54 protein-coding genes and 1 pseudogene (2 of these 55 cut by a window edge) are annotated in these 55787 nt (G+C 62.2%); 23 read left to right on the top strand and 32 right to left on the bottom strand.

Going from position 1 to position 55787, the window contains the following annotated elements:
• From proB to rplU, 4 genes are all read right to left on the bottom strand, one after another.
• Window positions 1-722 carry the 5' portion of a glutamate 5-kinase gene (gene proB, locus BN1079_RS15025; protein ID WP_037025874.1) on the bottom strand. The gene continues 397 nt to the left of window position 1, outside the view, so only the first 722 of its 1119 coding nucleotides appear in the window; its start codon is at window positions 720-722; its stop codon lies beyond the left edge, outside the window.
• Window positions 723-818: 96 nt separating this feature from the next.
• Complete coding sequence (gene cgtA, locus BN1079_RS15020) at window positions 819-2036, bottom strand: Obg family GTPase CgtA (protein ID WP_037025873.1); 1218 nt, start codon at window positions 2034-2036, stop codon at window positions 819-821.
• Window positions 2037-2203: 167 nt separating this feature from the next.
• Window positions 2204-2461: a 50S ribosomal protein L27 gene (gene rpmA / locus BN1079_RS15015; RefSeq protein WP_037025872.1), complete on the bottom strand. Its 258-nt coding sequence runs from the start codon at window positions 2459-2461 to the stop codon at window positions 2204-2206.
• 35 nt (window positions 2462-2496) lie between these two features.
• Window positions 2497-2808 carry a 50S ribosomal protein L21 gene (gene rplU / locus BN1079_RS15010; protein ID WP_019339712.1) on the bottom strand — a complete coding sequence of 104 codons (312 nt, stop codon included), beginning with the start codon at window positions 2806-2808 and terminating at the stop codon, window positions 2497-2499.
• A 248-nt stretch (window positions 2809-3056) separates the two neighbouring features.
• Here rplU and BN1079_RS15005 point away from each other — a divergent pair, with 248 nt between their 5' ends.
• Together BN1079_RS15005 and BN1079_RS15000 are read left to right on the top strand one after the other, a co-directional pair.
• Window positions 3057-4025 carry a polyprenyl synthetase family protein gene (locus tag BN1079_RS15005; protein WP_037025870.1) on the top strand — a complete coding sequence of 323 codons (969 nt, stop codon included), beginning with the start codon at window positions 3057-3059 and terminating at the stop codon, window positions 4023-4025.
• A 164-nt stretch (window positions 4026-4189) separates the two neighbouring features.
• Window positions 4190-4417 carry a PA4570 family protein gene (locus BN1079_RS15000; RefSeq protein WP_037025869.1) on the top strand — a complete coding sequence of 76 codons (228 nt, stop codon included), beginning with the start codon at window positions 4190-4192 and terminating at the stop codon, window positions 4415-4417.
• A 150-nt stretch (window positions 4418-4567) separates the two neighbouring features.
• On the opposite strand, the gene BN1079_RS14995 is transcribed toward BN1079_RS15000, so the two are convergent.
• From BN1079_RS14995 to BN1079_RS14980, 4 genes are all read right to left on the bottom strand, one after another.
• The gene (locus BN1079_RS14995) at window positions 4568-5185 is read right to left on the bottom strand and encodes a BamJ family beta-barrel-assembly machinery protein (protein WP_037025868.1); all 618 of its coding nucleotides are present in this window, start codon (window positions 5183-5185) and stop codon (window positions 4568-4570) included.
• 73 nt (window positions 5186-5258) lie between these two features.
• Window positions 5259-5747 (bottom strand): TIGR00645 family protein, encoded by a 489-nt coding sequence (locus BN1079_RS14990; RefSeq protein ID WP_037025866.1) that lies wholly within the window; start codon window positions 5745-5747, stop codon window positions 5259-5261.
• 154 nt (window positions 5748-5901) lie between these two features.
• Window positions 5902-6237: a PA4575 family protein gene (locus BN1079_RS14985; RefSeq protein WP_037025864.1), complete on the bottom strand. Its 336-nt coding sequence runs from the start codon at window positions 6235-6237 to the stop codon at window positions 5902-5904.
• Between the two features lie 194 nt (window positions 6238-6431).
• Window positions 6432-8873 (bottom strand): Lon protease family protein, encoded by a 2442-nt coding sequence (locus BN1079_RS14980; protein ID WP_037025862.1) that lies wholly within the window; start codon window positions 8871-8873, stop codon window positions 6432-6434.
• A 226-nt stretch (window positions 8874-9099) separates the two neighbouring features.
• On the opposite strand from BN1079_RS14980, the gene BN1079_RS14975 reads away from it, so the two are divergent.
• Window positions 9100-10131: a cytochrome-c peroxidase gene (locus tag BN1079_RS14975; protein ID WP_037025861.1), complete on the top strand. Its 1032-nt coding sequence runs from the start codon at window positions 9100-9102 to the stop codon at window positions 10129-10131.
• Window positions 10132-10283: 152 nt separating this feature from the next.
• Window positions 10284-10619: a cupin domain-containing protein gene (locus BN1079_RS14970; RefSeq protein ID WP_037025860.1), complete on the top strand. Its 336-nt coding sequence runs from the start codon at window positions 10284-10286 to the stop codon at window positions 10617-10619.
• Window positions 10620-10806: 187 nt separating this feature from the next.
• On the opposite strand, the gene mscL is transcribed toward BN1079_RS14970, so the two are convergent.
• Complete coding sequence (mscL, locus tag BN1079_RS14965) at window positions 10807-11220, bottom strand: large-conductance mechanosensitive channel protein MscL (RefSeq protein ID WP_037025859.1); 414 nt, start codon at window positions 11218-11220, stop codon at window positions 10807-10809.
• Between the two features lie 201 nt (window positions 11221-11421).
• On the opposite strand from mscL, the gene BN1079_RS14960 reads away from it, so the two are divergent.
• Window positions 11422-11679 carry an HP1242/YdcH family protein gene (locus BN1079_RS14960; protein ID WP_037025858.1) on the top strand — a complete coding sequence of 86 codons (258 nt, stop codon included), beginning with the start codon at window positions 11422-11424 and terminating at the stop codon, window positions 11677-11679.
• Window positions 11680-11863: 184 nt separating this feature from the next.
• On the opposite strand, the gene BN1079_RS14955 is transcribed toward BN1079_RS14960, so the two are convergent.
• A complete protein-coding gene (locus BN1079_RS14955) occupies window positions 11864-12298 on the bottom strand; it encodes a CopD family protein (RefSeq protein WP_037025856.1) in 435 nt (144 codons plus the stop codon).
• Between the two features lie 114 nt (window positions 12299-12412).
• Between BN1079_RS14955 and radA the strand changes: the two genes are divergently transcribed.
• Window positions 12413-13774, top strand: a complete 1362-nt coding sequence (gene radA / locus BN1079_RS14950; protein ID WP_037025854.1) for a DNA repair protein RadA — start codon at window positions 12413-12415, stop codon at window positions 13772-13774.
• Between the two features lie 90 nt (window positions 13775-13864).
• Here radA and BN1079_RS14945 read toward each other — a convergent pair whose 3' ends face one another.
• The 4 genes and pseudogenes from BN1079_RS14945 to BN1079_RS14930 form a co-directional block, all read right to left on the bottom strand.
• Complete coding sequence (locus tag BN1079_RS14945; RefSeq protein WP_037025853.1) at window positions 13865-14233, bottom strand: PilZ domain-containing protein; 369 nt, start codon at window positions 14231-14233, stop codon at window positions 13865-13867.
• Between the two features lie 21 nt (window positions 14234-14254).
• Complete coding sequence (locus tag BN1079_RS14940; RefSeq protein ID WP_037025851.1) at window positions 14255-14716, bottom strand: methyltransferase family protein; 462 nt, start codon at window positions 14714-14716, stop codon at window positions 14255-14257.
• A gap of 122 nt (window positions 14717-14838) precedes the next feature.
• Entirely contained in the window at window positions 14839-16092 is a 1254-nt protein-coding gene (gene glyA, locus BN1079_RS14935; RefSeq protein WP_037025850.1) for a serine hydroxymethyltransferase, read from the bottom strand.
• A 112-nt stretch (window positions 16093-16204) separates the two neighbouring features.
• A pseudogene (locus tag BN1079_RS14930) lies at window positions 16205-18826 on the bottom strand (sensor domain-containing protein); the annotation flags it as partial.
• Between the two features lie 568 nt (window positions 18827-19394).
• On the opposite strand from BN1079_RS14930, the gene ettA reads away from it, so the two are divergent.
• The 5 genes from ettA (at window position 19395) to siaD (ending at window position 25002) form a co-directional block, all read left to right on the top strand.
• Window positions 19395-21062, top strand: a complete 1668-nt coding sequence (gene ettA, locus BN1079_RS14925) for an energy-dependent translational throttle protein EttA (RefSeq protein ID WP_037025849.1) — start codon at window positions 19395-19397, stop codon at window positions 21060-21062.
• Between the two features lie 190 nt (window positions 21063-21252).
• The gene (gene siaA, locus BN1079_RS14920) at window positions 21253-23244 is read left to right on the top strand and encodes a biofilm regulation protein phosphatase SiaA (RefSeq protein ID WP_037025848.1); all 1992 of its coding nucleotides are present in this window, start codon (window positions 21253-21255) and stop codon (window positions 23242-23244) included.
• Window positions 23245-23266: 22 nt separating this feature from the next.
• On the top strand, window positions 23267-23809 hold the full coding sequence (gene siaB / locus BN1079_RS14915; protein ID WP_037025846.1) for a biofilm regulation protein kinase SiaB: 543 nt from the start codon (window positions 23267-23269) through the stop codon (window positions 23807-23809).
• Between the two features lie 19 nt (window positions 23810-23828).
• Window positions 23829-24206: a biofilm regulation phosphoprotein SiaC gene (gene siaC, locus BN1079_RS14910; RefSeq protein ID WP_037025845.1), complete on the top strand. Its 378-nt coding sequence runs from the start codon at window positions 23829-23831 to the stop codon at window positions 24204-24206.
• A gap of 10 nt (window positions 24207-24216) precedes the next feature.
• A complete protein-coding gene (gene siaD / locus BN1079_RS14905; protein WP_037025843.1) occupies window positions 24217-25002 on the top strand; it encodes a biofilm regulation diguanylate cyclase SiaD in 786 nt (261 codons plus the stop codon).
• Between the two features lie 55 nt (window positions 25003-25057).
• On the opposite strand, the gene BN1079_RS14900 is transcribed toward siaD, so the two are convergent.
• Window positions 25058-25567: a gluconokinase gene (locus BN1079_RS14900; protein ID WP_037025840.1), complete on the bottom strand. Its 510-nt coding sequence runs from the start codon at window positions 25565-25567 to the stop codon at window positions 25058-25060.
• A 211-nt stretch (window positions 25568-25778) separates the two neighbouring features.
• On the opposite strand from BN1079_RS14900, the gene gdhA reads away from it, so the two are divergent.
• Window positions 25779-27119: an NADP-specific glutamate dehydrogenase gene (gene gdhA / locus BN1079_RS14895; protein ID WP_037025837.1), complete on the top strand. Its 1341-nt coding sequence runs from the start codon at window positions 25779-25781 to the stop codon at window positions 27117-27119.
• A 193-nt stretch (window positions 27120-27312) separates the two neighbouring features.
• On the opposite strand, the gene BN1079_RS14890 is transcribed toward gdhA, so the two are convergent.
• Window positions 27313-28089, bottom strand: a complete 777-nt coding sequence (locus BN1079_RS14890) for a ferredoxin--NADP reductase (protein WP_037025834.1) — start codon at window positions 28087-28089, stop codon at window positions 27313-27315.
• Between the two features lie 102 nt (window positions 28090-28191).
• Here BN1079_RS14890 and BN1079_RS14885 point away from each other — a divergent pair, with 102 nt between their 5' ends.
• Window positions 28192-29319 carry a methyltransferase gene (locus BN1079_RS14885; protein WP_037025832.1) on the top strand — a complete coding sequence of 376 codons (1128 nt, stop codon included), beginning with the start codon at window positions 28192-28194 and terminating at the stop codon, window positions 29317-29319.
• Between the two features lie 55 nt (window positions 29320-29374).
• On the opposite strand, the gene BN1079_RS14880 is transcribed toward BN1079_RS14885, so the two are convergent.
• From BN1079_RS14880 to BN1079_RS14870, 3 genes are read right to left on the bottom strand one after another with little or no spacing between them, the layout of a single operon-like run.
• A complete protein-coding gene (locus BN1079_RS14880; RefSeq protein ID WP_037025830.1) occupies window positions 29375-31579 on the bottom strand; it encodes a xanthine dehydrogenase family protein molybdopterin-binding subunit in 2205 nt (734 codons plus the stop codon).
• A complete protein-coding gene (locus tag BN1079_RS14875; protein WP_037025828.1) occupies window positions 31576-32562 on the bottom strand; it encodes an FAD binding domain-containing protein in 987 nt (328 codons plus the stop codon). The genes BN1079_RS14880 and BN1079_RS14875 overlap by 4 nt, the downstream gene beginning before the upstream one ends.
• Window positions 32559-33083: a (2Fe-2S)-binding protein gene (locus BN1079_RS14870; RefSeq protein ID WP_037025825.1), complete on the bottom strand. Its 525-nt coding sequence runs from the start codon at window positions 33081-33083 to the stop codon at window positions 32559-32561. The genes BN1079_RS14875 and BN1079_RS14870 overlap by 4 nt, the downstream gene beginning before the upstream one ends.
• A 241-nt stretch (window positions 33084-33324) precedes the next feature.
• Between BN1079_RS14870 and BN1079_RS14865 the strand changes: the two genes are divergently transcribed.
• Both BN1079_RS14865 and trmA read left to right on the top strand, forming a co-directional pair.
• Window positions 33325-34620: an NCS2 family permease gene (locus BN1079_RS14865; protein ID WP_037025822.1), complete on the top strand. Its 1296-nt coding sequence runs from the start codon at window positions 33325-33327 to the stop codon at window positions 34618-34620.
• 88 nt (window positions 34621-34708) lie between these two features.
• Window positions 34709-35797 carry a tRNA (uridine(54)-C5)-methyltransferase TrmA gene (gene trmA / locus BN1079_RS14860; protein ID WP_037025820.1) on the top strand — a complete coding sequence of 363 codons (1089 nt, stop codon included), beginning with the start codon at window positions 34709-34711 and terminating at the stop codon, window positions 35795-35797.
• Between the two features lie 43 nt (window positions 35798-35840).
• On the opposite strand, the gene BN1079_RS14855 is transcribed toward trmA, so the two are convergent.
• Window positions 35841-36377 (bottom strand): DUF4345 domain-containing protein, encoded by a 537-nt coding sequence (locus BN1079_RS14855; protein WP_037025817.1) that lies wholly within the window; start codon window positions 36375-36377, stop codon window positions 35841-35843.
• 181 nt (window positions 36378-36558) lie between these two features.
• On the opposite strand from BN1079_RS14855, the gene BN1079_RS14850 reads away from it, so the two are divergent.
• Window positions 36559-36993 carry a DUF411 domain-containing protein gene (locus tag BN1079_RS14850; RefSeq protein ID WP_037025815.1) on the top strand — a complete coding sequence of 145 codons (435 nt, stop codon included), beginning with the start codon at window positions 36559-36561 and terminating at the stop codon, window positions 36991-36993.
• A 119-nt stretch (window positions 36994-37112) separates the two neighbouring features.
• The gene (ypfJ, locus tag BN1079_RS14845; protein ID WP_037025813.1) at window positions 37113-37976 is read left to right on the top strand and encodes a KPN_02809 family neutral zinc metallopeptidase; all 864 of its coding nucleotides are present in this window, start codon (window positions 37113-37115) and stop codon (window positions 37974-37976) included.
• 17 nt (window positions 37977-37993) lie between these two features.
• Here the strand turns inward: ypfJ and BN1079_RS14840 are convergent, their stop codons facing one another.
• The gene (locus tag BN1079_RS14840) at window positions 37994-38326 is read right to left on the bottom strand and encodes a hypothetical protein (protein WP_037025811.1); all 333 of its coding nucleotides are present in this window, start codon (window positions 38324-38326) and stop codon (window positions 37994-37996) included.
• 108 nt (window positions 38327-38434) lie between these two features.
• Here BN1079_RS14840 and BN1079_RS14835 point away from each other — a divergent pair, with 108 nt between their 5' ends.
• The 4 genes from BN1079_RS14835 (at window position 38435) to BN1079_RS14820 (ending at window position 41540) form a co-directional block, all read left to right on the top strand.
• On the top strand, window positions 38435-38974 hold the full coding sequence (locus tag BN1079_RS14835; protein ID WP_037025809.1) for a DUF2796 domain-containing protein: 540 nt from the start codon (window positions 38435-38437) through the stop codon (window positions 38972-38974).
• 72 nt (window positions 38975-39046) lie between these two features.
• Window positions 39047-39751 carry an ABC transporter ATP-binding protein gene (locus tag BN1079_RS14830; protein ID WP_037026994.1) on the top strand — a complete coding sequence of 235 codons (705 nt, stop codon included), beginning with the start codon at window positions 39047-39049 and terminating at the stop codon, window positions 39749-39751.
• Between the two features lie 2 nt (window positions 39752-39753).
• Window positions 39754-41019 (top strand): ABC transporter permease, encoded by a 1266-nt coding sequence (locus BN1079_RS14825; protein ID WP_037025808.1) that lies wholly within the window; start codon window positions 39754-39756, stop codon window positions 41017-41019.
• A gap of 8 nt (window positions 41020-41027) precedes the next feature.
• Window positions 41028-41540: a DUF3299 domain-containing protein gene (locus BN1079_RS14820; RefSeq protein WP_037025807.1), complete on the top strand. Its 513-nt coding sequence runs from the start codon at window positions 41028-41030 to the stop codon at window positions 41538-41540.
• 100 nt (window positions 41541-41640) lie between these two features.
• On the opposite strand, the gene BN1079_RS14815 is transcribed toward BN1079_RS14820, so the two are convergent.
• From BN1079_RS14815 to BN1079_RS14790, 6 genes are read right to left on the bottom strand one after another with little or no spacing between them, the layout of a single operon-like run.
• Complete coding sequence (locus BN1079_RS14815) at window positions 41641-42732, bottom strand: tetratricopeptide repeat protein (RefSeq protein WP_037025804.1); 1092 nt, start codon at window positions 42730-42732, stop codon at window positions 41641-41643.
• A 1-nt stretch (window position 42733) separates the two neighbouring features.
• A complete protein-coding gene (locus tag BN1079_RS14810; protein ID WP_037025801.1) occupies window positions 42734-43447 on the bottom strand; it encodes an energy transducer TonB in 714 nt (237 codons plus the stop codon).
• The gene (locus tag BN1079_RS14805) at window positions 43447-43860 is read right to left on the bottom strand and encodes an ExbD/TolR family protein (RefSeq protein WP_037025791.1); all 414 of its coding nucleotides are present in this window, start codon (window positions 43858-43860) and stop codon (window positions 43447-43449) included. Before BN1079_RS14805 ends, BN1079_RS14810 begins: the two co-directional genes overlap by 1 nt.
• A 10-nt stretch (window positions 43861-43870) precedes the next feature.
• Window positions 43871-44353, bottom strand: coding sequence for a MotA/TolQ/ExbB proton channel family protein (locus BN1079_RS14800; protein WP_139053079.1), 483 nt, complete (start codon window positions 44351-44353; stop codon window positions 43871-43873).
• Window positions 44354-44408: 55 nt separating this feature from the next.
• Window positions 44409-45755, bottom strand: a complete 1347-nt coding sequence (locus BN1079_RS14795) for a MotA/TolQ/ExbB proton channel family protein (RefSeq protein WP_037025787.1) — start codon at window positions 45753-45755, stop codon at window positions 44409-44411.
• A complete protein-coding gene (locus BN1079_RS14790) occupies window positions 45752-46522 on the bottom strand; it encodes a DUF3450 domain-containing protein (RefSeq protein WP_037025785.1) in 771 nt (256 codons plus the stop codon). Before BN1079_RS14790 ends, BN1079_RS14795 begins: the two co-directional genes overlap by 4 nt.
• A 208-nt stretch (window positions 46523-46730) precedes the next feature.
• Here BN1079_RS14790 and BN1079_RS14785 point away from each other — a divergent pair, with 208 nt between their 5' ends.
• Window positions 46731-47411, top strand: coding sequence for an OmpW/AlkL family protein (locus tag BN1079_RS14785; protein ID WP_037025783.1), 681 nt, complete (start codon window positions 46731-46733; stop codon window positions 47409-47411).
• Window positions 47412-47640: 229 nt separating this feature from the next.
• Here BN1079_RS14785 and BN1079_RS14780 read toward each other — a convergent pair whose 3' ends face one another.
• From BN1079_RS14780 to BN1079_RS14765, 4 genes are all read right to left on the bottom strand, one after another.
• Window positions 47641-48570: an NAD-dependent epimerase/dehydratase family protein gene (locus tag BN1079_RS14780; protein WP_037025781.1), complete on the bottom strand. Its 930-nt coding sequence runs from the start codon at window positions 48568-48570 to the stop codon at window positions 47641-47643.
• A complete protein-coding gene (locus tag BN1079_RS14775) occupies window positions 48563-49447 on the bottom strand; it encodes a sugar nucleotide-binding protein (RefSeq protein WP_037025780.1) in 885 nt (294 codons plus the stop codon). The genes BN1079_RS14780 and BN1079_RS14775 overlap by 8 nt, the downstream gene beginning before the upstream one ends.
• Before the next feature lie 12 nt (window positions 49448-49459).
• Window positions 49460-49948, bottom strand: a complete 489-nt coding sequence (locus tag BN1079_RS14770) for a single-stranded DNA-binding protein (protein WP_037025779.1) — start codon at window positions 49946-49948, stop codon at window positions 49460-49462.
• A 197-nt stretch (window positions 49949-50145) separates the two neighbouring features.
• Window positions 50146-51513: an MFS transporter gene (locus BN1079_RS14765; RefSeq protein WP_037025778.1), complete on the bottom strand. Its 1368-nt coding sequence runs from the start codon at window positions 51511-51513 to the stop codon at window positions 50146-50148.
• A gap of 300 nt (window positions 51514-51813) precedes the next feature.
• On the opposite strand from BN1079_RS14765, the gene uvrA reads away from it, so the two are divergent.
• A complete protein-coding gene (gene uvrA / locus BN1079_RS14760; protein ID WP_037025775.1) occupies window positions 51814-54651 on the top strand; it encodes an excinuclease ABC subunit UvrA in 2838 nt (945 codons plus the stop codon).
• A 73-nt stretch (window positions 54652-54724) separates the two neighbouring features.
• Here uvrA and BN1079_RS14755 read toward each other — a convergent pair whose 3' ends face one another.
• Window positions 54725-55787: the 3' portion of a catalase gene (locus BN1079_RS14755; RefSeq protein WP_037025773.1), read on the bottom strand. Its footprint extends 398 nt past the window's final position; 1063 of the gene's 1461 nt are visible here — the last part of the coding sequence; the start codon falls outside the window, past its right edge; its stop codon occupies window positions 54725-54727.

Genomic DNA, 55787 nt, shown 5'->3' with positions numbered 1-55787 from the left:
CGCCCGCCGACAATCACCGTATGAGCGCCGGAGCGCGCGGCCAGCCGCGCCGCTCGCAGCTTGGTCTGCATACCACCACGCCCCAGGGCCCCACCGGTTCCGCCCGCCACGGTATCGAGCTGCGGATCATCGGCACGCGCCTCGCTGATGAGATTGGCATCGGGGTTACTGCGAGGATCGGCATCGAACATGCCGTCACGGTCGGTAAGGATCACCAGCAGATCGGCCTCGACCAGGTTGGCAACCAGCGCAGCCAGCGTATCGTTGTCACCAAAACGGATTTCATCGGTGACAACGGTGTCGTTCTCGTTGATGACCGGCACCACATCCAGATCGAGCAAGGTGCGCAAGGTGCTGCGCGCATTGAGATAGCGCTTGCGGTCGGAGAGGTCGTCATGGGTGACGAGGATCTGTGCGGTTTGCTGTTCGCAACGGGCGAAGCTTGTCTCCCAGGCTCGAATCAGCCCCATCTGCCCTACAGCTGCAGCAGCCTGCAATTCGTGCACAGCCCTGGGACGAGCACTCCAGCCAAGGCGACTCATGCCCGCAGCGACAGCACCGGAAGATACCAGCACCAGCTCGACACCCGCCTCACGCAGCGCAACCATCTGGTCGACCCAGACCGCCATCGCCGCCTGATCGAGGCCACGCCCATCGGCCGTCAGCAACGCACTGCCGATCTTCACTACCCAGCGCCGAGCACCGCTCACCTTGTCGCGCATCGATCCCGCCTATTCCACTAACCAGTCAATTCATTGCAGCGAGCAGCACAGCCGCCCACCTTCCGAAAGCCTCGCAGCAGCGCGAGACCCAAGCACTCAGCGCACGTAGAAGATTTCCGCACCACCCTCGTCATCGTCGTCATCATCGAAGTCGTCGTCATCGACATCGTCTGCCGCCTTGACGCCAGCACGTCGCAGCGCCCGCTGATCATCAAGCTCCTGCAGTCGCGCACGCGCCTCATCTTCGATCTGCTGATCGAGATCAGCCAATGCCTCAGCGTAGGCCGGATCCTCGGCGATGCGCAGCGTCCGCTCATCGAGATAGCGCATGATCGCCTGGCTCAGCTCTTCGGTGCCCTCACGCTCCAGTGCCGAGATGACAAATACCGGACCTTCCCAGTCGAGACGCTCGATCACCTGCCGCATGCGCTCTTCGCGCTCCTCCTCAAGCAGCTGATCAGCCTTGTTCAGCACCAGCCAACGATCACGCTGAGACAGGGCCGGGCTGAACTTCTCCAGCTCGCTGAGGATGATCTCGGCGGCATCGGCCGGATCGCTCTCGTCCAGCGGCGCCATGTCCACCAGATGCAGCAACAGACGCGTCCGCGCCAGATGCTTGAGGAAACGAATGCCCAGGCCAGCACCTTCCGAAGCTCCCTCGATCAGCCCCGGAATATCAGCCACGACAAAACTCTTGTAGCGCCCGACGCTGACAACGCCCAGATTGGGAATCAAGGTGGTGAACGGATAATCGGCGACTTTCGGCTTGGCCGCCGACACGGCACGGATAAAGGTGCTCTTGCCCGCATTCGGCATGCCCAGCAGGCCGACATCAGCCAGCACCTTCAGCTCCAGCTTGAGATCACGCGCATCACCCGGCTTGCCCGGCGTGGTCTGCCGCGGCGCACGGTTGGTGCTGGACTTGAAGCGCGTATTGCCCAGCCCATGCCAGCCACCCTGAGCGACCAGCAGCTGCTGACCCGGCTTGGTCAGATCACCAATTACGTCCTGGGTAGCGGCATCGATCACCGTAGTACCCACCGGCACCGGCAGGAACAGATCTTCCCCCTTGGCGCCAGTACGTTCGGAGCTGCCGCCCTTCTCACCATTGGGCGCATTGAAGCGACGGGTGTAGCGGTAATCGACCAGGGTATTGAGGTTTTCGTCGGCCACCAGATAAATGGAGCCACCGTCGCCGCCGTCACCACCGTTGGGGCCGCCTTTTTCGATGAATTTTTCGCGACGAAAACTCATCATGCCGTTGCCGCCGTCGCCGGCCTTTACAAAAATCGATACTTCATCGACGAATTTCATGGGAACGCCTCCCGCCGCAGGGACGGGCTAAAAAACTGGAATAAGGGTCTTGCAAAAAACCCAGCGAAAACTGAATGAGCACCGAGCAGCTTCTTTGCAAGAGCCTCACAGGATACAGAAACAAAAAAGCCCCGTCGCATGACAGGGCTTTTCCAGCAACGCCGCGATTAGGCCGCGACGACGCTCACGTAGCGACGGCCAAGAGCGCCCTTCACTTCGAACTTGACCACGCCTTCGACTTTAGCGAACAGGGTGTGGTCCTTGCCCATGCCAACGCCGTAACCGGCGTGGAACTGGGTGCCGCGCTGACGCACGATGATGTTGCCGGGAACAATCTTCTGGCCGCCATACATCTTCACGCCAAGGCGTTTGGCTTCTGAGTCGCGACCGTTGCGGGTAGAACCGCCAGCTTTTTTGTGTGCCATGAGTTCAATACTCCTATAAGGGGATTCAGGCCCGATTAGCCCTGAATACCGGTGATTTTGACCTCAGTGAACCACTGACGGTGGCCCTGACGCTTCATGTGGTGCTTACGACGGCGGAACTTGATGATGGTGACCTTGTCGTGACGGCCCTGGGCAATCACTTCAGCGGTAACCTTGGCACCATCGACCACCGGAGCGCCGATCTTTACATCATCGCCATTGCCAACCAGCAGAACGCGGTCAAAGGTGACAGCTTCGCCAGTAGCAACTTCGAGTTTTTCAATCTTGAGGTATTCGCCTTCGGCAACCTTGTACTGCTTGCCGCCGGTTACGATAACTGCGTACATCTATGTATCTCCGTTGATCCTGCTCACCCAGCGCTTTGAAATAATGATTGGTGGCTGGCATGGCTGCATGGGGCCGGAAGTGACGCCCGTGCAATTGCGTAAGGCAGGGAAATGCCCAGGGGGAAAGTTCAGGGTCCGCGATTGTACGCATGCACCTGCACCTGCGCAATAGCCATAGGCACTTGCCTTGACAGCCCATGACCCGCCCCATAGCATGCCGCGCATCCTCCGAGGAGTACCGGTTTCCGATGCAACCCCAGTCCTTTTACCAAGTCGTGGCTGATGATTTTGCCGCCGTCGACGGCATTATTCGCAACCAGCTGACATCTCGCGTACCGCTGGTGGAAAAGATCGGGGACTACATCACCTCGGCCGGCGGCAAGCGTCTGCGCCCACTGCTGGTTCTGCTCAGTGGCAATGCCGTTGGCCTCAAGGGCGACCAGCTACGCCTGCTGGCTGCCATCATCGAGTTCCTGCACACCTCCACGCTCCTCCACGACGATGTGGTCGACATGTCCGGCATGCGCCGTGGCCGCTCCACCGCCAATGCGCTGTGGGGTAATGCACCGAGCGTGTTGGTGGGCGACTTCCTTTATGCGCGCTCTTTCGAAATGATGGTGGCGCTGGGTTCGATGCCGGTCATGAGCATCATCTCCCAGGCTACCCGCGTGATCGCCGAGGGCGAAGTGCTGCAGCTGTCGAAGGTCCGCGACGCCAGCACCACCGAAGAAGTCTATATGGAGGTCATTCGCGGCAAGACCGCCATGCTCTTCGAGGCCTCCACGCACAGCGCAGCAACGCTGGCCGGCGCCAGCGCCGAGCAATGCGAAGCACTGCGTCAGTTTGGCGACCATCTGGGCATCGCTTTTCAGCTGGTGGACGACCTGCTCGACTATCAGGGCGACGCCGAAACCCTCGGCAAGAACGTCGGCGATGACCTCGCCGAAGGCAAGCCGACACTGCCATTGATCTACACCATGCGTGAAGGCACCCCGGAGCAGGCCGCCCTGGTGCGCAAAGCGATTCAGAAAGGTGGCATCGAGGATCTCGAAAGCATCCGCGCCGCGGTCCAGAGTTCCGGCGCGCTGGACTACACCGCACGCCTGGCTCGCGAGTATGCCGACCGCGCCACCGCCTGCCTCGAACTGATTCCTGCCAGCCCCTACCGCGACGCCCTGGTGGATCTCAGCCGCTTTGCAGTCGCCCGCACGCACTGACAAAGCTCATCTGAAGCCGGCCTGCCTACTAGGTCGGTAACACCCCAGCTCCCCTCAGATCATCCAGAACTCGCTCTTCGCACCGCCGAGCGTGTGAGAGTTTTTGCACTTGCATAATCGCAAATAACAATTATTCTCATTACGCAAATCAACTGGAGGTGCACATGACCTATCTGATCGATGCATGGCTGGACCGACCACAACCCTATTTGCGGGTACTCGACCGCAATACCGGGGCCGTATGCATTTCACTGGAGGGAGAGGCCCTGGACGAACTTCGCGAGCAGGGCGATCTGGACCTGCATGAGCTAGGCACCAGCGAACCTGGCGTGCTCAAGGAGCAGGTACGCAACCTGTTCCTGTTTTCCTATGCCAGGGCGTTGCGCCCCTGAGCCTGGATGAACAAATCGGCCTGGATAACACCCCGGGGATCGAGATATGCGTAGGGTGGAAGACTGCGAAGCATCTTCCACGCGTTTGTGTGGACCAAGCTAAACGCGTGGATGTGCTTCGCGACATCCACCCTACGACTCCATCAAGACTTACAGAACCGCAAGCAGCTCGACGTCGAACACCAGCACGCTGTGCGGCGGAATGCTGCCGACGCCCTGGGCACCGTAAGCCAGTTCACTCGGCACATAGAGGCGCCATTTACTGCCAACGCCCATCAGTTGCAGCGCCTCGGTCCAGCCAGCGATCACACCGCTAACTGGGAACTCGGCAGGCTGGCCGCGCTGGTAGGAGCTGTCGAACACAGTGCCGTCGATCAGGGTGCCGTGGTAGTGAGTACGTACCTGAGCGTCGAGACCCGGCTTGGCGCCGTCACCGGCGGTCAGTACTTCGTACTGCAGCCCTGAAGCCAAGGTGGTAACGCCTTCACGCTTGGCGTTCTCAGCGAGAAATGCCTTGCCTTCACCTGCAGCTGCTTCGGCTTTGCGCTGAGCTTCGGCCTGCATGCGATCGCGGATCACGGCGAAGCTGGCGTTCAGATCTTCCGGGCTGACCCGACTCGCCGCACCACTAAAAGCATCGCGAATACCTGCGATTACCGCATCCAGGCTTACTCCAGGTGGCGGATTTTCGCGCAGCTGATCGCCCAGCTGACGGCCAATGCCGTAGCTGACGCGTGTTTCGTCGGTGGACAGATTAAGGTCGGTCATACCTGAGCTCCGCTCTGGAAAAAGGTCGCACAGCCTAGCACAGCATCCGCTGCCAGCCGCCAGTCAGACTCGATTAGTGCTTGGTGAGTTTGTCCAGGTAACCCATGGCAAAAGCCGAAAAAACGAAGGTGAGGTGGATGATCACGTACCACATCAGCTGTTCGCTTTCGAGCTGCTGGGCATCCATGAACATCCGCAACAGGTGGATGGAGGATATCGCGACGATGGAGGCGGCGACCTTCATCTTCAATGAGCCGGAATCCATCTTGCCCAACCAGTCGAGCCTTTCCTCGCCCTTATCGACGTTCAGCTGCGACACGAAGTTCTCGTAGCCCGAAAGCATCACCATTACCAGCAGTCCGCCCACTAGCGCCATATCGATCAGTGACAGCAACTTGAGGATCAGATCGCCTTCACTCAACGCAAGCACCACCGGCAGGATGTGCCAGATTTCCTGAAAGAACTTGATCGCCAGCGCCAGCAGCGCGAACGCCAGACCGAAATAAATGGGCGCCAGCAACCAACGGGCGGCATACATAGTGTTCTCGATGAAACGTTCCATGAGGCTTTCCATGGGAGAGAAAAGAGGTGGGCGAGTATACGCAGCGGTCAAGCGCAAGCAAGGGCGCTACCGCATCGATCAATTGTGGATAAGTAAGTCGCGCCGGGCTGGCAGTTGGCGGCCCGCAGCGAACTTAACCGCTGCTTTCCTGCAATTATGGGCGGGTTTCCCAGCCGCTAAGGAAGCGTGCCTGATCGGCGTTGACCTTGCGCAGCTCCGCGCGCATATGCAGCTCCCAGATTGCCGGGGATTCCGCCTCGCTGTAACCCTGTTGCAGAAGGCTGTCGCCAATGGCCTCGAGTACCGACTCAGCCGCTTTTAGCCCGTGAAAGGGCCCCTGCACCCTGATTGCCGTGGGTTGCGAGCCATCGAGACCAGCGGCACAGAGCAAGGTCCATAGACCATTGGCGCTCGCCACGGGACTTATGGCGCATTCGATTCGAGTGACCAGCCCCAGGCACTGGCGGCTCAGACAAAGGTTGTTCGGCATGACGGTACCCTCGCGCTCGGCTGCGCACCGTCATCATCAGCGAATCAGGCGGGCCAGCCGGTTTATCCCTTGAAGCTGTGGATAACCTTGTGGACAGAAAGTGCAAACTTTCTGGCAGGCGGTTAAAAAACCGGCCTGCTATCTGTCCAGACCCGCCGTACGCGCTATCGTTCCGCTGGGTTACCGCCGAGCGCTCAGTACTTGGCTGGAGCCGTGGGCACCGCCAACGCACCGGCCTGAGTTGCCTCGTTCTTGTCGTCCTCTTCCAATCCCATCTCGGCAATGTCGCGCAGCCGCTCGACCACCCGCGCATTGACGCTGCCTTTAGGGAAGCAGCCCTTTTCGTCCGCCGCCCCAACCGCCTCGCCCACCAGCAACGACAATGCCTCGTCGACATGACGCACCGCGTAGATGTGGAAGCGCTCCTGACGCACGGCCTCAAGCACCCGCTCATCAAGCATGAGCGTCGTGACGTTGGCAAAGGGAATGATTGCGCCCTGCTCGCCAGTCAGGCCGCGTGCCTCGCAGAGGCGGAAGAAGCCCTCGATCTTTTCGTTCACGCCGCCTACTGCCTGCACCTCGCCAAATTGGTTGATCGAGCCGGTAATCGCAAAGCACTGCTTGAGCGGCGTGCGGGAAATGGCGGAGATCAGCGCGCAGCATTCACCGAGCGAGGCGCTGTCGCCATCGACGTAGCCGTAGGATTGCTCAAGGGCGATGCTCGCCGAGATTTCCAGTGGAAATTCCTGTGCGTATCGGCTGCCCAGGTAGCCAGTGAGGATCATCACGCCTTTGGAGTGGATGGGCTGGCCCAGGTTGACCTCCCGCTCGATGTCGACAATCCCCGAGCCGCCCGGATACACGGTGGCGGATATCCGCGCCGGCATGCCGAAGGCCGAGTCGCCGACTTCCAGCACGGTCAAACCGTTGCACTTGCCGATGGCCGCGCCTTCGCTGTCGATAAGAATCACGCCGGCAAGAATGTCGTCGAGAATACGCGCCGATACACGCCCGGTGCGGGTGGCCTTCGCCTTCAGGGCACGTTCGATATGGCCGACATCGGTCACCTCGTCGCCGGCCAGCTTGCGAATGAAATCGGCCTCGCTGACCAGTTGGAACAGATCACCAATGCGCGCCGTAAGACGCCCCTGATGTTCAGCCAGACGCGCGCTGTGGGTGGCCAGGCGCGCCACCGCCGCGGCGCTCAGCGGCGCCATGCCCTCCTCCGAGGTGCGGGTTTTCATCAGCTGAGCGAATTGCTCCAGGCTGTCCTCTGCCAGCGGGATATCTTCGTCGAAGTCCACCAGCACGCGGAACAGCTCCTGAAAATCTGGATCCAGGTCCTGCAAGGTGTAATACAACTGGCGGGAACCGATGATGACGATCTTGACCTTGAGAGGGATGACTTCCGGCGTAAGGGTAACGGTTGCCAGCCGGCCCAACTCGGCCAACGGCGACTCCATCTTCAGCTTGTTTGACTGCAGGGCGCGTTTGAGCGCCTCCCAGACGAAGGGCTCGCCGAGCAGCTTTTCCGCTTCGAGCACCAGAAAGCCGCCGTTGGCGCGATGCAGGGCACCGGGTCGCAGCTGCCGATAGCTGGTGTAGAGGGCGCCCTGGTCCGTGTTGTACTCGATACGGCCAAAGAGGTTGTCGTAGGTCGGATGCGGTTCGAACACCACCGGTGCGCCACCGCCATGCGCATGACCGACCACCAGGCTCGGGCTGTACTGTTCCTCGAGTAGCTGGCGGCTGTGAGCCTCGGGACGGTTCTCGTCCACCAGCTGCTCGACCACGGTTTTCAGCAGGTTGACCTGCACGGCTTGCAGATAGGCTTCGATGCCGGCGTTCTCGGCATACTTTTCCGACAATGGCGCCAGCAACGGCTGCAACGCCTGGCTGATGGTTTCGTCATTCAGTTGCCGCAGCTGATTGCTGGACTCGCGCTTCCATTGCGGCAGGCTGGCCAGCTCTTCGTTGAGCCTCACCTCCAGCGCCGAGATATCCGTGTGGTAGCGCTCGCGCTCGGCCTCGGGCAACTGGGCAAACTCGGCCTCGTCCATGGACTTGCCGTCCTTCATGGGAGTGAAGGCAATGTTGGCGCTGTCGCGATAGAGGGCAATTTCCTTCTCCAGCGCGAGCTTCTCGATCACATCCAGGGCCTTGTCGTAGCGCTGGTTGAAGGCCCGATCGATGGCACTCTTCTTCTGCTGGTAGGACGGGTGCTCGAACACTGCCGGGAAGGTCGCCAGCAGGTTATCGATCAGTTGACTGATATCAGCGATAAAGGCTCCAGCACCGCCCTGAGGCAACTCAACCACGCGCGGCTCGCGCGGCTCGTCGAAGTTGTTCACATAAACCCAGTCCGACGGAGTATCCAGACGCTTGCCTTCAGCCCTGAGGTAGCGTTTCACGAAGGAAAAACGACCCGTGCCTGACTCACCCATCACATAGACGTTGTAGCCCGGACGCGGCATCGCCACTCCAAACTGGAGGGCCTCGACAGCCCGTTCCTGACCGAGAACGCCAAGGAAGGGTTCAAGCTCATCAGTGGTATTGAAGTCGAACTGGCTGGGCTCGAAGGGGCGAGTCAGCGCATCGGGCGCCAGGCGCAAGCCGGCAGCGACAGTCTGGGGCATCGGGAATCCTTTGCTGAGTGGCCTACCGGCCAATGAATTGCCGCCATTCTGGCTCTGGCTCCGTCTCCTCGCAAGGCTTGACCAAGCCCGCGAGCGACCGCACCCGGTTACAAATTGAGACAGTTTTGCAGGCCTCCAACCATAGCCTGGCTTGATGTAAATCAACTCGCGCGGCTTTCAATTCAAGCCTCCTATTACCAGCCAACACCGATAAGGAAACCTCCCCATGCGAACCACAGCACCCCTGCTGCTCGGTAGCCTGCTAATGATTGCCGGCAGCGCGCACGCTGATGCCCTGCGCGAGCGTGCCAACGCCATTTTCAAACCGATTCCCGACAAAGTGACCGAAGTTCGCGGCCATGCCGTCAGCGAGGATCAGGCCATCCTCGGCCATAAGCTGTGGTTCGACCCGCGTCTGTCCCGCAGCCATGTGATCAGCTGCAACACCTGCCACAACCTCAGCATCGGTGGCAGCGATAACGTACCGACCTCCATCGGCCACGGTTGGCAGAAAGGCCCGCGCAACTCGCCGACTGTGCTGAATGCCGTGCTCAACTCCGCTCAATTCTGGGATGGTCGCGCCAAGGATTTGCAGGAGCAGGCCAAGGGGCCGGTCCAGGCCAGCGTCGAGATGAACAACACGCCTGAGCGCGTCGAGGCCACTCTCAAGAGCATTCCGGAGTATGTGGAAGAGTTCAAAAAAGCCTTCCCCAACGACAAGAACCCGGTCAGCTTCGACAACATGGCTTACGCCCTGGAAGCTTTCGAGGTCAGCCTGACCACGCCGAACTCTCCGTTCGACCGCTATCTCAAGGGTGACGACAACGCCCTGGACGCCAAGCAGAAGGAAGGCCTGGCTCTGTTCATGGACGCCGGCTGCATCGCCTGCCATAACGGCGTCAACGTTGGCGGCCAGGGTTACTTCCCCTTCGGCGTGATCAAGAAGCCGGGTGCCGATGTTCTGCCGGAAGGTGACAAGGGTCGCTTCGCCGTGACCAACACCGCAGCCGATGAGTACGTGTTCCGTGCCGCGCCGCTGCGCAACGTCGCATTGACCCCGCCCTATTTCCACAGCGGTGAGGTCTGGGACCTGGAACAGGCCGTGGCCATCATGGGCGACAGCCAGCTGGGCCGTCAGCTCAAGGACAACGAAGTCAAGGCCATCACCGCCTTCCTCTACAGCCTGACCGGTGACCAGCCGCAGGTTGCTTATCCGACTCTGCCGATGAGCACTGCGACTACGCCTAAGCCGGAATAAGCCCCAAGGATTCCCGGTGCGCAATGCACCGGGAATCATCATCTCCAGCCTCCCGCACTTACGGTCTCGACGAACGAGCCGCCCTCCTCCTGCCGTTGGACACCTCCGTCCTCCCCTACTAGCCTGAAAAAACCAACCACCAGGTCGAGACCATGGCACTCCAGCATGCACAGTCCGGCGAGATCATTCGACCGCTCAGCGCAGAACCACAGGCAGAGCTTCGCTCGCAGGCGCTGGTCAGCACCCCGAGCCTGGAAATCATGCGTCTGGTACTCAAGGCCGGGCATGTGGTGCCAAGCCATGCGGTGGCCGGCCCCATCACTATCCACTGCCTTCAAGGTGTGATTGAGGTCCAGGCCGAAGGCCGCTGGCAGCGCCTCCACAACAATGAACTGATGTACCTGGCTGAGAACGCTGAACATGCGCTACAGGTGATCGCCGATACCGTCACCCTGGTCACGATTCAGCGCCTGCCCCGCGGATTCTGAAGCTATTGGCCGGCCCTCGCGGCCAGCGGTGGGTAAGGGGGGATACGTTCTGAATACTCAGATTCGGTGGCAGCCAGGTCGCCCTACTGCCCTGTCCGGAAATGTTGCCGCCCGTACTACCAACCTGGCTCAGGAGGCGGTGCGGCATTGAGCCCGACGGAGGCGTCGGGCTCACATTTCTGCGACCTCAAGGCCTTTCGTTACGCGCCTTCAGCAGATCGCGGATTTCAGTAAGCAGCACTTCTTCCTTGGTGGGTGCCGGCGGCGCCGAGGGGGCTTCCTCTTCCTTACGCCGCAGTGTGTTGAGTGCCTTGATCGCCATAAAGATGGCGAAGGCGATGATGGTGAAATCAACGATCGTCTGGATAAAGGAGCCATATGCCAGCACTACCGCAGGGGCATCGCCGGTAGCCTCCTTGAGCACAATGGCCAGATCGGAGAAATCCACACCGCCGATCAGCAAGCCCAGCGGCGGCATGACCACGCCATCGACGAACGCCGAGACGATCTTGCCGAATGCCGCGCCGACAATGATCCCCACTGCCATATCGACCACATTGCCCCTAACGGCAAACGCCTTGAATTCGCTGATCAGACTCATATAGAAAACCTTTTTGGTAATTGGAGAGCCACCGAAGCCTTATGAAACACCTATGCCAGAGCATAGGCGTACACGGCAGTGGGCGCCATCGGACGCAGGTTCCGATCGCTGGAGAGGAGGATATCCATCGCTTGATCGGCGTCAACCAGTGCAAGCGTGCAGCAGCGATATGGTAGCGACTTTCAATCAGGAGCTGCCTCCATGACCGCCGCACAAAGCCAACTCACCCAAGACTTTCCCGAAAAGAACATGCTGCTGCAGAAGCTTCGCCAGGAAAATCCGGCTTTTGCCCTCCAAGCCGAGGAATACGAAAGCCTGTCACAGCGCATCGCCAGTGGCGAGGGCGTGGACTCGGCCACACTCGCAGCACTCAAGCAGGAGCAGGCCAACCTGAAGAACGATATCGCCCGGCAGCTCAAGCACGCTTCCGGCAGCTGCTGCGGTGGCTGCGGCGGCTAAGCCCGCTCGTTTGGAAAGATAAAGAAAACCCGCCGCATACGGGGCATCCGCTCCTTATGCCCGGCGGATTGCATTCGCTGCTGGCTAACCGTTGAGGCCGATGTAGGGCCGAATTCATTCGGCCACAGGTCGCAAAAGGCCGAACAAGTTCGGCCCTACGAGGCCGCGTCCACACCGTATCCGCCTACCAAAGCCCGCCAAACCTGAATCCTGCCCCGACCCAGACGAACGCCACCGCCGTCAGGGTGATCAGCACGATATGCAAGCCCAGTTGCGGCAAGCGCTGGGCATCGAGCTTGGGAATCAGCGCCAGTCGCGCATGGACGCCGAGCAATGCGGTAAAGCCCAGCAGCACCAGTTTGGCCTGCACCAGATGGGCGACCGGGGAATCACCAAGCCACTCCGCATAGGGCAGCCACAGACTCGCCATCCACAGTCCGGACCCAATCTGCACCAGCAACGCCGGTATCCCGATGCGCTCGTAGATCTGCTCAAAATTGCGCACCGGTTGAGGATCACGCTTGCGCATGGCCCTGGGCAGCACGCCGAACAGCAGCACCAGATGTCCGCCAACCCAGACGCTGGCGCCTAGCAGGTGAAGAAACAACAGGTGGCGCATGGGATTCACTCCTGATCTGATGCCCTCAGTCTGGACGCTCACGCGCCGTTTGTAGCTGATGGCGATCAAGCCAGCCGCTATCATGCAACTCCCTTTTCCGACCCGGGAGTTTCCATGGCCAAGCCCAAGCGCATCTACGGCTGCACCGAGTGCGGCTCGACCTTTCCCAAGTGGGCCGGGCAATGTGGCGACTGCGGGGCCTGGAACACCCTGGTGGAAACCGTCATCGAGGGTGCTGCGCCACCCAGCGGCCGTGCCGGCTGGGCGGGCGACCAGGCGAATATCAAGACCCTGGCTGAAGTCAGCGTCGAGGAAGTACCGCGCTTCTCCACCGCCTCCGGCGAACTGGACCGTGTACTTGGCGGCGGTCTGGTAGAAGGCTCGGTGGTGCTGATCGGCGGCGACCCCGGCATCGGCAAGTCCACCATCCTGCTGCAGACCCTTTGTGCCATCTCCCAACGGTATCCGGCGCTTTATGTCACTGGTGAAGAATCCCAGCAGCAGGTAGCCATGCGCGCACGGCGCCTGGACCTGCCGCAGGACAAGCTTAAGGTGATGACCGAGACCTGCATCGAATCCATCATCGCCACGGCGCGGCTGGAAAAGCCCAAGGTGATGGTCATCGACTCGATTCAGACCATCTTCACCGAGCAGCTGCAATCGGCACCCGGCGGCGTCGCCCAGGTGCGCGAAAGCGCAGCGCTGCTGGTGCGCTATGCCAAACAAAGCGGCACGGCGATTTTCCTGGTCGGCCACGTGACCAAGGAAGGCGCCCTGGCCGGCCCACGCGTGCTCGAGCACATGGTCGATACCGTGCTGTATTTCGAAGGCGAGTCCGACGGCCGTTTGCGCCTGCTGCGGGCGGTGAAGAACCGCTTTGGCGCAATCAACGAGCTGGGCGTGTTCGGCATGACCGACAAGGGCCTGAAGGAAGTCACCAACCCCTCGGCGATCTTCCTTACCCGCGCACAAGAGGCAGTGCCCGGAAGCGTGGTGATGGCGACCTGGGAAGGCACCCGGCCGATGCTGGTGGAAGTTCAGGCGCTGGTGGACACCAGCCACCTGGCCAACCCGCGCCGCGTCACCCTGGGCCTGGATCAGAACCGTCTGGCCATGCTGCTGGCCGTACTGCACCGCCACGGCGGCATTCCCACCCATGACCAGGACGTATTCATCAACGTGGTGGGCGGGGTGAAGGTGCTGGAGACCGCCTCGGACCTGGCGCTGATGGCGGCGGTGATTTCCAGCCTGCGCAACCGACCGTTGGATAACGATCTGCTGGTGTTCGGCGAGGTCGGGCTGTCCGGTGAAATTCGTCCGGTACCCAGCGGCCAGGAGCGTTTGAAAGAAGCTGCCAAGCATGGTTTCAAGCGCGCCATCGTCCCCAGAGCCAACGCGCCCAAGGAAGCACCGGCAGGGTTGCGGATCATTGCCGTTACGCGACTGGAGCAGGCGCTGGATGCGCTGTTCGAATGACGCAGCCCAGCGCCTGCCAGGCCCTGCGCGCCAGGAGCGCCGGGAGCGCTTCAGCGCGCAGCAATTAGGGCTAGTCTGCTTGCAGCTTGGCTACTCGCCAGCGCCCAGTGCGGCGAGTTCGCGTTCGAGCAGCGCGGTATCACCCAGGTTCAGCTCCACCAGGCGCCGCAAGTGGCTCATCGATTCGAGGTCGATATGCTGGCAAGCAAAGCCGAGCAGCCCGTCAGTATCACGGGCCAGCACAACCTCCATGTGCACCTGCGCATCATCGGCCAGGCGGATGTGCGCTGACAGCGGCTCATCCACCTGCGCTTCCCAGCCTGCGGGGCGTTGCACCAGCAACCCCTTGAGGGAAAGGTCATGCAACTCCACCGCCCAACGGCGCCTTCCCTGTACCAGCTCCGTGGAGGCATCGAAATCGATACGCTGAAAGCGGCGGCGATTGAAGTCTTGGTTCATGTTTTCACTCCTCACACAGCTCTACAGCCAGCGGCGGACGCGCCCGCAGTAGGCGCGATAGTCTTCACCAAACAACTCGGCCAGCAACGTCTCTTCGTGCACGATCACGCCGCGCTGCATGGTGACAATAACCGCAGGCAGCAACAGCCATGGCCACAGGCTGCCCCACAGCAGCGCAATACCGCAATAGATCAGGGTGTCGGCCAGGTAAATCGGATTACGCGAAAAGCGAAACGGCCCCTCCTCCAGCAGTCTGGCAGGCTTGCCGTACGGGTTGACCGTGGTCTTGCGCCACAGCATCAGCAATCCGGCCCAGAGCATCAGCAACAGGCCGGCATCGATTAACCCCCAGCCGAAATAGTGCGACCAGAGGCTGCCTGGCAGCTCGACCGGAAACAGCGCGTGAAGCAGCCAGGCACCGCCGAGGAACAACAAATAGATCAGCGGCGGTGGCAGTAAGGTTCGTGAGGCTCGCTTGAACATTCGCTACGACTTCCCTGCATATCGGTTCCGACAGTCTAGCTGCGAGCTTTCCCTGTTGACATGCCCCCAGACAGCAGAAAGCCCGCTTAAAGCGGGCTTTCTGTTCAAACGTTGCGCGTCACTCAGTTACCGTACACCGGGAACTTGGCGCACACGGCCTGTACCTTGGCACGCACCGCGTCGACCACGGACTCGTCGCCCATGTTGTCGAGGATGTCGCAGATCCAGCCAGCCAGCTCGCGGCACTCGGCTTCCTGGAAGCCACGAGTGGTGACCGCTGGAGTACCGATACGCAGACCGGAGGTGACGAACGGGGAACGTGGGTCGTTCGGCACGCTGTTCTTGTTCACGGTAATGAAAGCGCGACCCAGAGCGGCGTCGGCATCCTTACCGGTGATGTCCTGCTTGATCAGCGAGAGCAGGAACAGGTGGTTCTGAGTACCACCGGAAACCACGTCGAAGCCGCGCTGGATAAACACTTCGGCCATGGCCTGGGCGTTCTTCACCACCTGCTGCTGATAGGTTTTGAACTCGGGCTGCAGGGCTTCCTTGAAGCACACCGCCTTGGCCGCGATCACATGCTCCAGCGGGCCACCCTGGGCGCCCGGGAAGACGGCGGAGTTGAGCTTCTTCTCGATCTCTTCGTTGGCCTTGGCCAGGATCAGGCCGCCACGTGGACCGCGCAGGGTCTTGTGGGTAGTGGTAGTGACCACATCAGCGAACGGAACCGGGTTCGGGTAGACGCCAGCGGCAACCAGACCAGCCACGTGGGCCATGTCGACGAACAGGTAGGCACCAACCTTGTCGGCGATGGCGCGGAAGCGGGCGAAGTCCAGCACCTGCGAATAAGCGGAGAAGCCGGCAACGATCATCTTCGGCTTGTGCTCGACGGCCAGGCGCTCGACTTCGTCGTAATCGATCAGGCCATTCTCGTCGATGCCGTACTGCACGGCGTTGTAGAGCTTGCCGGAGGAGGAAACGGACGCGCCGTGGGTCAGGTGGCCGCCGTGGGCCAGGCTCATGCCGAGGATGGTGTCACCGGCGCTGAGCAGTGCCAGGTAGACGGCGGCGTTGGCCTGGGAGCCGGCGTGCGGCTGGACGTTGGCGTAGTCGGCGCCGAACAGTTCCTTGGCGCGGTCGATGGCCAGCTGCTCAACGATATCCACGAACTCGCAACCACCGTAGTAGCGCTTGCCCGGATAGCCTTCGGCGTACTTGTTGGTCAGCACCGACCCCTGAGCTTCCATCACGGCGGGGCTGGTGTAGTTCTCCGAGGCGATCAGCTCGATGTGGTCTTCCTGACGCTGGGCTTCCTGCTGCATGGCAGCGAAAAGATCGGCGTCGTACTTGGCGAGGGTCAAATCACGGCTGAACATGGCAGTCCTCTGAGAATCAGCTGGCGGTAAAAAGTGAGGCGCGGATTCTACCTCATCCGCCGGGGCGCGGGTATGAGCCTTCGTCATGTGCAACATGAAGGCGCCTGCAAGCTCAGTCGCCGCGACCGCCAAGGCAGGCCTGCGCCAGCTGTTCGGCCGGCATCGGTCGCGCCAGGAAGAAGCCCTGCACTTCATCGCAACCATGCTCACGGAGAAAATCCAGCTGCTCCTGGGTTTCCACGCCCTCAGCGATCACGGACAGGCTCAGGCTGTGGGACATGGCGATGATGGCTCGGGTGATCTGCCCATCCTGCTCGGCTTGGGGCAGGCCATCGACGAAGCAGCGATCGATCTTCAACACATCGATGGGCAACTGCTTGAGGTAGTTCAGGGACGAATAGCCGGTGCCAAAATCATCGATGGCGATTGAGAGGCCCAAGCGCTTGAGTGAATCGAGCATCTCCATCGCTTCGCCGATGTCGCGCATCAGGATGCTCTCGGTCAGCTCCAATTCCAGAGAAGATGGCTCGATGCCCCTTGCCTGCAGGATAGCGGCAATCCGCTGGCCCAGCCGGCCATCGCTGAACTGCCGCGCCGAGAGGTTGACCGAAACTCTCGGCACCCTCAGGCCGGCTGCCTGCCACTCGGCCATCTGCCGGCAGGCTTCATCCAATACCCAGTCGCCGACTTCCACGACCAACCCCAGCTCTTCCAGCGCCGGGATAAAGTCAGCCGGGGATACCAGTCCACGCGACGGATGCCACCAACGCAACAAGGCCTCGACGCCGGTCAGGGTCATGCCGTCTGCCAGGTATTGCGGCTGGTAATGCAGCAGGAACTGGCGCTCTTCGAGGGCGTGCCGCAGATCGCTCTCCAGTTCCAGGCGCTCCAGGGCACTGGCGTTCATTTCGGCCTGATAGAACTGGAAGTTGTTCTTGCCGCGCTCCTTGGCGTGGTACATCGCGGTGTCGGCGTTCTTCATCAGCTGGCTCATGTCTTCGCCATCCTGCGGGCTGAGGGCGATGCCGATGCTCGCGGTGACGAAGAATTCACGGCCTGACAGGACGAACGGCTCGCTAAGGCTCTCCAGAATGCGTTCGGCCACGTGCATCGCCCGTGACAGCGCCTCGTCGCGTCCGCCCTCGGGCTGCAGCAGCAAGGTGAACTCGTCACCGCCCATGCGCGCTACCGTATCGGCCTCATCCACACAGGACTCCAGGCGTACGGCCACGTCGCGGAGCATCCGATCACCGGCGGCGTGGCCGAGGGAATCGTTGATCGGCTTGAAGCGATCAAGATCGAGAAACATCAGCACGATCCAGCTGCTGTGCCGCGCCGCCATCTGTAGGCTGCTATGGAGCCGGTCCTGAAACAGCGCTCGGTTGGGCAGTTGGGTCAGACTGTCGTAATAGGCCAGCCGATGGATACGGTTTTCGCTGGCCTTGCGCTCGCTCATGTCGCTGAAGAAACAGACATAGCTGACCAGCTCATCCTCGTCGTCCCGCACTGCCGTGATACCGAGCCAGCACGGCTGCGCGTCACTATTGCGGTGTTTGATCCAGAACTCACCCTCCCAACTGCCGCTCTGGCCGATCTGGCCGAGGATGAAGCCCATCCGATTGCTCTGCTGAATATCAGCGCCGAGGATCGTCGCGAACTCGCCCAACACCTCGTCCTGGCCGTAGCCGGTGATGCGGCTGAACGCCGAGTTGACCTGAACGATCCGCCCCTCTGGATCAGTCACCAGAATCGCCGCCGTGGAATGCTCGAATACAGTCGCGGCGCGGCGCAGCTCCTTTTCCGCCTGGCGCTGATCGCTGATGTCACGACCGATACACAGCGCACCATCGAAACGCTTGTGCTCGTCAAGGATCAGCATGACGCGCAGCTCGATGGCAACCAGCCGGCCATCGGCAGTGCGGCAGTCGAAATACAGCGTCTCGCCGTGCAGGTTCTGCCCCAGCTCTGCCAGCGCACGGGTATCGAAGGAGGCCTTGCGCACCCGCCGCATCAGGTCATAGAAACGCTCCGCCTGGCGCGGTTCGATGACCAACTGATCCAGGCCATGCTCCAGCGCCCACTCCGGGCTGTAGCCAAACACGGTCTCCACTGCGGGGCTGACGTAATTGATGCGCACCGCACTGTCGGTGCTGAAGATCACGTCACGCAGGCTGCTGGTGAGCATCCGATAGCGACGTTCGCTCTCGCGCAGTGAATGGCTGCGTTCGATATTGCCGGTGACATCCCGGGCAACGCCGATCACGCGCTGGACCCGCCCATGTTCATCACGCGAGAGCACGCGTTCGACGATGTTGAACCAGTGCCAGCTGCCGTCACGGTGGCGCCAGCGCAGCAGGGATTCTCGCTCGGCACCATCCGATAGCGCGCCACGCAATGCCAGCAGACGCCATACGTACTCGACGTCGTCCGGGTGGCAGATTCGCTGCCAGAAGGCATTGGCATCGGGCCCGCGCTCCTCCGCGCTGTAGCCCAGCCGGGCGGCCAGGTTGCCATTGCTGAACAGCATCTGGCCGCTCGGCAGATCCTGCACATAAAGGGTGTCGGGGACGGCTTGCAGCACTTCGGACCAGAAACGCTCGCGCTCGGCCAGGGCAGTCTGCGCCTGTTTCTCCCGGGTAACGTCACGTAGCACCCAGACGAAGCCCGACGCCTGCTGTTCCCCCTCTTGACGCAAGGCCCGACGAGTCAGGGTAAACAGACGCCACTCGCCGCCCTGCAACAACCGCATGATTTCCAGACACAGGTCGGCTTCGACATTGGAGGTGTCGAGTGCCTGGGCATCCAGGCCTGGCAGGAGCTCCTGCAGAAGGTAGGCCGAGGCGTCCGCGTTGCACAGGCCGAACATCGTTTCGGCACCACTGTTGAGAAAGCGCAGGCGCCCATGGAAATCGCTGATCAGAATGCGCTCATCAATCGCCTGGAGGGCAACCGCAGAATAACGTAGCAGCTGACAGCGCTCGGTTATCCGACGCGGCAGCAACAGGCGGGCCGACGCCCGTAAGACCCTGACGAAGAAAGGAGTCAGGCGGGCCGGCTGTAAACGCCGGGATTCGATGGAAGACAAGCGGAGCGGACCTTTTTCAATAGTAAGCCGTCAAGTTGTCATTAACATGGCGTCAAGTTTCTAGAATACGCATCTTAAGGCAAAGTGCCAGCATCATTTGAAGTGCTCTCGTTTGCCCTGTCTGGAGCATTCCGGTAGCTTTGCTCAATTGCTTTGACCCGCTCCCTCCAGCGGGATTCGTCCTATTTCCACTTCTTCGTCACGGGCACTCGTCTCCATGGCTCAATACGTCTACACCATGCATCGGCTGAGCAAAGTCGTTCCGCCGAAACGTGAAATTCTCAAGAACATCTCCTTGTCGTTCTTTCCCGGCGCCAAGATCGGCGTGCTGGGCCTCAACGGCGCGGGCAAGTCCACCCTGCTGAGGATCATGGCCGGGGTCGATACCGAGTTCGATGGCGAGGCGCGCGCCATGCCGGGTCTGAACGTCGGTTACCTGCCGCAGGAACCCCAGCTCGACCCGAGCAAGACCGTGCGTGAGATCGTCGAAGAGGCGGTCAGCGTGATCAAGGATGCCCAGGCGCGTCTGGATGAGGTCTACGCCGCCTATGCCGAGCCGGACGCCGATTTCGACGCGCTGGCCGCCGAGCAGGCCAAGCTCGAAGCCATCCTGCAGAGCAGCGACGGCCATAATCTGGAGCGCCAGCTGGAAGTCGCCGCCGATGCCCTGCGCCTGCCGCCATGGGAAGCGAAGATCGAACATCTGTCCGGTGGCGAGAAGCGCCGCGTGGCGCTCTGCCGCCTGCTGCTGTCGGCACCCGATATGTTGCTGCTGGACGAACCAACCAACCACCTGGACGCCGACTCGGTCGCCTGGCTGGAGCGTTTCCTCCACGACTTCCCCGGCACCGTGGTGGCCATCACCCACGACCGCTACTTCCTCGACAACGTCGCCGGCTGGATTCTCGAACTCGACCGCGGCCAGGGCATTCCCTACGAGGGCAACTACTCCGGCTGGCTGGAAGCCAAGTCCGCGCGTCTGGCGCAGGAGTCCAAACAGCAATCGGCCCATGAAAAGGCCATGAAGGAAGAGCTGGAGTGGGTGCGCAAGGGCGCCAAGGCCCGCCAGGCCAAGTCCAAGGCCCGTCTTGCTCGTTTCGAGGAAATGCAGTCCCAGGAATTCCAGAAGCGCGCCGAAACCAACGAGATCTACATTCCCGCCGGTCCGCGCCTGGGCGACAAGGTCATCGAATTCAAGAACGTGCGCAAAGGCTATGGCGACCGCGTCCTGATCGACGATCTCTCGTTCAGCATGCCCAAGGGCGCAATCGTTGGCGTGATCGGTGGCAACGGCGCGGGCAAATCGACGCTGTTCCGCATGATCATGGGCAAGGAACAACCGGACTCGGGCAGCATCGAGATTGGCGAAACCGTACAGCTGGCCTGTGTGGATCAGGGCCGTGAGGACCTGGACGGTAGCAAGACCGTTTGGGAAGCGGTGTCAGGCGGCCTGGACATGATCCGCATCGGCAACTATGAAGTGCCTTCGCGCACCTATGTGGGTCGCTTCAACTTCAAAGGCGGTGATCAGCAGAAGTTCGTCAAGGACCTCTCGGGCGGTGAGCGCGGTCGCCTGCATCTGGCGCTGACGCTCAAGGAAGGCGCCAACGTGCTGCTGCTCGACGAACCGTCCAACGACCTTGACGTCGAGACTCTGCGTTCATTGGAAGAGGCGCTGCTGGACTTCCCCGGCGCTGCCATCGTGATCTCCCACGACCGCTGGTTCCTCGACCGAGTGGCTACTCACATCCTCTCTTACGAGGACGACGGCAGCGTGGTGTTCTTCGAAGGCAACTACACCGAGTACGAAGCCGACCGCAAGAAGCGCCTGGGCGATGCTGCTTCGCAGCCACACCGGGTCAAGTACAAGAAACTCGCGCAGTAACAACCGCAACGAAGCCGCCAACCTGGCGGCTTCGTCGTATATGGATGACCACTTTGCCACCAGCGAGAAAAAGCACTCACCCCGAGTCGTTCGGCGGATGGCAAAGCGCTCGAATTTCTGGATAATCAGCCGATTCACTTAGCCCAACGACCGCAACGGACGCAGCTCATCCGAGCGAAGGGAAACTCGCATGGCCGCACTAGGATTGCGTGGCAAATCGCTATTGGCGCTGTTGGTGACCTGCCTACTTGCACTCTCCATTGCAGGGGTTATTGGTCATCAGGTTCTCGACGGCATGCAGAACCGTTTCGGCGAGGCCTATGCGCGCAATCTGGTCCAGCTCAACCGTGAACGCATATTCGCCCCGGTCTCCCGCGAACTGGCTCTGGCGCAACGACTGGCCGGCTCCCAGCTAACCCTGGCCTGGCTGCAGGACGAACAGAACTCCCAGCAGCGCGAGTTGTTCTTCCGCGAAGCCACAGGCTTCCAGCAATCCTTCGGCGGCCAGCTTTATTTCGCCGCCTCCGCACAAAGCAACGGCTACTATGCCAACGGCCCCGATCAGCCTCTGAGCCAGTCGCCACGCTATACCCTGGAACCTGCCAACCCTCGTGACGAGTGGTTCTATCAGGCGCTCGCATCCAATACTCCCTATCAGTTCAACGTCGACCGCTCCGCCCTGACCGGCGACCTGAAAATCTGGTTCAACGTCCCCGTACGTGACGGTGAGCGTACTTTGGGCCTGGTAGGTTCCGGTATTGACCTGGGGGCCTTCGTCGATGAACTCATCGCCTCGGACAGAGCCGGTACGGAATCCATGGTGCTTGATGCCCACGGATCGATTCTGGTGCATCCCAATCAGAACCTGGTGACACTCAACGCCGACACGTCGCGCGGCCGCTCGTTGGCGACCAACCTGCTTGGCCTGCTGGACGACATGAACGACGCCAAGGCGCTGCGCCAGACCATGGCCAGTAGCCGCGAGGCGTCTGGCGAGGTTGTCACCCTCGCGGTCAACCTCGACGGCCATCCGCGCCTGTTGGCCCTCAGCTGGATTCCCGAACTGCAGTGGTTCGTAGCCACCACGGTAGACCTGGGCACGGCCGAGGTGGTGGAAATTCGCCCACTGCTACCGGCTATCGGCCTGCTTCTTATGCTGATGCTGGGCATGATCGCTGCGGCCGCCTGGCTGGTGGAGAAACGCGTCCTCAAACCCCTGCGACACCTGCGCATCAGCGCCCAGGCGCTGGCAGCCGGGCAGCACGGCATCCCTCTGCCAAGCAACCGTGATGACGAAATCGGTGAGCTCAGCGCGGCCTTCGAGGCCATGGCCAAGCAGGTCCGTCGGCATACCGCCGAGCTCGAAGATCGCGTCCAGGAGCGCACCCGCGAGCTTGAGCAAGCCAACCGCGAAATGATCGCTGCGCACAAGAAAATCGATGACTCCATCGATTACGCCAGCCTGATCCAGAGCGCCATCCTGCCCGACCGCCAGCTGGCGGAGGCCATGGGCGACAACCTGGCTGTGCTCTGGCGGCCGCGCGACGTGGTGGGCGGCGACTTCTACCTATACCGCGCAAACGAGCAAGGCCGTCTGTTTGGCATCGTCGACTGCGCCGGACACGGCGTACCCGGAGCCCTGATGACCATGCTGGCCCATGCTGCCATCGATCAGGCCCTCGACACGGTCGGGCTCGATGATCCGGCGCAGGTACTGACCCGCACCGACGCCATCATCCGCGGCATGCTGCACGAGGAAGAGCTGGCCCACGGCCTGGCCACCAACCTGGATCTGGGCCTGGCGTTTGTCGATACAGAGCAGCGCAAGGTGATCTACGCCGGCGCCAAGATCGCCCTGTATTACTGCGACGGCGACGAAGTGCGGGAAGTGCGCGCTGCTCGTCGCGCCATCGCTGACAAGCGCCCGGGCGAGTACCACAACAGCGAAATCGAGCTATTACCCAAACGTACCTTCTACATGACCACCGACGGCTTCCTTGACCAAGCCGGTGGTGAACATGGCTACGGCTTCGGCAACAGCCGCTTTGCCGAAATGATCCGCCAGAATGCTCAGTTGAGACCGCCCGCACAGCGCGAGGCATTCAGCGCCGAACTTGCCGCTTACCAAGGTGACAAACCCCAGCGCGACGACATTACAATGCTGTGTTTCCGGTTCGATTGAGCGACCTCGCACGGAGTGATACATGGAATCCATCGACCTGTTCGCCATGCGCGATCGCTACAACCAGCAGCAGATCCTGCTCTGCTTCAACGGCCCGATTTCGCGCAGCCTTATCGAGGAGATCGGTAATGCCCTGCGCAATTACATGCAGGCTGAGCACGCCCACCCCTCGTCGGCCATGGACGTCTTTGCCGCCTACATCGAAATGACCCAGAACATTCGCCACTACACCCGCGAAAAGAACTGGACCGATCAGCAGGCCGGCGCGACCGTGGTGGTTTCCCGTGACGAACAGGGTCGCTACGTGGTTTCGGCGGGCAACCTGATCGAAGCGGCTGACGGTGCCACGCTGCTGGCGGCCATCGACCAGCTGGCCAAGCTGGACAAGGCCGAACTCAAGGCCATGTACAAGGAGCAGCTGCGCAAGCCTCGCGACGAGCACGTCATTTCCGGCGCGGGCCTTGGGCTGATCGACATCGCCCGCAAATCCAGTGAACCCTTGCGCGCCTCCCTGCAGCCCGTGGGCAATGGGCTTTGTTTCGTCAGCCTCAGGGCAGTCATCTGAATTCGTGAGCACGTTATACATGAACGATTTTTCACTTCCAGGCAGCCAGTCCACCCCCGCTATCCAGTCCGACTGGGCTGCCGGCAGCATCTCGATGCAGGGCGACTCCTACCCCGAAAACTCCTTCGAGCTGTTCCATCCGGTATTCGACTGGATCGAGCGCTTCCTGGCCGAAGCCGAGCGTCCGCTCAGCCTCGAACTGCGTCTGCTGTACCTCAACACCAGCAGCATCAAGGCGATGATGGAAATCTTCGACCTGCTTGAAGGCGCGCACCAGCAGGGGAAAAACGTTGCAGTCAATTGGTACTACGACCGCCAGAACGAGCGCGTGGTCGAGCTTGCCGAAGAGTTCAAGGAAGACTGCACCTTTCCCTTTTCCATCCTCAGCCACAACTAGCGGAACCGATATGCGTGGGCCAACCCCGCTGGAACTACAGATCAGCACGATCCTCTCTGGTGCCGAACATGAGGGCCACCCGCTTAAAGAAGCGCTGGGCCAGCTGTGGAATGTTCATCAGGAGCTGATCGAGCGCCTCGAACGCATTGCGCGGGTCTCCGACGGCTATCAGAGCCTCGCCCGCGAACGCGAGCTCTCCCTATCCGCACGGTTCGAGAAGCAGTTGCGCCAGGTGGAAAAGATTGCGCGAATCTCCGACCGTTACCAGAGCATGATGCAGGACCTCAATATCGCCCTGCGTGAGGCCTCGACCCATGACGCACTGACTGGTATCGCCAACCGCCGGCTGCTGACCGAACGCCTGCGTGAAGAGATGGAGCGCGCCAGACGCTACAACCGCCCGCTGTCCATCGCCATGCTGGATATCGATCGTTTCAAGTTGATCAACGACGGTCATGGCCACGCTGTGGGCGACAGCGTACTGGTGGAAGTGGTGCGTGTGATGGAAGCTGAAATTCGCGAACAGGACCTCTGCGGTCGCTGGGGTGGCGAGGAGTTTCTCATCCTGATGCCGGAAAGCTCCCTTGATTCCGCCGCACAGGTCATGCAGCGCCTGAGCGCCAACATTGCCTCGCTGGTGATCCGCGTGAACGATGAGCAACTGGCTGTCACCGCCAGCGTGGGCGTTGCGCAACTGCAAGCCGATGAGACCTACTCCAGCACCATCAACCGTGCCGATGCAGCCTTGATGCGCGCCAAACGAGCGGGCCGGAATCGCTGCGTGCGGGCCGAGTAACCTGGGCGAGGCCGAATGAATCCGGCCTCGTCCATGTCATGCGGTACTCGCCGCCTTACTTATTCTCCGCTTTGCGTGCCTCCAGCGCCTGAACGATCCGCTCGACAATCTCATCCGGCGTCAGGCGAATATCCACCGCCAGCGCCTCATCGGCAGTGGGCGGCTCCAGCACGGCCAACTGGTCATTCAGCAGTGCAGGATCGAAGAAGTGCCCACGACGGCTGGCGACTCGTTTGGCCAAGACTTCAGCCGGGCCGTGGAGAAACACCATCATCACATCTGCGACATTTCCGCACAGCTGATCGCGATAGCGCCGCTTGAGTGCCGAACAGGCAAATACGTGATCGGCACCCTGGCGAGCCCGCTCGACGATGGCCGCATGCATTGCCGCAAGCCATGGCTCACGATCGGCGTCGGTGAGTGCGATACCCTGAGCCATCTTGGCCTTGTTGGATGCCCCGTGATACTGGTCAGCGTCCGAAAAACCGCATTCCAGGCGGGCTGCAAGCCGTTCGCCAATGGTGGTCTTCCCGCTTCCAGAAACGCCCATGACGACAACAATCATTTGCTCTGCTCCAGTCGCTAACAGGGGCAGCAAAGCACTGCCGCCTCCGTTTTTATCGAAGTATCAAAAAAGGCAGCCCGCATTCGCTCGGAGACGCAAAGTGGCATCTTCCGACCAGCGCGCACTTTCGCCGGGCAAACCTTGTTTGCTAAAGTCGCCGGCCAAAAATTTTTAATGACTGCCTAATGGGCTGTATCCGAGGGCCATTCAGATGATCGAAACAGTTGATGCCTTTCTCGCCCGGTTGAGGCAACGCGACCCCCATCAACCCGAATTCCATCAGGCCGTGGAAGAAGTCGTTCGCAGCCTCTGGCCATTCCTCGAAGCCAACCCGCGCTATATGCAGGCAGGCATCATCGAACGTATGGTCGAGCCGGAGCGCGCCATCATGTTCCGCGTACCCTGGGTTGATGACCAGGGCCGCGTACAGGTCAACCGCGGTTACCGCATCCAGATGAACAGCGCCATCGGCCCCTACAAAGGCGGCCTGCGCTTCCACCCTTCGGTCAACGTCGGCGTACTCAAGTTCCTTGCCTTCGAGCAGGTTTTCAAGAATTCCCTGACTTCGCTGCCCATGGGCGGCGGCAAAGGCGGCTCGGATTTCAACCCCAAGGGCAAGAGCGACAACGAAGTGATGCGCTTCTGCCAGTCGTTCATGAGCGAGCTGTATCGCCACATCGGCGCCGACCTCGACGTACCCGCGGGCGACATTGGTGTCGGTGGCCGCGAAATCGGTTTCCTCTTTGGCCAGTACAAGCGCCTGTCCAACCAGTTCACCTCAGTGCTCACCGGTAAGGGCCTGGCCTACGGCGGCAGCCTGATTCGCCCGGAAGCCACCGGCTATGGCTGCGTGTACTTCGCTCAGGAAATGCTCAAGAGCACCCGCAGCAGCTTCGAAGGCAAGCGCGTCTCCATCTCCGGCTCCGGCAACGTCGCGCAATACGCTGCGCAGAAAGTCATTGAGCTGGGCGGTCTGGTGGTTTCGGTATCCGATTCCGGCGGCACCCTGCACTTCCCCGACGGGATGACCGAGGAGCAGTGGGAATACCTGATGGATCTGAAGAACGTCCGTCGCGGTCGCCTGGAGGAAATGGGTGCGCACTTCGGCGTGACCTATATGCCTGACCAGCGCCCCTGGAGCCTGCCCTGCGACATCGCGCTGCCCTGCGCCACCCAGAACGAACTGGACGGTGACGATGCCCGCACGCTGCTCAAGAATGGCTGCTTCTGTGTGGCCGAAGGTGCCAACATGCCTTCCACGCTGGAAGCCGTGGACCTGTTCCTCGAAGCCGGCATTCTCTATGCACCGGGCAAAGCATCCAACGCGGGCGGCGTAGCCTGCTCGGGTCTGGAAATGAGCCAGAACTCCATGCGCCTGCATTGGACCGCAGGCGAAGTGGACACCAAGCTGCACAGCATCATGCAGTCCATCCACCATGCCTGCGTCGCCTACGGCGAAGAGGAAGACGGACGCATCAACTACGTCAAAGGCGCCAACATCGCCGGCTTCGTCAAGGTTGCCGATGCCATGCTGGCTCAGGGCGTGGTGTAAGCAGCGACGCGCATCAAGCCAGGCGCTGCAGGAAAGCCCCCTTCCGAGCCATCGGATGGGGGCTTTTTGTTGGCCGCGAATAGGCAGCTCGTAGGGTGGAAAACTCGCAAGCGATTTTCCACACGTAGGACAGAGTCCTTAAAGATCGCGGCGCCGCTTTCCGCGTGGATGGCTTCGGCCTTCCACCCTACGTCTACCAGTAGTTTTCTACCGCCACTTGGCCCGGTTTGCGAGTCAGCGCCAGGTTGAGGTCACGGGCCTTGAGCACCTGCCGGGTGTCCTCGATCATCTGCGGGTTGCCGCAGAGCATGATGCGGGAGTGCTCGGGCGTCAGTTTCAGACCGGCGGCACGCTCCAACTCACCGTTTTCTATCAGCCGGGTGATGCGCCCGTTCAGCGCACCGGGCACCTGTTCCCGTGTTACCACCGGCAAGTAGGTCAGCTTGTGCCCCAGCCCCTCCAGGTACTCGCGCTGCGGCAGCTCGGCGATCAGTGACTGGTAGGCCAACTCGCGTGCCTCGCGCACGCTGTAGACCAGGATAATCCGCTCGAAACGCTCCCATGCCTCGAAGCCCTGCAGGATCGACAGGAACGGCGCCAGCCCCGTGCCGGTGGCCAGCAGCCAGAGATCACGCCCGTCAGGAAAGCGATCCAGCGTGAGAAAGCCGAAGGCCTGCTTGTCGATCAGCAGCTCGTCACCCACCTTGAGACGGCTCAGCTCGCTGGTGAACTCGCCATCGGGCACCACAATGGAAAAGAAATCGAGAAACTCGTCATGGGGTGCCGAAACCATCGAATAGGCACGCCAGACAATCGAACCGCTAGGCTTGCGTACCCCCAGTCGCGCGAACTGACCGGCAGTGAAACGAAAGCCCGGATCGCGCGTGGTGCGCAGGGTGAACAGCGTCGGCGTCAGGGTCTGGACCTCGAGCAGACGTTGGCGGGTGAACTTCTCTTCGCTGGCAGTCATACTTCACTCCCTCTGCAAACACAGCCGGACCAAGTCACAAGCCGTCCGACCTCAATATTCATTGATACTCCAATCCGCCGCTGACAAACACCGCCAGTTCCTATGCCTATTCTTGAAACGCCGTTTGCCCGCCTCGACCTGATACGACAACCGGAGCAGGCCAACGAGCCACTGCAGGCCTTCGATGCCGCCGACGAGTACCTGCTTGGCCACCTGTACGACCAGGGCCTACCGGCAAATGCTCGGGTGCTGATACTCAACGACAGCTTCGGCGCGCTGGCCTGTTCGCTGGCCGGTCACGCAACGGTGATCAGCAGCGGCGACTCGCACCTGGCCCATCTTGCGCTGACCAAGAACCTGCAGCGCAATGAGCTGTGGGAAGGCGACGTAAGCTTTATCCCGGCATCCGAGGTGGCCGGCGGCCCCTTCGATGTGGTGCTGATCCGCGTGCCCAAGACCCTGGCATTGCTGGAGGAACAATTGATTCGCCTTCACGGGCAGTTAGCATCTGGCGCCCGAGTGATCGCCGCCGCGATGATCAAGCACTTGCCACGGGCGGCCGGCGACCTGCTGGAAAAATACATCGGCCCGGTACAGGCCTCGCTGGCGGTCAAAAAGGCACGCCTTCTGCTGGCCACACCGGTGGACAAACCCGCACCCACCTCACCCTATCCGACCCGCTATCGCCTGGACGGGCCAAGCCTGGAGCTGCTCAACCACGCCAACCTGTTCTGCCGCGAAGGCCTGGACATCGGCACCCGCGCTTTTCTGCCGCATCTGCCCAAGGCTCTGGGCGACCTCCGCGTGGCCGATCTTGGCTGCGGCAACGGCGTACTCGGCATCGTCTATGCGCTGAGCAATCCCCAGGCGCGACTGACTTTGGTGGACGAGAGCTACATGGCCGTGCAGTCGGCGCAGCAGAACTGGCGCGCGGTCCATGGCGACCGTCAGGCCGACATCCGCGCCGGCGACGGCTTGGCCGAGCAGCCCGCAGGGTCGCTGGATCTCGTCCTGTGCAACCCGCCGTTCCACCAACAGCAGGTAGTGGGCGACTTTCTCGCCTGGCGCATGTTCACCCAGGCCAAAACCGCCCTGAGCAAGGGCGGCGAGCTGTGGATCGTCGGCAACCGCCACCTGGGCTACCACCTCAAGCTCAAGCGGCTGTTCGGCAAGGCCGAGCAGGTCGCGGCGACGCCCAAGTTCGTCATCCTTCGGGCGATCAAGAGCTAGCGGCTACGTAGGGTGGATGTCGCCTTTTACATCCACCGGCTTTACCGGACAGCGATCAAAGCAGCTTGTCGAGGGTGATCGGCAGATCCCGCACCCGCTTGCCCGTGGCGTGATAGATGGCATTGGCCACCGCTGCTGCCACGCCGATGATGCCGATCTCGCCCACGCCCTTGGAGCCCAGGTCGTTGACCACGCTGTCGTGCTCCTCGACGAAGATCACCTCGACGTCGGGCACATCGGTCTGCACCGGAATGTGGTACTCGGCCAGGTTGTGGTTCATGTAGCGACCCAGCTTGTGGTCGATCAGGGTTTCTTCCTGCAGCGCCATGCCGATGCCCCAGACCACACCCCCGACGATCTGGTTGCCGGCGGTCTTGGGGTTGACCACCCGCCCCGCGGCGATGGCGCTGACCACTCGCGAGATCTTGATGGTGCCCAGTGCCTCGTCGACACGGACCTCGACGAACACGGCCGAATGCGTGGCTGTTGCCCACTCCTTGCGTTTCTCGCCCGGCTCGACGCTGGCCTCGGCAGCCAGCGTGCCGTTGCTGCGCACCACCTCGCCAAGTTCGACATGCACCTTGGGATCGCTCTTGAGCAGCAGTCGCCCGTCGACGAAGACCACATCTTCCAGACTTGCGCCGGCAAAGGGTGAGCCCGGAAACTGCTGGACCACATCCAGCACCTTCTCCCGTAGCGCCGCGCAGGCCTGCTGGACGGCGCTACCCACCGAGGACACCGTTGCCGAGCCGCCCTCCAGCGGCGCCTGGGGCAGGCTGGAATCACCCAGGCGAAACTCCACCTGCTCCAGTGGCAATCCCATGGCCGCCGCAGCGATCTGGGTCATCACCGTGTAGGTGCCGGTGCCGATATCCGAGGTCGCGCTGCTGACCACCAGCCGGCCATCCGCTTCGAGGCAGGCCCTGGCGCTGGCGGGCATCTGCATGGCCTCCCAGACGCCGGTGGCCATGCCCCAACCGATCAGCTCGTTGCCTACGCGCATGCTGCGCGGCGCCATCGACCGACGCGACCAGCCGAAGCGCTCCGCGCCCTGCGCATAGCAGGCACGCAGCTCCTTGCTGGAATAGGGTTTGTCCTCGTTGCCGTTGCGCTCGGCAAAGTTGATCAACCGCAGCTGCACTGGATCGATGTTGCTCGCATAGGCCAGTTCATCCATGGCGCACTCCAGGGCATAGACGCCCAGGGTCGCGCCAGGCGCGCGCATGTCCAGCGGGGTGTAGACGTCCAGCGGCGCCAGCCGGTAGTCCAGTTCGACGTTGTCACAGCGATAGAGCATGCCGGACCACTCCACCTCATGCTCGGTGAAGTCCTCGAAGCGCGAGGTCTGGCCGATGGCGCTGTGCCCCACCGCCTGCAACCGCCCCTGCTCGTCCGCCGCCAGCGACAGGCGCTGGATGCTGCGTGGACGGTAGCCGAAGGTGAACATCTGCTGGCGTGTCAGCACCACGCGCACCGAGCGCTTGAGCTTGAGTGCGGCCATCACCGCCAGCGGCAACTGGTATTGCGGGCGCAGGCCGGAACCGAAGGCACCGCCGACAAAAGGCGAAAGCACGCGAATCCGCCCCTTGAGGTCGAACACATCCTCGACATAGCGCTGGCAGTTCTGCACACCCTGGGTCTTCTCATAGATCAGCAGGTCGCCGCCCGGCTGGTAGTGCACGGTGCTGGCATGCATCTCCATGGGGTTGTGATGCTCCACCGGAGTGACGTATTCCTGCTCGACCTTGTGCGGCGCGGCAGCGAAGGCGCTGGCGAAGTCACCGCGCGGCTCGGGCGTTTCGGCCGGCGCTTCATGGGCCTGCTCGCGCACGGCAAGCAGATCGGTCTGATGCGGCTCGCTGTCGTACTCGATGCGCACCAGCGAGCCGGCGTGGCGCGCCAGCTCCAGGCTTTCCGCCACTACCAGCGCCAGCGGCTGGCCGCTGTAGAGCACGCGGTCGTTGTACAGCGGGCGGAACGGCGACCCTTCGGCGGCATCGTCGTCTTCGTAGGGTTCGTCGTAGCTGGCGATCGCAGGCCGGTTCTGGTGGGTCAGCACCAGCACCACACCCGGCAGCGCCTCGGCGTCGCGGCTGTCGATACGACGCACCCGGCCACAGGCGATGGTGCTCGATACCACGCTGCCATGCAGCAGATCAGGGGTGCCGAATTCGGCGGCATATCGGGCCTGGCCGGTGACCTTGAGCGGACCATCGACACGATCCAGCGGCCGACCGACCGGTGAGTTGAGCGTATTCATCGGGCGGCTCCTCGGGCGGCCTCGCCCAGCGCACGGATGATCGCGCGGCGAGCGAGTTCAGGCTTGAAGGCGTTGTGCGAAAGCGGTTGGGCCCCGTCGAGCAGCAGATCGGCGGCGACGGCGAAGTTCGCCTCATCGGCCGGCTTGCCACACAGCGCCTGCTCGGCAGCCTCGACGCGCCAGGGCTTGTGGGCGACGCCGCCGAGCGCCAACCGCGCCACCCTGACGGTCTTGCCGTCCAGCTCCAGCGCAGCGGCCACGGAGATCAGCGCGAACGCGTAGGACGCGCGATCCCGCAACTTGAGGTAGGCGCTGTGCTGTGCGAAGCCCTCGGCCGGCAGTTCCACGGCGGTGATCAGTTCACCCTCGCTGAGATTGTTGTCCAGCTCGGGACGGTCCCCGGGCAGGCGATGGAAATCGGCCATGGCGATGCGCCGCTTGCCGTGCGGCCCCTGCACATGCACCTGGGCTTCCAGCGCCGCCAGCGCCACGCACATGTCGGAGGGATGCACCGCGACGCAGGCATCGCTGGCTCCCAGAATCGCGTGGATACGGTTGAGGCCCTCCCGCGCCGGGCAGCCGGAACCCGGCTCGCGCTTGTTGCACGGCGTGCCGGTGTCGTAGAAGTAGTAGCAGCGCGTGCGCTGCAGCAGGTTGCCGCCCGTACTGGCCATGTTGCGCAGCTGTGGCGAGGCGCCGGCCAGGATGGCCTTGGATAGCAGGGGGTAACGCTGTTCGATTAGCGGGTTCCAGGCCAGATCGGCGTTGCTGACCAGCGCACCGATCATCAGGCCGCCGCTGGGCGTGCCTTCGATCTCGCGCAGCGGCAGTCGGTTGATGTCGATCAGCTGGCGCGGATGCAGCACGTTTTCTTTCATCAGGTCGAGCAGGTTGGTGCCGCCGGCAATGTAGCGGCTGTCGGGACCGGCCAGCGCCAGTGCCTCTTCGATCCGCTCCGGGCGGGCGTAGCTGAAGGGCGTCATGGCGCTTTCTCCTGCAGGCGTTCGCGGCTGGCCGGCAAGGCTTCCTCCACCGCCGCCAGGATGTTCGGGTAGGCGCCGCAGCGGCACAGGTTGCCGCTCATCAGCTCGCGAATCGCGTCGCGGTCGTGGGCGCGGTTTTCACCGGCCAGGCCGACAGCGGAGCAAATCTGCCCCGGCGTGCAGTAGCCACACTGGAAGGCATCGTGGCGGACGAAGGCGGCCTGCATCGGATGTAGCTCAGCGCCATCGGCCAGGCCTTCGATGGTGGTCAGCCGCGCGCCATCGTGCATCACCGCCAGGGTCAGGCAACTGTTGATCCGTTTGCCGTTCAGCAGCACCGTGCAGGCGCCACACTGGCCGTGATCGCAGCCCTTTTTGGTGCCGGTCAGATCAAGCTGCTCGCGCAGCAGATCCAGCAGCGTGGTCCAGGGATGGACTTCGACCTGGCACGGCTGGCCGTTCAAGTGCAAGGAAAGTGTGCAGGTGCCGGGTGCACCTGTCGCAGGAATGGTTTCGCTCATATCGGCCTCACGGTTTAGGCGTTCGCTTTCCCTGCGTCCTGATTACGACTGAAACCCGGGCGGAAACGTTCAGCGGCGAGGATGATGTAGAAATTCAACCGACCGGGCCGCCGGTGTAAGATGCGGGGCTTTTTTGCCACCGGTCCGACGATGGGCTTTGCTAAGTAACGGACACTCGCATCAGGCCACCTGCCGAAGCGCGCTAGACGCCAGGCCAAGACCGGCACACAAGGGGAATCACATGCTGGAGAAGCTGTTCCAACTCAAGGCGCACAACACCAACGTGCGCACCGAGATACTGGCGGGGGTCACGACCTTCCTGACCATGGCCTACATCCTGTTCGTCAACCCGAGCATCCTCGCCGAAACCGGCATGGACCACGGGGCGGTATTCGTTGCCACTTGCCTGGCAGCCGCCATCGGCTCGGCGATCATGGGGCTGATCGCCAACTACCCGATCGCGCTGGCGCCGGGCATGGGCCTGAACGCCTTCTTCACCTACACCGTCGTGCTGACCATGGGCTACAGCTGGCAGACCGCCCTCGGCGCGGTGTTTCTCTCCGGCGTGATCTTTTTCCTGCTGTCAATCTTCCGCATCCGCGAATGGATCATCCACAGCATCCCGCTGGCGCTGCGCTCGGGGATCGCGGCGGGCATCGGCCTGTTCCTGGCGATCATCGCACTGAAAAACGCGGGCATCGTGGTGGATCATCCGGCGACGCTGGTGGGCCTTGGCGACCTCAGCGCCGGCAGCCCGCTGCTGGCCTGCCTGGGCTTCTTCCTGATCGCCGCGCTGGCCTATCGCAGGGTCACCGGCGCGGTGATGATCGGCATTCTGGTGGTCACCGGACTGTCCATCCTGCTGGGCCTGTCGCAGCTCGGCAGCGTGGTGTCCATGCCGCCGTCGCTGATGCCGACCCTGCTGCAGCTGGACATCGTCGGCGCGCTGGACATCGGTCTGGTCAGCGTGATCTTCGCCTTCCTGTTCGTCGACCTGTTCGACACCTCCGGCACCCTGATCGGCGTCGCGCAGAAGGCCGACCTGCTGGACAAGGACGGCAAGCTGCCGCGCCTGGGCCGCGCGTTGCTGGCCGACAGCACCGCCACCATGGCCGGGGCCGCGCTGGGCACCTCGACCACCACCAGCTACATCGAGTCCGCAGCGGGTACTTCCGCGGGCGGCCGCACCGGCCTGACCGCATGCGTCGTCGCGCTGCTGTTCCTGCTCAGCCTCTTCTTCGCACCGCTGGCCGGCGCGGTGCCGGCCTACGCCACGGCACCGGCGCTGCTGTTTGTCGCCGTACTGATGATGAGTAGCCTGGCGAGCATAGACTGGGACGACATGACAGTCGCCGCACCAGTAGTGGTCACCGCCCTGGCCATGCCGCTGACCTTCTCCATTGCCAATGGGATCGCCTTCGGCTTTATCGCCTGGACGGCGGTAAAGCTGCTGGCCGGCCGCTGGCGTGAACTGAGCCCGGCCATGTGGGTACTTTCAGTGCTGTTCGTGGTCAAGCTGGGCTGGTTCGCCGGCTGACATCGCAGGCGGGATGCCCCGCCCATCCGGCAGAAGATGGATGACAGCCGTCATCCATCGGAGCCCGTTCTACTACCGAAGAGATTCCATGAGCCGTCCGCAATTCGACCCCACCACCTACGACTCCCAGCTGGCCGCCAAGGCCGAGCGACTGCGCGAGCTGCTGGCGCCCTTCGACGCGCCGGCGCCTGAAGTCTTCGATTCGCCCCGTGCGAACTACCGCCTGCGTACCGAATTTCGCCTGTGGCGTGAGGACGGGCAGCGTCATTACGCGATGTTCGAGCCGGGCAACAACCACACCCCGATCCTGATCGAAGACTTCCCCATCGCCAGCCGCCGCATCAACGAACTGATGCCGCAGTTGAAAGCCGCCTGGCAGGTCAGCGAAACCCTGAGCTTCAAGCTGTTCCAGGTGGAATTCCTCACCACCCTGGCCGGCGACGCGCTGATCACCCTCGCCTACCACCGCCCACTGGACGACGCCTGGCAGGCCGAGGCCGAACAACTGGCGGCACAGCTGGGTGTGAGTATCGTCGGCCGGTCGCGTGGCAAGCGCATCGTCATCGGCCGTGACTACGTGGAAGAAGAACTGGTGGTGGCCGGCCGCACCTTCCGCTATCGCCAACCGGAAGGCGCCTTCACTCAGCCCAACGGCGAGGTCTGCCAGAAGATGCTCAACTGGGCCTACGAGGCACTGGGCGAACGCGAGGATGACCTGCTGGAGCTGTACTGCGGCAACGGCAACTTCACCCTGCCGTTGGCGACGCGTGTGCGCAAGGTCCTGGCCACCGAGATCAGCAAGTCCTCAGTCAACGCGGCGCTGGCCAATCTCGATGACAACGGTATCGACAATGTCAGCCTGGTGCGCCTGTCCGCCGAGGAACTGACCCAGGCGCTCAACGAAGTGCGCCCCTTTCGCCGCCTGGCTGGCATCGACCTGAAGAGCTACGACTTCGGCAGCGTCTTCGTCGACCCGCCTCGTGCCGGTATGGACCCGGACACCTGCGAGCTGACCCGCCGCTTCGAGCGCATCCTCTATATCTCCTGCAACCCGGAGACGCTGGCGCAGAACATCGCCCAGCTGCACGACAGCCACCGCATCGAACGTTGCGCGCTGTTCGACCAGTTTCCCTATACCCATCACATGGAATCCGGGGTGCTGCTGGTTCGCCGCTGAACGAGAGGCAGAATTGCCACCGCCGGTGGTTTTCAATGACCTGCTAAGGCAAGGAGTCGCCGCGGCGAAATGGCCGTACGGGCTCTTCGGCGGCAGGTTCGTCAGACAATGGCTCGGTGCCTAGCTGGAAAGGTTTTGGCGCTTCGTCATGCAGCCGTCGGGTAGGCGGTTCGATGCGCTCCGGCTCGGGTTCTTCAGGCTTACGAACCAGCAGCCAGGCAACTGCAGCCAAAGCGGCGGCCAGCACCCGATAGATCAGCGAGGCCAGGTCGAAGCCAACCAGTTCGCCGCCGTCGAGCCAGAGGGAAATCAGCCGCCCCAGCACCAGCGCGAGCATGGTGATCATCAACATCACCAACGCCGGCCGCACCCGCTCAGGTTCGCGCGCCGACCACAGCAGAAACAGCGCCAGTCCGAGCTGTAACCCCCCGTAATAGACCCGCATGTGGCTAATCGAGGCGCTCTCCATCAGCAGCATGCCGTTGAGATTGGCCATTTCGTAGGGCCGCAGCCAATAAGCCAGGCTCACGCCTGCCATGATCACAGCCTGCAGGATCAAAACGAAACGGGCAAAACGCATCGACAACTCCCATGATGGCTGCTTACTCCTGACTGTCATCGGACCGATTCACCCTCCGTTTGGTTCGCGTCGCGACGCTCTGCATAGCGCTCTGCCAGCTGCGACATCCGTTCACCGGGCCGTGCTTGGGCTTGGCCCTGTGCAACGCTATGCTGCATACATTCTGTTCGGAGGACTTTCCATGCGTCGCTTGCTACTCGCCACCATTCTATTTGCCGGTTTCGCCCAGGCCGCCGAACCCATTGCCATCGATGTTCACCGCGACGCCAATTGCGGCTGCTGCAAGGAGTGGATCAAGCATCTGGAAGAAAACGGTTTCGAGGTGACTGACCACGTCGAAACCAACATGTCCGCAGTGAAGGCCAAGCTCGGCGTGCCTCATCGCCTGGGCTCCTGTCACACCGGCGTGATCGATGGCAAGTTCGTCGAAGGCCACGTTCCGGCCGCGGACATTCTCAAGCTGCGCGCGCAACCCGATCTTATCGGTGCTGCCGTTCCGGGCATGCCGATGGGCTCGCCTGGGATGGAAATGGGGGACCGCAAGGACGCCTATAAAGTCATCGGCCTGAGCAAGGAAGGTCGCGAGTCGGTTCTCAACAGCTACCCTGGTAACTGAGGCTGCTGACGAAACAGCCCAGCGGAATTTGCGCACACCGAAACGGGTCTTAGCCTTGTAGTCGCTCCGTTCGCGCCAGCGCTACAGCTACCCTGTGAGACTTTCGGAAGGATGCGCATATGCGTTGGAAAAAGGCTCGGCGCAGCGACAACGTAGTGGACGCCAGAGGCCGCAGCGGCGGCTTTCGTGGCGGCCGGCTAAGCTTGGCTGGTGTCGCCGTGGTGGTGGTGGTGATCGGCCTGCTCTCCGGCCAGGATCCCTTACAGATTCTCGGCCAGCTGGCCAACCAGGCCGGCTCGCCGACCACCCAGCAAAGCAGCGCGCCGGCCAATGGCGACGACCCTCAGGTAGCGTTCGTCCAATCCATCCTTGGCGATACCGAAGACACCTGGCGAGCGCTGTTCCAGCAAGCTGGCGCGCAGTACCGCGACCCGACACTGGTACTGTTTCGTGGGGGCGTCCGCTCGGCCTGCGGCTTCGCCAGCTCGGCTGTGGGCCCCTTCTACTGTCCCGGTGACCGGCAGGTTTATCTGGATCTGCAATTCTTCGATGAAATGGCCTCGCGCTTCTCCGCAGCGGGTGATTTCGCTCAGGCTTACGTGATCGCCCATGAAGTTGGCCATCATGTGCAGACGCTACTAGGCGTGTCCCAGCAAATGCAGGCGGCACGCCAGCGCGGCGCTCGGATGGAGGGCGACAACGGCCTTCTGGTGCGTCAGGAACTGCAGGCCGACTGCTTCGCAGGAGTCTGGGCATACCATGCGCAACAGCGCCACGAGTGGCTCGAAGACGGTGATCTGGAAGACGCGCTGAACGCCGCCAACGCCATCGGCGACGACCGCTTGCAGCAGCAGAGCCAGGGCCGGGTCGTGCCTGACGCCTTTACCCACGGCACCTCGGCGCAGCGTGTGCGATGGTTTCGTAGCGGCTTCGAACATGGTGACCCGGCGCGCTGCGATACCTTCAAGGCATCACGCTTGTAACACGCCCCGGCAGTGCGTTAACCGATCCAGCTGAACACCGGCGCGTCCGCGCCGCTGTGCACCCGCACCTGCTGGCAATGACGCAGCCGCACCAACAACCGCTTGCCGGCCTGGGCGCTGCCGCTAAGGGCTTCGAGCTGCGCCAACAGCTGCGGACCTTCCACCTGCCCTGCCCTCCGTAGCAGCTCAAGCGCGGCCGGCCAAAGCTCATCCGTCCCCGCAGAACGGGCGGGCGGTTCGCTACTGGCCAGACTCGGTAATTGCTGCGCCAACTGTGCCCAGTCCTGGTCATCCAGCTCGACGCTGAGGTCCACCGGCAGCTCGCCAATATGGCCGCGAATTCGAATCACCTGGTTAATCTCCTGCACTTTTAAGGAGGGAATGCTCCCACGCCACACGAGAGCTGGCCAGTCGTCTTTTCTTGTTATAACGTAACAACAAATTCAAAGGAGACCGCCATGCGCCGCCTGCTGTTTGCCCTTCTCTTCGCTCTGTTACCGGCCTTCGCATCTGCGCACGGGGAGCACGACCACGCCAGTCTCGGTACTCACGAACACGGCGCTGCCGAGCTCAATGCAGCGCTGGATGGCACGTCTCTGGAAATCGAGCTGCACAGCCCGGCGATAAATCTGCTGGGCTTCGAACATGCTCCACGGGGTGACGCGGATGAGCGCAAGGTGGCCGAAACGCGATCCCGGCTGCAGCAAGCAGACCTACTGTTCGGCCTGCCGGCCGATGCTCAATGCAGGCTGGATGAAGTGCGCCTGGAAAGTCCGTTGTTTGCCAAAGAACACGAACGGCAGGACACCGACGGGCACAGCGATATCCACGCTCACTATCGCTTCAGCTGCAACTCACCGAATGCGCTGTCCGGGCTGGATCTGCAGGGGATCTTCGAGACGTTCCCCGGCACCGAGAAGGTCCAGGCCCAGCTGATAGGCCCGAACGGCCAGCAGGGCAGACTACTGCGCTCGGAGCATGCGCAGATAACGTTCTGATACAGGTTGCCAGCCGACTGCCTGCTGCAGGCAGTACACTCCGGCTCGCCGTATATCATCCAGACTTTACTCATGACTGCGCTGCTTGAACTTGATCAACTGGGTTTCGCCTGGCCCGGCCAGCCCGAGCTGCTGGACATTCCTGCATTCACGCTGGAGCGCGACCAGAGTCTGTTTCTCAAAGGTCCCTCCGGTAGCGGCAAGACCACTCTGCTCGGGCTGATTGGCGGCGTGCAGCGAGCCGGACGTGGAACCGTTCGTTTACTGGGCGAGGATCTCGGTGCACTTTCGGCGTCTGCGCGAGATCGTTTCCGGGTCGATCACACCGGCTACATCTTCCAGCAGTTCAATCTGTTGCCGTTTCTCTCGGTGGCCGAGAACGTCAGCCTGCCCTGCCGCTTCTCCCGCCTGCGCGCCGAGCGTGCCCGCCTACGCTATGGCAGTGTCGAGCAAGCGGCCATGAGCCTGCTCAAACACCTCGGTTTGGCTGCCGAGCTGTTTAGGCGTCGCGCTGAATCGCTCTCCATCGGCCAGCAACAACGTGTCGCCGCAGCCCGTGCGCTGATTGGTCAGCCAGAGCTGATCATCGCGGACGAGCCCACCTCGGCCCTGGACGCAGACAGCCGGGAAGCGTTCCTGCAACTGCTGTTCGCCGAGTGCCAGGCGGCCGGCTCCAGTTTGCTCTTCGTCAGCCATGATCAGAGCCTGGCGCCCTTGTTTGACCGCCATCTGTCACTGGCCGAACTCAACCGCGCCGCGCGCCCTGCGGAGGTATGAGGATGTTTCTGGTGCGTCTGGCGTGGGCCAGCCTGAACAACCGTCGTTTCACCGCCCTGCTCACGGTGTTCGCCATCGCTTTGTCGGTGTGCCTGCTGCTCGCCGTCGAACGAGTGCGCAGTGAGGCCCGTGCCAGCTTCGCCAGCACCATCAGCGGCACCAACCTGGTGGTTGGTGCCCGCTCCGGCTCGGTAAACCTGCTGCTCTATTCGGTATTTCGCATCGGCAACGCCACCAACAATATCCGCTGGGAAAGCTTCGAGCGGTTCGCCGAACATCCGCGCGTAAGTTGGGCGATCCCCATTTCCCTGGGCGATTCATACCGTGGCTATCGGGTCATGGGCACCAGCGAAGCCTATTTCGAGCATTATCGCTACGGGCGCAAACAGGCACTGCAACTGGCCGAGGGCCGCGCCCTCGGCAAGGACCCGTTCGAGGTGGTGCTCGGCGCGGAAGTGGCCGAGACTCTGAAACACAAGCTCGACGACCAGCTGGTGCTGGCACACGGCGTTGCCAGCGTCAGCCTGGTGCACCATGACGACAAGCCCTTTCGGGTGGTGGGTATCCTCGAACGTACCGGCACCCCGGTGGACCGCACCCTGCATATCAACCTGGCCGGCATGGAAGCCCTGCATATCGACTGGCAGCACGGCATGCCCGCCCGCGGTGCCGCACGCATCAATGCCGAACAGGCGCGCCAGCTGGACCTGCAGCCACAGCAGATCACCGCCTTTCTGCTGGGGCTGGATAACCGACTCGCCACCTTCACCCTGCAGCGGGAAATCAACCAGTATCGTGGCGAGCCACTACTGGCGATCCTGCCCGGCGTGGCATTGCAGGAGCTCTGGAGCCTGATGGGCACGGCCGAGAAAGCGCTGTTCGTGGTCTCGCTGTTCGTGGTGCTGACCGGGCTGATCGGCATGCTCACGGCGATCCTCACCAGCCTCAACGAGCGCCGCCGGGAAATGGCCATTCTGCGCTCTGTTGGCGCGCGGCCATGGCATATCGCGGGCCTGCTGATACTCGAGGCCTTCGGCCTGGCCCTGGCCGGCGTGCTGCTGGGGCTGGCCTTGCTGTACCTGGCCATCGCCGTCGCTCAGTCGCCGCTGCAAAGCCATTACGGGCTGTATCTGCCGCTGGCCTTGCCGAGTGTTTATGAATGGTCCCTGCTCGGGGCGATTCTGCTGGCCGGGCTGGTGATCGGCTGTGTACCGGCTTGGCGCGCCTATCGCCAATCGCTGGCCGATGGTTTATCGATCAGGCTATGAGGAGCGCTATGTCACGCCTGTTGCTGGTAACACTCCTGAGTCTTGTCGCGCCTCTTGCCGCCGCCGAAGTTCGTGAACTGCAATGGTCGGACCTGATCCCGGAAGGCGCTCCACCGCCACCACCACCCGTGGCGCTGCATGATTTGTCGCAACTGGCCGACGCCCTCGCCGCCGAAAGCGGACCTCCAGCACCGCAGCAGTCCCCGGCTGAGCCGGTGGTGGAAGCTCTGGATGGCATTCGCGCACGACTGCCGGGCTATATCGTGCCCTTGGAAATCAGCGAGGAAGGGCGGGTGACGGAGTTTCTGCTGGTGCCCTACTACGGCGCCTGCATCCACGTCCCACCGCCACCTTCGAATCAGATCGTGCATGCCACCAGCGAGCTGGGGGTGAAAATGGACGCGCTCTACCAGCCGTTCTGGATCGAGGGCCCGCTAAGAGTCGAGCACGCCAGCAGCGAGCTGGCCGAAGCCGGTTATCGCATGGATGCACAGAAGATCAGGATCTACGAGCTGGAATAGACGCGAAGATCGCTATGGGAGCGAGCCATGCTCGGGATTCCGGCGTCCGGTACCCTTCAGGCGCGGCCCGTTCCCACCAACGCAAGTCAGTAAAGCCTGCTCAGTTGACGCGGGCGATCTGCCGCTCACGCTGAAAGCTCAGCTCACTCTCAGCCCACTCGCGCCAGGCGCGCACCTTGCCCCGCTCGGCGCCGGCGCGTTCGGCCTGCTTGAGTGCTTCGAGACCCGCCTGCCAATGGGCCTGCTCCAGTTCCAGCTGCGCAACGTTCAACCAGAGCTTGGCAGCACCGGACTGCTCGGCCAGCTCGCGATAAATGCGCGCCGCTGGTGCTCGCTCCCGCGCTTGCCACCAGAGCATGGCGAGCCGCTCACGACGGGTTGCGTTGCTCGCCAGCAGGCCCGATTCCAGCATGCCCTGAAGCAACTTCGCCCCCTGCCAGGGTTGATCCGCCGCGCTGGCCAACAGCACCAGGTTGTCCAGCTCGGATTCGCTGAACACCACGCCCTTGGCGTGGGCTGCGCGCAGGGTCGCCAGCGCCTTGTCTTCGGCACCAGCCAGCTGCTGCAGGCCGGCCAGTTGACGCCAGCCCTTGGCCTGATCGGGGTGACGCAGCAAAAGCTGACGCTGCCAGCGCTCCGCCGCCTCGTAACGCTTCAGTTCGGCGTTGACCGCCACCAGAAACTGCAGCCAGCTATCGGCCGCGTTGGGGTTGGCCTTCATATAACGTTCGGCAAGAGGCAGCGCCTTGGCATGCTGGCCCAGGCCCTGGTAGGCCTGCACCAGCATCTGCAGGACCTCTTCGTTGCCCTGGTCAGCCGAACCGAGCAGGCTGACAACCTTGGCGTAGCGCCCCTGCAGCAGATTCAGCCGAGCCAGATTCAGCCGCTCGCCAACGATCAGCTGCTCATCCAGCTTGCCGCTGGCGACAGCCTTTTCCAGCAATTCCAGCGCCTGCTTGTTGTTACCTTCGGCCCAGGCCAGATACGCCTGGCTGCGCCACAAGAGCGTCTGCTCCAGACTGTCAGGCTTCGCCTTGGCCTGCGCCAGCGCCTGACGCGCCGAGCTGTAGTCGCCTTTTTCCTGGGCAGTCTGGGCACGCTCCAGCGCCCTGAACACGAGCGGGTCGATACTTTGCGCGGCCTGGGCGCTGGCGACGAACAGCAGGGAAATCAACAGCAGGAAACGTGGCATCTCAGCGTTCTCCTTGCAGGCGGAAGTGCAGAGTTTTGACGGCTTCGCGGGAGACCGCGACGCCGTTTTCGGTACGCGGCGCAAAGCGCCAGCGCGCCGCGGCGCGACGTGCCTCTCGGTCGAAAATGTTGCGCGGCGATGCTTCGAGCACGCGGATATTTTCCACCTTGCCCGCCGGGTTGATGGTGAAGGCGAGCTTGATATGGCCTTCGATACCCTGCTGACGCGCGCGGTAAGGGTATTCCGGACGCACATCGTTGAGCGGCATCACTTCCTGCTCCGGCCCGCCGGGCTGGCTGGAGGCCTCGCCCACACTGGCCGGAGGCGCAGCGGGCGCGGGTGCCGCCGGTGCCGCGCCTGCGGTAAGACCGGCGAGGCTCGGTGTCGGAGCTGCGGCAATCGAGAGGCCGGTGTCGATGCTCGGCAGGTCCAGATCCAGCTTGGGCAGATTGGCATCCGGCGTGGCCATGTTCTGGGTCGGCGTCGGCTGCTGCGGCGTCTTCGGCTGCGGCGGCTGTGGTGCCTGCTGTCGGGAACGGCTTGTGCTCTGCTCGTTGCGGCCATCCATGCGGACAAAATTGGCGATGGCCACGCGCTCGTCGTCGACCTTGCTGCGGGGTGGGCTGACCATGCTCAGCATCAGCCCGAACAGCAACAGCGCCACTACGCAGGCGATGATGAAAGACAGCCCCAGACGAGCCAGCGCTGGTCGCATCAACCTTCTCCAGTGCTGGCCGCCAGCGCCACGTCACGCACACCGGCCTGACGCGCCTGGTCCATGACCTGCACCACCAGCCCAGTACGCGCATCGCGGTCTGCCTGGACCACTACCGCGCCATCCGGCTGATCGGCGCGCATACGCTCGACGTGGGCACGCACGCTGCGCACGTCCACCGCCTTTTTGTCGATCCAGACCTGGCCGTCTGCGGTCACCGCAATAAAGATATTGCCCTTGTCCTGGGTACTTGCCGTGTCGGCCTTTGGCCGCTGCACCTCGACGCCCGACTCGCTGATAAAGGAGCTGGTGACGATAAAGAAAATCAGCATGATGAAAACCACATCGAGCATGGGCGTCAGATCGATGCCGGTGTCTTCTTCTTGCTGATAGTGATGGCGACGCATACGCATCCGGTATTCCTCAATCGTTACGCAGCTGGTCGGCCAGCCGGTCGAGAGCCAGGCGGGCAAGACGCTCGAGGCGCGCCTGACTGAACAGTCCTGTAATGGCCAGCACCATGCCGGCCATGGTCGGCAGGGTTGCCTGCCAGACGCCGGCGGCCATGCCGCGCGGATTGCCGGTGCCACTCATGGCCAGCACGTCGAATACCGCAATCATGCCGCTGACGGTGCCCAGCAGACCCAGGAGCGGATAAAGCGCCACCATGGTCTTGCCCAGGCGCAGTGGGCCAGACAGCTGCTGCTGCGCCTGGGCCAGCCAGGAACCACGCACGGCACGCTGCCAGTTGCCGGGCTCGTCGCCCAACTGGCTCCAGGCCTGCCGGCGCGACTCCACCCAACGCGGGAACACGCGCCGGATAAACCAGATCCGCTCGAAAACCAGCGTCCAGTAGAGAACGCAGAGCCCTGCCAATGCCCACATCACCACGCCGCCGGACGCCATAAAGTCGAGCAGCGCATGACCGCTATCGACCAGGCGAAACCAGAGTGCGTGAGCATCAATCACGACGCGGCGCTCCGGACAGATGCAGAGCGATCAGCCCGGCACTCTGTTGCTCCAGAAGTTGCACCAGCGCCTTGCTGCGACTGGCCAGCAGGCTGTGCAGGAACAGCAGCGGAATCGCCACGACGAGGCCCTGCACGGTGGTGACCAGGGCTTGGGAAATACCATCGGCCATCAGTCGTGAATCACCGCCACCGCCCTGAGTGATGGCCTGGAAGGTGACGATCATGCCGGTCACCGTACCCAGCAGGCCGAGTAGCGGCGCCACTGCGCTGAGCAGCTTGAGCAGCGGCAAGCCTCGCTCAAGCGGCGGAGTTTCCTGAAGAATCGCTTCGTCGAGCTTGAGTTCAAGGGTTTCCAGATCCGACAGCTGCGGGTTCGTCCCCAGAACGCCGACCACGCGGCCCAGTGGATTGTCGTCACGCGGGGCCGTCAGGTCACGCATCTGCATGTTGACCGAGCGCGATACCTTGGCCAGCCAGAGCATCCGCCACACGGCCAGGCACAGACCGAGGAACCCCAGAGCGACGATGGTCCAGCCGACCAGCCCGCCCTGTTGCAGGCGATCCCAGAAATCCGGCTTCAGCTGCAATTGCGCCAGCAGCGTGCCGCGACTCGGGTCCACCGGCAGCTCGGCCAATGCATCGCCACTGTTCAGGTAGTCGTTGACCAGCCCCATACCGGATGGCTGGCGCGGCAGAGCAAGCAACTCACCGGCATTGTCGTCATAGCGCAGAAAGGCGTCAGGGCTGAAGGCTGAAAAGGTACCGACCCGCAGCACCGGCAACACATTGCGCTGCCCATCGACACCCACCACCGGCAAATCGACCCGCTCGACGCGACCGCTGGCGGCCAGATCTTCCAACAGGGTCATCCAGAAACCGTCGAGGTCTTCCGCCGAAGGCAGAGCACGGCTTTCGGCAAGCGCTTTCAGGCGCTCCACGCGCTCCGGATATTGCATATTGAGCAGGCTGTCCTGCCACTGACCGGCGATATCTCCGGCGCTCTGGCGAACCACTCCAAACAGCTCACCCAGATGGCCGACCCGCTGCGCCAACAGCTGCTCCTGAGCAGCCAGCTCGGCTTCCTGACGGTCGAACTCGGCCTTGAGCCGCTCGGCTTCGGCCTTCTGCTCATTCAGCGCAGCCTGTGCGCGGGCAAGAAGTTGCGCCTGCTCGCTGCGGTCACGAATAAAAGCCTGCTCACGCGCCTGCATGGCTTCGACTTCCGCAGCGCGATCGCTGCGTATGCGCTGCAGCAGTTGATCTGGGGTCAGCGGTTGAGCCGCCTGGGCCAGCGCTGGCAAAAGTCCGGCAAAAATCATTACAAACAGACGACTCATTGCGCAGCCTCCGCGGCCAGGGTCTTCACGGGCAGCACCAGATAGTCCGGCGCCTGCTGCTGGCGAGCGATGGCAATGGCCTGGGTAATGGGGCGACGCGCGCTGCCGTCCAGCACTTCCCAGGCACCGCTTTGCGGGTTCCACCAACCACTCTCGTGAGCGTCCAGAGTCTGGTAATAGAGCATCACCCGGCCCAGACGCAGGAATTCGACGCTGCGCGAACCACCGTTCACCTGCAGCTCACCTCGCCAGGCTTCCAGAGTGCGGCCGTAGTCACTTTCGATCTGGTAGGCCTCAAGGATGCGCCGATATTTTTCGGCAAGGCTGATGTCTGCACGGGGCAGCAGGTCCTGTAGCTGCGCCAACCTGTCGGCACGCTCATGGGGCAGGAACGGCAGATCAGCGGAGATGAACTCGCCCAGCACCTCGACCATCTGCACCATCTGCGGAGTCACCGCCTCCTGGGTACGCTCGATGCTGTCGAGCTGGCGCTGGAAGCTTTCCAACTCTTTGCGCTGCGCTGCGGTGAGCTCGACCAATTGCGCGTTGTACGCCTTCAGCGCCTCGGCCTGCTGCAACGCGTTGCGATAATCGTTGAGCATCTGCCGCGTGGCGTCGTCGAGCTGCTCGATGCGCTCCTGCGACGCCTTGGCTTCGGCTGCCAGACGCTGGCTCTCCTCGAGCGCTGCATCCAGCGGAGCCGCATGCAATTGCACACAGCACGGCAACACGGCGACCGCCAGAAGGCGGGGTATAAGGGCTTGCATTGATTGAGGGTCCTTGCAGACGAAGGTCAAACTCGAAAGAGAAACATTATCATCTAGGTCAACTATCCATGGCAACCCGGACATTCGGTCGCACTTCCCTCCAACCAAAGTCGTAAGTTTTATTGAGCTGGGTCAAAAGCCACCGGACAGCGCGCCCTACCATTGCCCCCAATCGCAACGCACCCATGTCTGGATGGAGTTTCACACTATGCGCAAGACCCTGTTTACCGCTTCCTTGCTGGCCGCAGCTCTCGCCGCCCCCCTGGCCCAGGCCCACCAGGCTGGGGACATCATTGTTCGCGCTGGTGCGATTACTGTTGATCCGCGTGAGGATAGCAGCACCCTCAAATTCGACGGCGCCAGCGCTGCTGGCACCAGCGCCACTTTGGACAGCGACACCCAACTGGGCCTGAACTTCGCCTATATGGTGACGGACAAGATCGGTATCGAGCTGCTGGCTGCTACCCCGTTCAGCCATGAAGTAGGTGTTAAAGGGCTTGGCGGACTGGATGGAAAACTGGGCGACATCAAGCACCTGCCGCCGACCCTCAGCGTGGTTTACTACCCGCTGGACAGCAAATCGGCTTTCAAGCCTTATGTCGGTGTCGGCGTTAACTACACCACATTCTTCCAGGAAGACCTGAGCAGCGAGCGCAAAGCTCAAGGCTTCAGCAGCTTGGAGCTGGATGACTCTTGGGGTCTGGCCTTTCAAGTCGGTGCTGACTATATGCTGACCGACCGCCTGATGATCAACGCTCAGGTTCGCTATATCGATATTGATACCGAGGCCACCGTCAAAGGCCCAGGCGCACTCGGCATAGCCAAAACCAAAGTCGATGTAGACGTCGACCCGATGGTCTACATGGTCGGCCTCGGCTACAAATTCTGACGAGTCCGGCACTTGCCGAATCGCAGACAAGACAAAGGCGCCCTCGGGCGCCTTTGTTGTTTTCACAGCTTCGCTCGCCTCAAACGTAGGGTGGAAAACCGCGAAGCGTTTTCCACCAATTTTCGGTCGCATATATAACCCAAAGCCTGAAGAGGCTACACAGTTCCCCCTACCGCCAAAACCACACCGCACCCGGGAACGCGCCCCATCAAGAACGCGAACAGCGCCTTCAGCGCCCCAGCAACTTCGCCAGCCCAGTGCGCATATCGGTCGCCGGCTCCGGCAACCTGAAACGCTGCAGCAACCGCGCATTGTTCGCTCGCGAATGGCGGATATCCCCCCCGCGCGCTGCGTGGTAATTCACTGGTGGCAGATCACCAAGCACATCGCCGATGGCCGTCAGCAACTGGTTCAACGAAGTGGCCTGGTTGAGCCCCACATTGGTCGCACCTTTCGGGGCTTCCTTGCACTCCAGTGCCTGCACCAGCAGCTCAACCAGATCCCCAACATAGAGGAAGTCGCGGGTCTGCTCGCCATCACCGAACACCGCGATGGGCAAGCCCTGCTGAGCCCGCTCGGTGAAAATGCTGATTACGCCGGAGTATGGCGAAGACGGATCCTGACGCGGGCCGTAGATATTGAAGAAGCGGAACACCACCGGCTCCAGCCCGTGCTGGCGCCGATAAAAATCGAGATAGTGCTCGCTGGCCAGCTTGTCTGCTGCATAAGGTGTCAGAGGAGACTTCGGCGTGTCTTCATCGATGGCCTGACCTTCGCCATTGTTGCCATACACCGCCGCACTCGACGCGAAAACCACACGCCGTACACCCGCCTCACGCATCGCTTCGCACACATTGAGCGTGCCGATCAGATTGCTTCGATGAGTACCGACCGGGTCGTCCACCGAAGCCTGCACCGAAGCCACGGCCGCCAAGTGCACCACCGCCCCACACCCTTGCAGGGCACTGCGCACCACTTGCGCATCGGCCACATCGCCTTCGATCAGCTCGACCCGCTTATCCACCGGCAGGTTGCTCCGCTTGCCAGTGGACAGGTTGTCCAGCACCCGCACCGAATAGCCGCGCGCCAACAATGCATCGACCAGGTTGGAGCCGATGAATCCGGCACCTCCGGTCACCAGAATCGGGGAATCAACCATGACGGTAGTAATGCTCCAGCAGGCTCGGCAATCCCGTACGCCAGGCACGCGGCTTGATACCGAAGGTATTGAAGATCTTCTTGCAGGCCAGCACGCCGTGCTGCGGCTCATCTGCCGCATCGTCACAATCGGCGTGGGCGATCGGCACCAGGCAGTCGAGGCTCAACTGACGGTGCTGACAAGCCTCGGAATAAAGCGCCTGAGCCACGACCAGAGGCGTCGCTGCCTCCTGCCCGCCGTAGTGATAGGTGCCCCAGAGCGGAGCCTGGCAATCGAGCTGCTTGATGACGGCCAGCATGACCCGCGCCGCATCATCCACCGGCGTGGGATTACCGCGCCGATCATCGGCCAGCGCCATCTTCTCGCCCTGCTCGAGTCGTCTTAGGAAGCGCCCCAGCAATCCGTTTGGGCTGTCATCAAGAAGCCAGCCAAAGCGCAGCAGAACATGCCGCGGACAGAGTGCACGCACCGTTTGCTCGATACGCCAGAGTGCACGGCTGCGAGCATCCAGCGGAGCGACTTCATCCTTCTCGCTGTAGGCGGTAGTGCGCACACCGTCGAAAACCCGATAGCTGGACGGCTGCAGCAGAACCAGCTGATAGTGCTGACAGAGCTCGGCCAGGCGCTCGACTGCTCGCTCCTGGTTGGCCAGCGCCGCCTCATCGACCCTGCTGCTCTGAAACCAGTCGAAGTAGTAGGCAAGGTTGATGACGACATCAGGGCGGTTGTCGTCGAGCAGCTGGGTCAGACTGGACGCATCCCAGCCCTTGTCAGGCGGGCACGGCGCGAGGAAACCGATATCCTCCTCGGCACCAAGGCGGATGAGCGCCTGGCCCAGGGCATTGCCGCCGCCCAACAGCATCAGGCGCATTTGCATGAAGAGAACTCTTTAGAACGGAATATCGTCGTCGAAGCTGTCGTAGTCGGGCGCCGGCTGCTGGGCGGCCGGCTTGGGCTGGGACTGCTGAGGACGTGCTGCCTGCTGCGGCTCACGCTGCGGGCGCGGCTGACGCGGGCCATCCTCGGAACTACCGCCACGACCACCGAGCAGCTGCATGGTGCCGCCCATGTCGACCACGATCTCCGTGGTATAGCGCTTGACGCCATCCTTTTCCCACTCGCGGGTCTGCAGACGCCCTTCGATATAGCACTGCGAACCCTTGCGCAGGTATTCGCCGGCGATCTCGGCGACCTTGCCGAAAAGCACCACGCGGTGCCACTCGGTGCGCTCCTGAAGCTGGCCGGTTTGTTTGTCCTTCCAGCTATCGGTGGTTGCCAGCGTGACGTTGGTCACCGCATTGCCATTGGGCATGTAGCGGGTTTCCGGGTCGCCGCCGACATTGCCGATCAAGATGACTTTATTCACCCCTCTGGCCATGGGTAACTCCTTATCGGGAACATGAATTGGGTTGGCTGAACGAGAACTTCCCGTGACCGGGAAAAAGCCAATGATCGCGAATCTTACCTCAGCCACCCTGACCGTCCAACAGGACAAGCAGGCGAGATACCGGCCGGCTGCATATTTGCCAGCCAGGTCGCACCTGTATCGGATACGGGAATCTCCCGGAAGCGGGACTAAGCGACCAGCCGATCCAGCTCTGCCCTGTCGACCTTCTGCATATCCACCTTGACGTAAGCGGCGCCCTCATCGGGCAGTACAACCGCATCCGAAACGCCAGGCACCGCCAGCAGCTGCTCTGTCAGGTCAGGATTGGCTCGCGCTGCTTCCGAAAGGGGCAGCCGCAGACCACTGACATAAGGCGGCTCACGCATGCTTCGCACCACCAGCAACCACAAGGCTGCAAGCGCCGCACAAACCACGAACACCAGATCCAGCCCGCCCACCTGGTAGAGCCAGCCGCCAAGAACGCCGCCCAGCCCGGCACCGAGAAACTGGCTGGTGGAATACACGCCCATCGCCGTACCCTTGCCGCCAGCCGGGGCGACCTTGCTGATCAGCGACGGCAATGAGGCTTCCAACAGGTTAAAGGCGGTAAAGAAGATCACCATGCCCAGCACCAGCGCCCACAGGCCATGGCCGAACAGCCAGAAGAACAGCTCGCACAGCAGCAGCACGCCCACCGCCCCCAGCAGAACCCGGCGCATCTGACGCTTCTTCTCGCCATAGATGATGAACGGAATCATCGCCAGGAAGCCGATTCCCAGCGCCGCCAGATAAACCCACCAGTGATTCTCCTTGGGCAACGCGGCATCTTCCACCAGCGCCAACGGCAGAGCGACGAAGCTGGCCATGAGAATGGCATGCAGGGCGAGGATGCTGAAATCCAGGCGCAGCAGATCCGGATGGCGTAAGGTCGCCCCCAGCGCCTGCTTGGCCAAACCGGATTCACGATGCTGCAAATGCTGCTCGGCACGCGGCAAGGTCGCGACGATTACGCCGCCCAGCAGCGCCAGCGCCGCGGTTATCCAGAACAGACCGGAAAGACCGAACGCCTGAGTCAGCAGCGGCCCGACGACCATCGCCAGCGCAAACGACAAGCCGATGCTCATGCCGATCATGGCCATCGCCTTGGTCCGGTGCTGCTCGCGTGTCAGATCAGACAGCAGCGCCATGACCGCCGCCGAAATCGCTCCGGCGCCCTGCAGCACTCGACCTGCTATCACCCCCCAGATTGAATCAGCCATGGCCGCAAGGCCGGCGCCCAGCGCAAACAACAAGAGGCCGAAGTAGATCACCGGCAGGCGGCCAAGACGGTCGGAAAGCATCCCGAAGGGAATTTGCAGCACCGCCTGGGTCAAACCATAAGCACCGATGGCCAGGCCGATCAGTGCCGGCGTGGCGCCCTGCAGATCCATGCCATAGGTTGCCAACACCGGCAGCACCATAAACATGCCAAGCATGCGAAACGCGAAAACCAGAGCCAGCCCGGAAGCTGCGCGGGTTTCGCTGGCGCTCATGCGTTCGCTGTAGGGGTCCTGCATTTTGGGGTCTCGCTTGAATGAACCGGCGGGCGATTCTAGCAGTCATCCTAAGGGTCTGTTGCCGTTTCAGCGTAATCCGCGCTTGCTGCGCCAATGTCGCCAGTCCGGCCGGAGTACCGCAAGGGACGGGCCGCAGGCACTGGCCGCCTCCCTGCCAGGCTCCGGCACGCGACAGGGCGACATCGTGCCGCGCCCGGGCGCTTAACCGACGAAAGACCCTAGCTACGCCGGGGCACAGTTTTACTGTGCTGCCATCCGAGCCGTATAATTTCCGGTTTTCGCCCGCCACGCGAGGCTGTTTTGGACAAGATTCTGATCCGTGGGGCTCGCACCCACAACCTGAAGAACATCGACCTGACCCTGCCACGCGACAAGCTGATCGTGATTACCGGCCTATCGGGCTCGGGCAAGTCCTCCCTGGCCTTCGACACCCTCTATGCCGAAGGTCAGCGCCGCTACGTGGAGTCGCTATCGGCCTACGCGCGGCAATTTCTGTCAATGATGGAAAAGCCCGACGTGGACACCATCGAAGGCCTGTCGCCAGCCATCTCCATCGAGCAGAAATCCACATCCCACAACCCGCGTTCCACCGTGGGTACCATCACCGAAATCTACGATTATCTGCGTCTGCTCTATGCGCGGGTCGGTACGCCGCGCTGCCCGGATCACGACGAGCCGCTGGAAGCACAGACCGTCAGCCAGATGGTCGATCAGGTGCTGGCCCTGCCCGAAGGCAGCAAGTTGATGCTGCTGGCCCCGGTGATCCGCGAGCGCAAGGGCGAGCATCTGGCGGTGTTTGACGAGCTGCGCGCCCAGGGCTTTGTCCGTGCGAGGGTCAACGGCAAGCTGTACGAGCTCGATGAGCTACCCAAGCTGGACAAGCAGAAAAAGCACTCCATCGATGTCGTGGTCGACCGCTTCAAGGTGCGCAGCGATCTGCAGCAGCGCCTGGCCGAATCCTTCGAGACAGCACTCAAGCTGGCCGACGGTATCGCTCTGGTCGCACCCATGGACGAAGATGACGACCGCGAGGAGATGATCTTCTCGGCGCGCTTCGCCTGCCCGATCTGCGGCCACTCAATCAGCGAACTGGAACCCAAGCTGTTCTCGTTCAACAACCCGGCCGGAGCCTGCCCAACCTGCGATGGCCTGGGTGCCAAGCAGTTCTTCGATGCCAAGCGCCTGGTCAACGGCGAGCTGACCCTGGCCGAGGGCGCGATTCGCGGCTGGGACAGGCGCAACGTCTACTACTTCCAGATGCTCGGCTCACTGGCAGCGCATTACGGGTTCAGCCTCGACGCGCCCTTCAACTCGTTGAGCGAAAAGCATCAGCAATACATTCTGCGCGGCAGCGGCAGAGACAATGTTGATTTCCGCTACCTCAACGACCGTGGCGATATCGTCAAGCGCTCGCACCCGTTCGAGGGAATCATTCCCAACCTCGAACGCCGCTATCGCGAAACCGAATCCAACAGCGTTCGCGAAGAACTTGCCAAATACCTCAGCACCCAGCCCTGCCCCGAGTGCCGCGGCACCCGCTTGCGCCGCGAAGCACGGCATGTCTGGGTGGGTGACAAGACGCTGCCGGCGGTCACCCGACTGCCGATTGGCGATGCAGCCGACTATTTTGACGGCCTTACCCTCAGCGGCCGGCGCGGCGAAATTGCCGACAAGATCCTCAAGGAAATCTGTCAACGCCTGCAGTTTCTGGTCAACGTTGGCCTCGACTACCTGACCCTGGACCGCAGCGCCGACACCCTTTCCGGCGGCGAAGCGCAGCGTATCCGCCTGGCCAGCCAGATCGGCGCCGGCCTGGTGGGCGTCATGTATATCCTTGACGAGCCGTCCATCGGCCTGCATCAGCGCGACAACGAGCGCCTGCTCGGCACCCTTCGCCATCTGCGCGATATCGGCAATACGGTGATTGTCGTCGAGCATGACGAGGACGCTATCCGCATGGCTGATTACGTGGTGGATATCGGCCCCGGCGCCGGCGTGCACGGTGGCCGCATCGTCGCTGAAGGCACGCCCGACGAGGTGATGGCGCACCCCGAGTCGCTGACCGGCAAGTATCTCTCCGGCCGCGTGCAGATCAATTACCCGGCGCAGCGAACACCTCGCGATCCGAAGAAGTTGCTCAAGCTCAAGGGCGCACGTGGCAACAACCTGCGTAACGTTGACCTGGAAATCCCGGTAGGCCTGCTGACTTGCGTCACGGGCGTTTCTGGCTCGGGCAAATCGACGCTGATCAACAACACGCTTTTCCCCATCACAGCTACCGCACTCAACGGCGCCACTACACTGGAAGTGGCGGCGCACGACTCGTTCGACGGCTTGCAGTACCTGGACAAGGTGGTAGATATCGACCAGAGCCCTATTGGTCGCACACCACGCTCCAACCCGGCGACCTACACCGGCCTGTTCACGCCGATCCGCGAGCTGTTCGCCGGCGTGCCGGAAGCGCGTTCGCGCGGCTACGGCCCGGGGCGCTTCTCTTTCAACGTCAAAGGCGGGCGCTGTGAGGCCTGCCAGGGCGACGGCGTGATCAAGGTGGAAATGCACTTCCTGCCGGACATCTACGTCCCCTGCGACGTGTGCAAGGGCAAGCGCTACAACCGCGAAACCCTGGAAGTGAAGTACAAGGGCAAGAGCATCACCGAAGTGCTCGACATGACCATCGAGGAAGCGCGCGAGTTCTTCGATGCCGTGCCGGCGGTGAAGCGCAAACTGCAGACACTGATGGACGTGGGGCTGTCCTATATCAAGCTGGGACAGAGTGCGACCACCCTATCCGGCGGCGAGGCGCAGCGGGTGAAGTTGTCGCGCGAACTGTCCAAGCGCGACACCGGCAAGACCCTCTATATTCTCGACGAGCCCACCACCGGCCTGCACTTTGCGGACATCCAGCAGCTCCTTGATGTGCTGCACCGCCTGCGTGACCACGGCAATACCGTGGTGATCATCGAGCACAATCTGGACGTGATCAAAACGGCGGACTGGCTGGTCGACCTGGGCCCCGAAGGCGGCTCCAGAGGTGGCCAGATCATCGCCTGCGGAACCCCTGAAGAAGTCGCTGAAATGTCCCAGTCGCATACCGGACACTTCCTCAAGCCACTGCTTGAACGCGACAGAGCCTAAGGTTGCCTAGCAGTCTGAAAAAGCAAAAAGCCCGCAGCAAGGCTGCGGGCTTTTCGCTTAATTCAACGCAGGTTTAGGCCAGCGCTTCTTCCAGCGGCAGGTCCAGCGCCTTGGCGACACCGGCACCGTAGGCGGGATCCGCCAGGTAGCAATGCTTGATATGGCGCAGCTTGATATGCCGTGCCGCATCGCCCATGGCACGCGCCGTGTTGCCGAACAGACGCTCCTGCTCGTCGGCGTCCATCAGACGGAACAGATCGCCCGGCTGGGTGAAGTAGTCGGCATCGTCGGCGCGGAAGTCGTAGCGGTCCGCTGAGCCACCCAACGCCAGCGGCGGCTCGCTGAAGTCAGGCTGCTGCTGCCACTCGCCGTAAGTGTTGGGCTCGTAGTGCAGGCGTCCCCCGTGGTTGCCATCGACACGCATGGCGCCATCGCGGTGGTAGCTGTGTACCGGGCAGCGCGGCGCGTTTACCGGAATCTGGTGATGGTTGACGCCCAGGCGGTAGCGCTGCGCATCACCGTAGGAGAACAGACGGCCCTGCAGCATACGGTCCGGCGAGAAGCTGATACCGGGCACCACGTTGGCGGGCGTGAAGGCGGCCTGCTCGACATCCTGGAAATAGTTGTCCGGGTTGCGGTTGAGCTCCATGTAGCCGACTTCGATTAGCGGGTAGTCCTTCTTCGACCAGATCTTGGTCAGGTCGAACGGGTGGAAGCGGTAATTCGCCGCATCCATCTCCGGCATGATCTGCACGTACATGGTCCAGCGCGGGAAATCGCCACGCTCGATGGCCTCGAACAGGTCGCGTTGCGAGCTTTCGCGGTCATTGGCCACGATGGCGGCGGCCTCGGCGTCGGTCAGGTTCTTGATGCCCTGCTGGGTCTTGAAGTGGAACTTGACCCAATAGCGCTGGTTGTCGGCACTGATGAAGCTGAAGGTATGCGAGCCGAACAGATGCATGTGGCGGTAGCCGTCTGGAATGCCGCGGTCACCCATCACGTAGGTAACCTGGTGCAGCGCCTCGGGCAGGCTGGTCCAGAAGTCCCAGTTGTTGTTGGCGCTGCGCATGTTGGTGCGCGGATCGCGTTTGACCGCGTGGTTGAGGTCGGGGAATTTCAGCGGATCACGGAAGAAG

The sequence above is a fragment of the Pseudomonas saudiphocaensis genome, from assembly GCF_000756775.1.
Classification (GTDB): Bacteria; Pseudomonadota; Gammaproteobacteria; order Pseudomonadales; family Pseudomonadaceae; genus Stutzerimonas; species Stutzerimonas saudiphocaensis.
This window is presented reverse-complemented; position numbering and strand designations above follow the sequence as displayed.

Excerpts from the sequence above, each read along its gene's own strand:
- cgtA (WP_037025873.1), bottom strand. The coding sequence starts at position 2,036 with ATGAAATTCGTCGATGAAGTATCGATTTTTGTAAAGGCCGGCGACGGC.
- rpmA (WP_037025872.1), bottom strand. The coding sequence starts at position 2,461 with ATGGCACACAAAAAAGCTGGCGGTTCTACCCGCAACGGTCGCGACTCA.
- rplU (WP_019339712.1), bottom strand. The coding sequence starts at position 2,808 with ATGTACGCAGTTATCGTAACCGGCGGCAAGCAGTACAAGGTTGCCGAA.
- BN1079_RS15005 (WP_037025870.1), top strand. The coding sequence starts at position 3,057 with ATGCAACCCCAGTCCTTTTACCAAGTCGTGGCTGATGATTTTGCCGCC.
- BN1079_RS15000 (WP_037025869.1), top strand. The coding sequence starts at position 4,190 with ATGACCTATCTGATCGATGCATGGCTGGACCGACCACAACCCTATTTG.
- BN1079_RS14995 (WP_037025868.1), bottom strand. The coding sequence starts at position 5,185 with ATGACCGACCTTAATCTGTCCACCGACGAAACACGCGTCAGCTACGGC.
- BN1079_RS14990 (WP_037025866.1), bottom strand. The coding sequence starts at position 5,747 with ATGGAACGTTTCATCGAGAACACTATGTATGCCGCCCGTTGGTTGCTG.
- BN1079_RS14985 (WP_037025864.1), bottom strand. The coding sequence starts at position 6,237 with ATGCCGAACAACCTTTGTCTGAGCCGCCAGTGCCTGGGGCTGGTCACT.
- BN1079_RS14980 (WP_037025862.1), bottom strand. The coding sequence starts at position 8,873 with ATGCCCCAGACTGTCGCTGCCGGCTTGCGCCTGGCGCCCGATGCGCTG.
- BN1079_RS14975 (WP_037025861.1), top strand. The coding sequence starts at position 9,100 with ATGCGAACCACAGCACCCCTGCTGCTCGGTAGCCTGCTAATGATTGCC.
- BN1079_RS14970 (WP_037025860.1), top strand. The coding sequence starts at position 10,284 with ATGGCACTCCAGCATGCACAGTCCGGCGAGATCATTCGACCGCTCAGC.
- mscL (WP_037025859.1), bottom strand. The coding sequence starts at position 11,220 with ATGAGTCTGATCAGCGAATTCAAGGCGTTTGCCGTTAGGGGCAATGTG.
- BN1079_RS14960 (WP_037025858.1), top strand. The coding sequence starts at position 11,422 with ATGACCGCCGCACAAAGCCAACTCACCCAAGACTTTCCCGAAAAGAAC.
- BN1079_RS14955 (WP_037025856.1), bottom strand. The coding sequence starts at position 12,298 with ATGCGCCACCTGTTGTTTCTTCACCTGCTAGGCGCCAGCGTCTGGGTT.
- radA (WP_037025854.1), top strand. The coding sequence starts at position 12,413 with ATGGCCAAGCCCAAGCGCATCTACGGCTGCACCGAGTGCGGCTCGACC.
- BN1079_RS14945 (WP_037025853.1), bottom strand. The coding sequence starts at position 14,233 with ATGAACCAAGACTTCAATCGCCGCCGCTTTCAGCGTATCGATTTCGAT.
- BN1079_RS14940 (WP_037025851.1), bottom strand. The coding sequence starts at position 14,716 with ATGTTCAAGCGAGCCTCACGAACCTTACTGCCACCGCCGCTGATCTAT.
- glyA (WP_037025850.1), bottom strand. The coding sequence starts at position 16,092 with ATGTTCAGCCGTGATTTGACCCTCGCCAAGTACGACGCCGATCTTTTC.
- ettA (WP_037025849.1), top strand. The coding sequence starts at position 19,395 with ATGGCTCAATACGTCTACACCATGCATCGGCTGAGCAAAGTCGTTCCG.
- siaA (WP_037025848.1), top strand. The coding sequence starts at position 21,253 with ATGGCCGCACTAGGATTGCGTGGCAAATCGCTATTGGCGCTGTTGGTG.
- siaB (WP_037025846.1), top strand. The coding sequence starts at position 23,267 with ATGGAATCCATCGACCTGTTCGCCATGCGCGATCGCTACAACCAGCAG.
- siaC (WP_037025845.1), top strand. The coding sequence starts at position 23,829 with ATGAACGATTTTTCACTTCCAGGCAGCCAGTCCACCCCCGCTATCCAG.
- siaD (WP_037025843.1), top strand. The coding sequence starts at position 24,217 with ATGCGTGGGCCAACCCCGCTGGAACTACAGATCAGCACGATCCTCTCT.
- BN1079_RS14900 (WP_037025840.1), bottom strand. The coding sequence starts at position 25,567 with ATGATTGTTGTCGTCATGGGCGTTTCTGGAAGCGGGAAGACCACCATT.
- gdhA (WP_037025837.1), top strand. The coding sequence starts at position 25,779 with ATGATCGAAACAGTTGATGCCTTTCTCGCCCGGTTGAGGCAACGCGAC.
- BN1079_RS14890 (WP_037025834.1), bottom strand. The coding sequence starts at position 28,089 with ATGACTGCCAGCGAAGAGAAGTTCACCCGCCAACGTCTGCTCGAGGTC.
- BN1079_RS14885 (WP_037025832.1), top strand. The coding sequence starts at position 28,192 with ATGCCTATTCTTGAAACGCCGTTTGCCCGCCTCGACCTGATACGACAA.
- BN1079_RS14880 (WP_037025830.1), bottom strand. The coding sequence starts at position 31,579 with ATGAATACGCTCAACTCACCGGTCGGTCGGCCGCTGGATCGTGTCGAT.
- BN1079_RS14875 (WP_037025828.1), bottom strand. The coding sequence starts at position 32,562 with ATGACGCCCTTCAGCTACGCCCGCCCGGAGCGGATCGAAGAGGCACTG.
- BN1079_RS14870 (WP_037025825.1), bottom strand. The coding sequence starts at position 33,083 with ATGAGCGAAACCATTCCTGCGACAGGTGCACCCGGCACCTGCACACTT.
- BN1079_RS14865 (WP_037025822.1), top strand. The coding sequence starts at position 33,325 with ATGCTGGAGAAGCTGTTCCAACTCAAGGCGCACAACACCAACGTGCGC.
- trmA (WP_037025820.1), top strand. The coding sequence starts at position 34,709 with ATGAGCCGTCCGCAATTCGACCCCACCACCTACGACTCCCAGCTGGCC.
- BN1079_RS14855 (WP_037025817.1), bottom strand. The coding sequence starts at position 36,377 with ATGCGTTTTGCCCGTTTCGTTTTGATCCTGCAGGCTGTGATCATGGCA.
- BN1079_RS14850 (WP_037025815.1), top strand. The coding sequence starts at position 36,559 with ATGCGTCGCTTGCTACTCGCCACCATTCTATTTGCCGGTTTCGCCCAG.
- ypfJ (WP_037025813.1), top strand. The coding sequence starts at position 37,113 with ATGCGTTGGAAAAAGGCTCGGCGCAGCGACAACGTAGTGGACGCCAGA.
- BN1079_RS14835 (WP_037025809.1), top strand. The coding sequence starts at position 38,435 with ATGCGCCGCCTGCTGTTTGCCCTTCTCTTCGCTCTGTTACCGGCCTTC.
- BN1079_RS14830 (WP_037026994.1), top strand. The coding sequence starts at position 39,047 with ATGACTGCGCTGCTTGAACTTGATCAACTGGGTTTCGCCTGGCCCGGC.
- BN1079_RS14825 (WP_037025808.1), top strand. The coding sequence starts at position 39,754 with ATGTTTCTGGTGCGTCTGGCGTGGGCCAGCCTGAACAACCGTCGTTTC.
- BN1079_RS14820 (WP_037025807.1), top strand. The coding sequence starts at position 41,028 with ATGTCACGCCTGTTGCTGGTAACACTCCTGAGTCTTGTCGCGCCTCTT.
- BN1079_RS14815 (WP_037025804.1), bottom strand. The coding sequence starts at position 42,732 with ATGCCACGTTTCCTGCTGTTGATTTCCCTGCTGTTCGTCGCCAGCGCC.
- BN1079_RS14810 (WP_037025801.1), bottom strand. The coding sequence starts at position 43,447 with ATGCGACCAGCGCTGGCTCGTCTGGGGCTGTCTTTCATCATCGCCTGC.
- BN1079_RS14805 (WP_037025791.1), bottom strand. The coding sequence starts at position 43,860 with ATGCGTATGCGTCGCCATCACTATCAGCAAGAAGAAGACACCGGCATC.
- BN1079_RS14800 (WP_139053079.1), bottom strand. The coding sequence starts at position 44,353 with ATGGCGTCCGGCGGCGTGGTGATGTGGGCATTGGCAGGGCTCTGCGTT.
- BN1079_RS14795 (WP_037025787.1), bottom strand. The coding sequence starts at position 45,755 with ATGAGTCGTCTGTTTGTAATGATTTTTGCCGGACTTTTGCCAGCGCTG.
- BN1079_RS14790 (WP_037025785.1), bottom strand. The coding sequence starts at position 46,522 with ATGCAAGCCCTTATACCCCGCCTTCTGGCGGTCGCCGTGTTGCCGTGC.
- BN1079_RS14785 (WP_037025783.1), top strand. The coding sequence starts at position 46,731 with ATGCGCAAGACCCTGTTTACCGCTTCCTTGCTGGCCGCAGCTCTCGCC.
- BN1079_RS14780 (WP_037025781.1), bottom strand. The coding sequence starts at position 48,570 with ATGGTTGATTCCCCGATTCTGGTGACCGGAGGTGCCGGATTCATCGGC.
- BN1079_RS14775 (WP_037025780.1), bottom strand. The coding sequence starts at position 49,447 with ATGCAAATGCGCCTGATGCTGTTGGGCGGCGGCAATGCCCTGGGCCAG.
- BN1079_RS14770 (WP_037025779.1), bottom strand. The coding sequence starts at position 49,948 with ATGGCCAGAGGGGTGAATAAAGTCATCTTGATCGGCAATGTCGGCGGC.
- BN1079_RS14765 (WP_037025778.1), bottom strand. The coding sequence starts at position 51,513 with ATGCAGGACCCCTACAGCGAACGCATGAGCGCCAGCGAAACCCGCGCA.